General features: G+C 72.0%; 48 protein-coding genes, 3 tRNA genes and 9 pseudogenes. 20 read left to right on the top strand and 40 right to left on the bottom strand.

Annotated elements, in window-relative coordinates:
* Positions 1–82: 82 nt before the first annotated feature.
* Both CUT83_RS27405 and CUT83_RS27400 read left to right on the top strand, forming a co-directional pair.
* Positions 83–847 (top strand): transposase family protein, encoded by a 765-nt coding sequence (locus tag CUT83_RS27405; RefSeq protein ID WP_101255401.1) that lies wholly within the window; start codon positions 83–85, stop codon positions 845–847.
* Positions 848–1078: 231 nt separating this feature from the next.
* Positions 1079–1523 (top strand): annotated as a pseudogene (locus CUT83_RS27400) (hypothetical protein).
* Between the two features lie 58 nt (positions 1524–1581).
* Here the strand turns inward: CUT83_RS27400 and CUT83_RS31640 are convergent.
* Positions 1582–1731, bottom strand: a pseudogene (locus tag CUT83_RS31640) (hypothetical protein); the annotation flags it as partial.
* 29 nt (positions 1732–1760) lie between these two features.
* A pseudogene (locus CUT83_RS27395) lies at positions 1761–2246 on the bottom strand (IS5 family transposase); the annotation flags it as partial.
* Between the two features lie 148 nt (positions 2247–2394).
* Between CUT83_RS27395 and CUT83_RS27390 the strand changes: the two are divergent.
* Positions 2395–2781 (top strand): hypothetical protein, encoded by a 387-nt coding sequence (locus tag CUT83_RS27390; RefSeq protein ID WP_101258486.1) that lies wholly within the window; start codon positions 2395–2397, stop codon positions 2779–2781.
* 598 nt (positions 2782–3379) lie between these two features.
* On the opposite strand, the gene CUT83_RS27380 is transcribed toward CUT83_RS27390, so the two are convergent.
* The 6 genes from CUT83_RS27380 to CUT83_RS27360 all read right to left on the bottom strand — a co-directional run bounded on the left by CUT83_RS27380 (position 3380) and on the right by CUT83_RS27360 (position 6768).
* Positions 3380–3793: an Imm10 family immunity protein gene (locus tag CUT83_RS27380; RefSeq protein ID WP_101258484.1), complete on the bottom strand. Its 414-nt coding sequence runs from the start codon at positions 3791–3793 to the stop codon at positions 3380–3382.
* 137 nt (positions 3794–3930) lie between these two features.
* The gene (locus CUT83_RS27375; protein WP_101258483.1) at positions 3931–4593 is read right to left on the bottom strand and encodes a class I SAM-dependent methyltransferase; all 663 of its coding nucleotides are present in this window, start codon (positions 4591–4593) and stop codon (positions 3931–3933) included.
* Between the two features lie 76 nt (positions 4594–4669).
* Positions 4670–5860 carry a methyltransferase domain-containing protein gene (locus CUT83_RS27370; RefSeq protein WP_165869531.1) on the bottom strand — a complete coding sequence of 397 codons (1191 nt, stop codon included), beginning with the start codon at positions 5858–5860 and terminating at the stop codon, positions 4670–4672.
* Between the two features lies 1 nt (position 5861).
* Positions 5862–5999 carry a hypothetical protein gene (locus tag CUT83_RS30425; RefSeq protein ID WP_165869532.1) on the bottom strand — a complete coding sequence of 46 codons (138 nt, stop codon included), beginning with the start codon at positions 5997–5999 and terminating at the stop codon, positions 5862–5864.
* Between the two features lie 122 nt (positions 6000–6121).
* Positions 6122–6547, bottom strand: a complete 426-nt coding sequence (locus tag CUT83_RS27365; RefSeq protein ID WP_101258482.1) for a hypothetical protein — start codon at positions 6545–6547, stop codon at positions 6122–6124.
* On the bottom strand, positions 6544–6768 hold the full coding sequence (locus CUT83_RS27360; protein ID WP_240958062.1) for a hypothetical protein: 225 nt from the start codon (positions 6766–6768) through the stop codon (positions 6544–6546). The genes CUT83_RS27365 and CUT83_RS27360 overlap by 4 nt, the downstream gene beginning before the upstream one ends.
* A gap of 259 nt (positions 6769–7027) precedes the next feature.
* Here CUT83_RS27360 and CUT83_RS27355 point away from each other — a divergent pair, with 259 nt between their 5' ends.
* Positions 7028–8371, top strand: a complete 1344-nt coding sequence (locus tag CUT83_RS27355) for an NsdA family TPR-like regulatory protein (RefSeq protein WP_101258481.1) — start codon at positions 7028–7030, stop codon at positions 8369–8371.
* On the opposite strand, the gene CUT83_RS27350 is transcribed toward CUT83_RS27355, so the two are convergent.
* Both CUT83_RS27350 and CUT83_RS27345 read right to left on the bottom strand, forming a co-directional pair.
* A complete protein-coding gene (locus CUT83_RS27350; protein ID WP_101258504.1) occupies positions 8349–8882 on the bottom strand; it encodes an NUDIX hydrolase in 534 nt (177 codons plus the stop codon). The two genes, CUT83_RS27355 and CUT83_RS27350, sit on opposite strands and share 23 nt — an antisense overlap.
* A 156-nt stretch (positions 8883–9038) precedes the next feature.
* A complete protein-coding gene (locus CUT83_RS27345) occupies positions 9039–9794 on the bottom strand; it encodes a ferritin-like domain-containing protein (RefSeq protein WP_101258480.1) in 756 nt (251 codons plus the stop codon).
* 703 nt (positions 9795–10497) lie between these two features.
* Between CUT83_RS27345 and CUT83_RS27335 the strand changes: the two are divergent.
* Both CUT83_RS27335 and CUT83_RS27330 read left to right on the top strand, forming a co-directional pair.
* Positions 10498–11007, top strand: a pseudogene (locus CUT83_RS27335) (SigE family RNA polymerase sigma factor); the annotation flags it as partial.
* A 323-nt stretch (positions 11008–11330) separates the two neighbouring features.
* Positions 11331–12983 (top strand): long-chain fatty acid--CoA ligase, encoded by a 1653-nt coding sequence (locus tag CUT83_RS27330; protein ID WP_101258477.1) that lies wholly within the window; start codon positions 11331–11333, stop codon positions 12981–12983.
* A 94-nt stretch (positions 12984–13077) separates the two neighbouring features.
* Here the strand turns inward: CUT83_RS27330 and CUT83_RS27325 are convergent, their stop codons facing one another.
* Positions 13078–13821 carry an NAD(P)-dependent oxidoreductase gene (locus CUT83_RS27325; protein ID WP_101258476.1) on the bottom strand — a complete coding sequence of 248 codons (744 nt, stop codon included), beginning with the start codon at positions 13819–13821 and terminating at the stop codon, positions 13078–13080.
* A 111-nt stretch (positions 13822–13932) separates the two neighbouring features.
* Between CUT83_RS27325 and CUT83_RS27320 the strand changes: the two genes are divergently transcribed.
* Complete coding sequence (locus tag CUT83_RS27320) at positions 13933–14664, top strand: TetR/AcrR family transcriptional regulator (protein WP_101258475.1); 732 nt, start codon at positions 13933–13935, stop codon at positions 14662–14664.
* Here CUT83_RS27320 and CUT83_RS27315 read toward each other — a convergent pair.
* Together CUT83_RS27315 and CUT83_RS27310 are read right to left on the bottom strand one after the other, a co-directional pair.
* Positions 14661–18431: a PAS domain-containing protein gene (locus CUT83_RS27315; protein ID WP_101258474.1), complete on the bottom strand. Its 3771-nt coding sequence runs from the start codon at positions 18429–18431 to the stop codon at positions 14661–14663. The genes CUT83_RS27320 and CUT83_RS27315 overlap by 4 nt on opposite strands.
* 252 nt (positions 18432–18683) lie before the next feature.
* A complete protein-coding gene (locus CUT83_RS27310) occupies positions 18684–19292 on the bottom strand; it encodes an SSI family serine proteinase inhibitor (protein WP_101258473.1) in 609 nt (202 codons plus the stop codon).
* A gap of 247 nt (positions 19293–19539) precedes the next feature.
* Here CUT83_RS27310 and CUT83_RS27305 point away from each other — a divergent pair.
* A tRNA-Ser gene (locus tag CUT83_RS27305) sits at positions 19540–19630 on the top strand.
* 239 nt (positions 19631–19869) lie between these two features.
* Positions 19870–19942, top strand: a tRNA-Arg gene (locus CUT83_RS27300).
* 133 nt (positions 19943–20075) lie between these two features.
* On the opposite strand, the gene CUT83_RS27295 is transcribed toward CUT83_RS27300, so the two are convergent.
* From CUT83_RS27295 to CUT83_RS27285, 3 genes and pseudogenes are all read right to left on the bottom strand, one after another.
* Positions 20076–20660: a chloramphenicol phosphotransferase CPT family protein gene (locus CUT83_RS27295; protein WP_101258472.1), complete on the bottom strand. Its 585-nt coding sequence runs from the start codon at positions 20658–20660 to the stop codon at positions 20076–20078.
* 78 nt (positions 20661–20738) lie between these two features.
* Positions 20739–22307 (bottom strand): annotated as a pseudogene (locus tag CUT83_RS27290) (MDR family MFS transporter); the annotation flags it as partial.
* Between the two features lie 247 nt (positions 22308–22554).
* Complete coding sequence (locus tag CUT83_RS27285; RefSeq protein WP_101258470.1) at positions 22555–23055, bottom strand: MarR family winged helix-turn-helix transcriptional regulator; 501 nt, start codon at positions 23053–23055, stop codon at positions 22555–22557.
* A gap of 260 nt (positions 23056–23315) precedes the next feature.
* Here CUT83_RS27285 and CUT83_RS27280 point away from each other — a divergent pair, with 260 nt between their 5' ends.
* Positions 23316–23522, top strand: coding sequence for a hypothetical protein (locus tag CUT83_RS27280; protein WP_093851839.1), 207 nt, complete (start codon positions 23316–23318; stop codon positions 23520–23522).
* Between the two features lie 137 nt (positions 23523–23659).
* Here the strand turns inward: CUT83_RS27280 and CUT83_RS27275 are convergent, their stop codons facing one another.
* From CUT83_RS27275 to CUT83_RS27245, 7 genes and pseudogenes are all read right to left on the bottom strand, one after another.
* Positions 23660–24523, bottom strand: a complete 864-nt coding sequence (locus CUT83_RS27275) for an RNA polymerase sigma factor SigF (RefSeq protein ID WP_101258469.1) — start codon at positions 24521–24523, stop codon at positions 23660–23662.
* A 202-nt stretch (positions 24524–24725) separates the two neighbouring features.
* Positions 24726–25592: an RNA polymerase sigma factor SigF gene (locus tag CUT83_RS27270; protein WP_093851837.1), complete on the bottom strand. Its 867-nt coding sequence runs from the start codon at positions 25590–25592 to the stop codon at positions 24726–24728.
* A gap of 143 nt (positions 25593–25735) precedes the next feature.
* Positions 25736–25930 (bottom strand): hypothetical protein, encoded by a 195-nt coding sequence (locus tag CUT83_RS27265; RefSeq protein WP_101258468.1) that lies wholly within the window; start codon positions 25928–25930, stop codon positions 25736–25738.
* 179 nt (positions 25931–26109) lie between these two features.
* Positions 26110–26196 (bottom strand) — tRNA-Ser (locus tag CUT83_RS27260).
* 136 nt (positions 26197–26332) lie between these two features.
* Positions 26333–26875, bottom strand: a pseudogene (gene tadA, locus CUT83_RS27255) (tRNA adenosine(34) deaminase TadA); the annotation flags it as partial.
* Positions 26876–27031: 156 nt separating this feature from the next.
* A complete protein-coding gene (locus tag CUT83_RS27250) occupies positions 27032–27583 on the bottom strand; it encodes a tRNA adenosine deaminase-associated protein (RefSeq protein ID WP_101258466.1) in 552 nt (183 codons plus the stop codon).
* A gap of 129 nt (positions 27584–27712) precedes the next feature.
* Entirely contained in the window at positions 27713–28063 is a 351-nt protein-coding gene (locus CUT83_RS27245) for a hypothetical protein (RefSeq protein ID WP_101258465.1), read from the bottom strand.
* 95 nt (positions 28064–28158) lie between these two features.
* Between CUT83_RS27245 and upp the strand changes: the two genes are divergently transcribed.
* Positions 28159–28794 (top strand): uracil phosphoribosyltransferase, encoded by a 636-nt coding sequence (gene upp, locus CUT83_RS27240; protein ID WP_093851834.1) that lies wholly within the window; start codon positions 28159–28161, stop codon positions 28792–28794.
* 70 nt (positions 28795–28864) lie between these two features.
* Here the strand turns inward: upp and CUT83_RS27235 are convergent, their stop codons facing one another.
* The 4 genes from CUT83_RS27235 to CUT83_RS27220 form a co-directional block, all read right to left on the bottom strand.
* A complete protein-coding gene (locus tag CUT83_RS27235; RefSeq protein WP_101258464.1) occupies positions 28865–29632 on the bottom strand; it encodes a LytR C-terminal domain-containing protein in 768 nt (255 codons plus the stop codon).
* A 156-nt stretch (positions 29633–29788) separates the two neighbouring features.
* Positions 29789–30085 (bottom strand): type II toxin-antitoxin system VapB family antitoxin, encoded by a 297-nt coding sequence (locus CUT83_RS27230; protein ID WP_031508611.1) that lies wholly within the window; start codon positions 30083–30085, stop codon positions 29789–29791.
* A gap of 212 nt (positions 30086–30297) precedes the next feature.
* Positions 30298–31791: a M28 family metallopeptidase gene (locus CUT83_RS27225; RefSeq protein WP_173915159.1), complete on the bottom strand. Its 1494-nt coding sequence runs from the start codon at positions 31789–31791 to the stop codon at positions 30298–30300.
* A gap of 388 nt (positions 31792–32179) precedes the next feature.
* On the bottom strand, positions 32180–33439 hold the full coding sequence (locus tag CUT83_RS27220; RefSeq protein ID WP_101258463.1) for an FAD-binding protein: 1260 nt from the start codon (positions 33437–33439) through the stop codon (positions 32180–32182).
* A 117-nt stretch (positions 33440–33556) separates the two neighbouring features.
* On the opposite strand from CUT83_RS27220, the gene CUT83_RS27215 reads away from it, so the two are divergent.
* The gene (locus tag CUT83_RS27215) at positions 33557–34447 is read left to right on the top strand and encodes a patatin-like phospholipase family protein (protein WP_101258462.1); all 891 of its coding nucleotides are present in this window, start codon (positions 33557–33559) and stop codon (positions 34445–34447) included.
* Between the two features lie 51 nt (positions 34448–34498).
* Here CUT83_RS27215 and CUT83_RS27210 read toward each other — a convergent pair whose 3' ends face one another.
* Both CUT83_RS27210 and CUT83_RS27205 read right to left on the bottom strand, forming a co-directional pair.
* Positions 34499–36886 (bottom strand): rhamnogalacturonan lyase, encoded by a 2388-nt coding sequence (locus CUT83_RS27210; RefSeq protein ID WP_101258461.1) that lies wholly within the window; start codon positions 36884–36886, stop codon positions 34499–34501.
* A 285-nt stretch (positions 36887–37171) separates the two neighbouring features.
* Positions 37172–38341: a glutathione-independent formaldehyde dehydrogenase gene (locus CUT83_RS27205; RefSeq protein ID WP_101258460.1), complete on the bottom strand. Its 1170-nt coding sequence runs from the start codon at positions 38339–38341 to the stop codon at positions 37172–37174.
* 240 nt (positions 38342–38581) lie between these two features.
* Here CUT83_RS27205 and CUT83_RS27200 point away from each other — a divergent pair, with 240 nt between their 5' ends.
* Positions 38582–39481, top strand: coding sequence for a universal stress protein (locus tag CUT83_RS27200; RefSeq protein WP_101258459.1), 900 nt, complete (start codon positions 38582–38584; stop codon positions 39479–39481).
* Between the two features lie 41 nt (positions 39482–39522).
* Complete coding sequence (locus CUT83_RS27195) at positions 39523–41160, top strand: cation:proton antiporter (protein WP_101258458.1); 1638 nt, start codon at positions 39523–39525, stop codon at positions 41158–41160.
* Between the two features lie 65 nt (positions 41161–41225).
* On the opposite strand, the gene CUT83_RS27190 is transcribed toward CUT83_RS27195, so the two are convergent.
* The 5 genes from CUT83_RS27190 to CUT83_RS27170 all read right to left on the bottom strand — a co-directional run bounded on the left by CUT83_RS27190 (position 41226) and on the right by CUT83_RS27170 (position 45092).
* Entirely contained in the window at positions 41226–41639 is a 414-nt protein-coding gene (locus CUT83_RS27190; protein WP_101258457.1) for a DUF7144 family membrane protein, read from the bottom strand.
* A 334-nt stretch (positions 41640–41973) separates the two neighbouring features.
* Complete coding sequence (locus tag CUT83_RS27185) at positions 41974–42324, bottom strand: helix-turn-helix domain-containing protein (protein WP_101258456.1); 351 nt, start codon at positions 42322–42324, stop codon at positions 41974–41976.
* Between the two features lie 414 nt (positions 42325–42738).
* Positions 42739–42969, bottom strand: coding sequence for a CBS domain-containing protein (locus tag CUT83_RS27180; RefSeq protein ID WP_420882396.1), 231 nt, complete (start codon positions 42967–42969; stop codon positions 42739–42741).
* Between the two features lie 172 nt (positions 42970–43141).
* Positions 43142–44659, bottom strand: a complete 1518-nt coding sequence (locus CUT83_RS27175) for a DEAD/DEAH box helicase (RefSeq protein ID WP_101258455.1) — start codon at positions 44657–44659, stop codon at positions 43142–43144.
* Between the two features lie 229 nt (positions 44660–44888).
* A complete protein-coding gene (locus CUT83_RS27170) occupies positions 44889–45092 on the bottom strand; it encodes a cold-shock protein (RefSeq protein ID WP_101258454.1) in 204 nt (67 codons plus the stop codon).
* 531 nt (positions 45093–45623) lie between these two features.
* On the opposite strand from CUT83_RS27170, the pseudogene CUT83_RS31230 reads away from it, so the two are divergent.
* Positions 45624–45740, top strand: a pseudogene (locus tag CUT83_RS31230) (aminotransferase); the annotation flags it as partial.
* 278 nt (positions 45741–46018) lie between these two features.
* Here the strand turns inward: CUT83_RS31230 and CUT83_RS27160 are convergent.
* Positions 46019–46945: pseudogene (locus tag CUT83_RS27160) on the bottom strand (ATP-binding protein); the annotation flags it as partial.
* Positions 46946–47160: 215 nt separating this feature from the next.
* Here CUT83_RS27160 and CUT83_RS27155 point away from each other — a divergent pair.
* Complete coding sequence (locus CUT83_RS27155; protein WP_101258453.1) at positions 47161–48135, top strand: FAD-dependent oxidoreductase; 975 nt, start codon at positions 47161–47163, stop codon at positions 48133–48135.
* Between the two features lie 117 nt (positions 48136–48252).
* Here CUT83_RS27155 and CUT83_RS27150 read toward each other — a convergent pair whose 3' ends face one another.
* Complete coding sequence (locus CUT83_RS27150; RefSeq protein WP_101258452.1) at positions 48253–49725, bottom strand: AAA family ATPase; 1473 nt, start codon at positions 49723–49725, stop codon at positions 48253–48255.
* 452 nt (positions 49726–50177) lie between these two features.
* Positions 50178–51015: pseudogene (locus CUT83_RS27145) on the bottom strand (transposase family protein).
* A gap of 1063 nt (positions 51016–52078) precedes the next feature.
* On the opposite strand from CUT83_RS27145, the gene CUT83_RS27140 reads away from it, so the two are divergent.
* From CUT83_RS27140 to CUT83_RS27130, 3 genes are all read left to right on the top strand, one after another.
* Complete coding sequence (locus CUT83_RS27140) at positions 52079–52357, top strand: hypothetical protein (protein ID WP_101258451.1); 279 nt, start codon at positions 52079–52081, stop codon at positions 52355–52357.
* A 56-nt stretch (positions 52358–52413) separates the two neighbouring features.
* Complete coding sequence (locus CUT83_RS27135) at positions 52414–52593, top strand: hypothetical protein (RefSeq protein ID WP_101258450.1); 180 nt, start codon at positions 52414–52416, stop codon at positions 52591–52593.
* Positions 52594–52700: 107 nt separating this feature from the next.
* Positions 52701–53132: a hypothetical protein gene (locus tag CUT83_RS27130; RefSeq protein ID WP_143688634.1), complete on the top strand. Its 432-nt coding sequence runs from the start codon at positions 52701–52703 to the stop codon at positions 53130–53132.
* Between the two features lie 65 nt (positions 53133–53197).
* Here CUT83_RS27130 and CUT83_RS27125 read toward each other — a convergent pair whose 3' ends face one another.
* Genes CUT83_RS27125 through CUT83_RS27115 form a run of 3 tightly spaced genes read right to left on the bottom strand, consistent with a single transcriptional unit; the run spans position 53198 to position 53906 of the window.
* On the bottom strand, positions 53198–53428 hold the full coding sequence (locus CUT83_RS27125; RefSeq protein WP_101258448.1) for a DUF7848 domain-containing protein: 231 nt from the start codon (positions 53426–53428) through the stop codon (positions 53198–53200).
* On the bottom strand, positions 53428–53625 hold the full coding sequence (locus tag CUT83_RS27120; RefSeq protein WP_101258447.1) for a hypothetical protein: 198 nt from the start codon (positions 53623–53625) through the stop codon (positions 53428–53430). Before CUT83_RS27120 ends, CUT83_RS27125 begins: the two co-directional genes overlap by 1 nt.
* On the bottom strand, positions 53622–53906 hold the full coding sequence (locus CUT83_RS27115) for a hypothetical protein (RefSeq protein WP_101258446.1): 285 nt from the start codon (positions 53904–53906) through the stop codon (positions 53622–53624). Before CUT83_RS27115 ends, CUT83_RS27120 begins: the two co-directional genes overlap by 4 nt.
* Positions 53907–54069: 163 nt before the next feature.
* Here CUT83_RS27115 and CUT83_RS31225 point away from each other — a divergent pair.
* A partial coding sequence (locus CUT83_RS31225) for a GntR family transcriptional regulator (RefSeq protein ID WP_241524829.1) occupies positions 54070–54246 on the top strand: 177 nt, incomplete at its 3' end.

Genomic DNA, 54246 nt, shown 5'->3' with positions numbered 1-54246 from the left:
CAGACCCCGGCGGTAGCAACGGGTGAAGCTCCTGGTAGATGGGTTGTCGACCAAGATCAACCTGTCAGGCCAGGAGCTTCGTGTGCTTGTCTACCCATCGGCGATCGATCTGTCCAGTTCGGCCCTGCGGTTCCTCAGCCGTCACCTGGCCGAGCGGCGCAGAGCCATCGGCTGCCGGTGGCGCCGCCTGTCCAGCAACCGGCAAGCACTGCTGGTCCTGGCCCACCTGCGCTGCGGCGACACCTACAGCCGTCTCGCCGCGGCCTTCCGGATCGGGGTGGCCACCGTCCACCGCTACATCCGGGAAGCCATCGAACTCCTGGCGGCCCTCGCCCCCGACCTGGCCGACGCGGTGCGGACCGCGTCGGTGAAGGCGTATCTGATTCTGGACGGCACGCTGCTGCCGATCGACCGGATCGCCGCCGACCGGCCGTACTACTCCGGCAAGCACAAGCGGCACGGCATGAACATCCAGGTCCTCGCCGACCCGGCGGGGAAGCTGCTGTGGGCCTCCCCGGCGCTGCCCGGAGCGGTCCACGACCTCCGCGCGGCCCGCACCCACGGCGTCATCGACGCCCTGACCGAGACCGGCGCGGCCTGCTGGGCGGACAAGGCCTACCGAGGCGCCGGCCCTGCCGTCCGGGTGCCCTACTGGGGCCGCTGGGAGAAGCTCTCGGCCGGGCAGCAGGCCCACAACCGCTCCCACGCCCGCATCCGCGCCCTGGGCGAGCAGGCGGTCGCCGCCCTCAAGTCCTGGCGACTGCTGCGCAAGCTCCGCTGCTCCACCACCCGGATCACCGGCCTGGTCCAGGCCGTCCTCACCCTCCACCTCGCTACATCAGCATGAGGTTGGAAAACGCTCACTGTTGGTGGTTCCAAACAACTGGCTGGTCGGATGGGAGACCTCAGCGACCTCTCGTCTGCGGTTCGGGGCGAAGGGGCTCTGTACGTGTCTTAGAGGTCGTTCTCTTTCCGAACCTCATGTGTGATTTCTGCTGGTCTGGCATGACATGGCGGCTGGCGCGGCAGTCTGGGTCCGTTGTTGATCGAGACATCGTGGGGGTGGCTGATGCCGTCGATGCGGGCGGTGTTGGAAAGGCGGCAGAAGGCCGCGGCGGTGCGGGTGGAGGAACTCGAAGCCGAGTTGGAACGGGTGCGGGAGGCGCTGGCTGAGACGGACGCTCCTGCCGTGGTGGCCGACGGGGTGTCGCGGAGGAAGCCGGTGGGGCCGCGCCGGGCAGGGCCTCACCGGGACAACGCCCCCGGGACCGAGGTGTTGTCGGTGGACTACCAGGTGTTGATGGCCGCCGCCGTGGAGGCGGGAGCCGACGGGCTCGGTGCCCGGCGGGCAGCGGTGGTACTGGGCTGGGACAGTGCGTCCGTCTCCCGCGTCGAGGGTGCCAGGGCCCGGCTGAAGAGGCTGGTGGAACGGGGCTGGCTGGCCGAAGTCAGACCGGGCAGGTTCACGCTGCCCGGTAGCGGAACAGGGCTCTGCCGCCGGGCGGCCAGGCGGCGGCTCATGAGGGTGGTCATCGACCACAGGATGACGGCTTCGCTGGTGTCGGTGCGCCGTTCGTAGTCACGGAACAGGCACCGGCTGCGCAGGCACCAGGCGAAAGATCTCTCCACCACCCAGCGGCGGGCAGCACCTGGAAGTCCTGGGTGTCGTCGCTGCGGCGGACGATGTCGAGGACGAGTCCGAGGTGCGCGGTGTAGCCGCCGTCGGCCCATACCCGTGACAGCCGCCGGAAGCAGCCCGTCGCCGCTGGCAGCAGGGTCCGGGCGGCGTCCCGGTCGGTCGTGGACGCCGGCGTGACCCGCACGGACAGCAGCAGTCCGAGGGTGTCGGTGAGCAGGTGCCGCTTGCGCCCGTTGATCTTCTTCCCGGCGTCGAAGCCCCGCGAGATGAGGGCGACGGTGGCGTCCGCCTTCACCGACTGCGAGTCGATGACCGCCGCACTCGGCTCCTGATCACGGCCTTCAGCCCTGCGGACGGATCCCCGCAGCCGGTCATGCAACTCGGCGATCAATCCGGTGTCCCGCCAGCGGGCGAAGATGGCATACACCCGTGGCCAGGGCGGGAAGTCCGACGGCATCGCTCGCCACTTGATGCCGTTGTCGACGAGGTAACGCACTGCGTCGATCATCTGCCGGTGGCAGTAGCCCTCCGGCCGCCCGCCCCGGCCCGCCAGCCATCCAGAGACCGGCAGCAGATCCCGCACCAGAGCCCACTCGGCATCGCTCATGTCCGAGCCGTACCGGGGCCGGCGCTCCGGCCGGTCGGCACCCTGCGGACCGAACTCCTAAAGCGGGTGTCACCGAGGACCTGGCACGAGTCGTCTCCCACGGATGGCCGACCACTGGACAGCGCCGGGAGTCGGAGACGATAGACCCATGCGCTACTTCAACCAGACGGGTTGGCTTGCCATCTTCAACGGTACGGAGTCGATGATCGGGCGCACCGTGGCTGTGGAGGCATGGGACGAGGCCACCGGCACGGCCCTGGTCGTCGATCCCCAGCGCGGTGCGCTGCTCCCGGTCACGGACTACCCGGACTTCTCCCATCTGGAGCCAGCCGATCAAGTCGTAACCGCCATACCCGGTGGCGGGTGGCGCGCCTACTGGAAGGACGAGGGGCCCGACAAGACGCCGTTGACCGAGCAGGTGCTCGCGTGGCTGATCACAGCGAAGGGACGGGCCACCCCCATCACCGTCGACGCCACCGGCTACGTGGACGACGCTGAGGACGCCGACCGCCTGATTCCTCCCGGAGAAGACTGACGCAACAAGGCGGCAAGCTCCACGCTCAGCCCGGAACGCGCCCGAAAGGCAGCCTTATCGCGGTCGTGCCAGAACGGGCGAGAAGGAGTAGTCAACAGCGGTCACTTCAGGTGCCCCTTCAGAGTAGGCCGTGAGGGCATCCGGGCAGGCCAGGGGCGTGATAGGGGCATGATCAAGCGGCGATTCCCGAGCTCAGTGCTCTGGGTGGGGTGGGCGCTCGCTAGGCTGCCGTCATGAGTGACGTCGGTAGTGCAGGTCCCCTGTCGGACGATGAGTGGGATCAGCTCCGCGGACTGTTGTACCGATTCTGTGCCCATGAGCTGGATCAGTGGGCGCTTTTGCAGATGCCGACCCCGTACGGCCCTGTCTACATCTCCATAGATCGGAAACCGTTGCTGGGTACGGAGCAGTCCGCCTACCAGCAGCTGTACCGCGAGGATGAGCGCCCACCCAGCTGACATCAACACGGCTGGACGCCGACGGACGAGCAGAGACAGTGACAGCCTCAGCAGCGGGCGAGAGGGCACGTTCCGGCTGTTGGTGATGAGGCGGAGCCGAACTTGTAAGGCGGTGGCCAGCCGACTGCGGTGCTGTTCCGCTACATCGTGATCAGGCTTGGGCGGGCGTCTGGGCGCCCGTAGGCCAGGATGCGCGGCAAGACTTCGCGCATGCGCGCCACGTCCGCTGCTGGCGCACGGAGCAGGGCCTCGATGACGGGGTCGGTCAGACCGAGATCGTCCAACGACGCGGGGTCCAAGGTCACCCGCAGCACATCGCCGCTCAGTTCCACTTCGCGTACACAGCCGTAGGCGGTGCCCTGGTCGGGTGTGACGAGGCAATGTGTGTCCATGCCCAGGGATACTTCCTGTGCATCAGGCTCGTCGAAGTCGCACATGAACAGCAGGGAGAACGCGTCCTCGCCGTTCGACTCGGCCACGCCCGCCATCATGCAGTCGTCTTCGTTGGGGTCATCCAGTCCGCAGGCAACTCGCGCTGTGAATCTGTACGTCATGCGCGTGTTCTAGCACCAGGGACCGACAGTCGGGACAGCGGCCAGAGAGGGATCGGCCCGTGCGGTGGTCGCCGGATCGGGTTGGCTTCTGGTGGCCTCCGTCGTAGAGCGCTCCTTCGCTGGCGGGGAGCGGGCGGTCAGGGTTTGACGGCGGTGGCGGGGAGGGTGCCGATGTGGCCCGGGGTGGGAGCGTCGAGAATGCGGACCTCGGGGTCGCGGAAGCCGGCGCGGGTCAGGAGGCGCGCCCACACCTGCGGCTTGTAGCTGTAGCGGTAGGTGAACATGGCCGGGCCGGCGAAGCCGCCCTTGTACATGCCCTGCGGGCCGTAGGCGCCGGGGATGGCGGGCGGGTGGGAGAAGGCGAAGACGCCGCCCGGGTTCAGCCGGGCGGCGACCAGCGGGAAGAGGCGGGAGGGGTCGGTGAACCAGGCGGCGCCGAAGACCGAGTACACCGCGTCGTAGGTCGCCCGGTCGTCGGCCAGGAACTCCAGCACCTCCGCGCACACGAACTCCACCCCCAGCGGCCCCCACCGCTTCGTGGTGTTCGCGACCATGACGGGTGAGAGGTCCACGCCCTTCGCCTTGACGCCGCGCTGAGCGAGGTGGGCGAGTGCCCGGCCGGTGCCGCAGCCGATCTCCAGCACACTGGCCGGGTTCCCGAGGATTTCGGTCCCCGGCCCGTGCCCCTGGTACTGCGTCCAGTTGAAGACGGGCTCGGCGTCCGTCACGTCGTTGCGGGTGCTGCTGGCGTAGGCGTCCCAGAGGTCGCGTTCGGCCGCGATGTCGTGCTGTACGGGCAACTCGGTTCCTTGGCGGTGTGGTTGGGGAGGCCCGTCCCCGCCCGGGTGGGCGGGGACGGGCGAGGGGCGGCGGGGCTCAGGGGGTTGTCGCGCCGGTGAAGTCCGGGACGGGGTGGTCCGGGGAGTCGAGCCAGACCGTGTGGCGGTGGCCGTCCACCGAGAGGCCGAAGCGGGCGAAGTCCGGCTGCCCCTGCCGGTACCACCAGCGCCAGGCGGACTCCAGCTCGTGCCAGAGCCGGCGGGGACCGGCCTGGACGGTCCGGAACTCGGTCCGGCCCCTCTCGTAGTCGGCGGTGGCCCAGCTCGTCAGGCCGGTGTCGTGCAGCCACAGCCGGTAGGAGCCGTCCGGTCCGCCGGCGACCCGGCAGAAGAGGTCGGGTACCTGGACGCCGATGGCGAACATGTGGATCCAGTCGCCCACGTCATCCGGGGAGAGCGTCGTCGTGGACTCCGCGCCCCCGGCCGGCCACTCACGCCCCCCGAGGTACTCGCTCGTCGGCGGCAGCCTCCTGCGCTGCTCGCGCAGCCGCATGAACGCGGAGGAGCCGGTGAACGGCCCGGAGGCCGACCCGTCGTCCCGGACCGTGAGCCGGACGATCCCCTCGCCGCCGTACACCGGCCCCCACGGCGCGACGACCACCGCACCGGGCCGGGCCTGCCCGAGCCACTGCGCCGGGACGTGCCCCACCGAGCAGGTGGCGATGATCCGCTCGTAGGGCGCCCCCTCGCCGTACCCCTCGGCGCCGTCGCCCACGACGACGCGGGGCGAGAAGCCCGCCGCGGACAGCCGGGCGCGGGCCTGACCGGCGACGCCCTCGTCCACCTCGACCGTGACGACGCGGCCGTCCCCAAGCCGGTGGCACAGCAGCGCCGCGTTCCACCCGGTCCCCGTGCCGATCTCCAGCACCCGGTCGCCGGGCCGTACGTCCAGGTCCGCGAGCATGGAGAACACCATCGTCGGCATCGAGCTGGAGGAGGTCGGGGTACGGCCCCGCCCCGGTCCGGTGTACGCACCGTCGTCCCACTGGGTGGTGATCGGCGCGTCCGAGTAGACGGCCTCCCACCACAGCTGCGGGGACTGCGAGCGGACGACCCGGTCGTCCTGCCGGTTCATACCGGCCCGACCCGGCCAGATCATCTCGGGTACGAACAGGTGGCGCGGCACGGCGTGGAACGCCGGAAGCCAGTCGGCGGTCAGCGTGCCCTTCTCCAGGAGGGTGGAGGCCAGCCGTTCGGGACCGGCCTCCACCGTCGTGTCCTCGGCCACCTCAGCGACCGTCCGCCGGGCCCTGGCCGTCGTTGGTGTTGCCGCCCTCGTCCGAGCCGCCTCCGCCGTGCTTGTTGCCGGAGTCGCTGTCGTCCTGCGGGTTGCCCGCGTCGGCCCGGGGCGTCTGCACGGTGTTCATGGGTTCTCCTTCGTCGGGGTCGTTTCTGCGTGTACGAGCGCCCGTCCTGTGGGAACGGGAGCCTGCCGTCCCGGTCACGGCCGTCCTGCGGGACGTGGCCGGGGCGGAGGTCTCGGGGCGGCCTACGCGGTCGCGCGGGTGCGCCGGTACACCCGCAGTCCTCCGGCGGGCGACAGCACCAGCGGCCAGGCCGTCAGGCGGTATTGGGCCGTCTCGTCGTGGGCCGCGACGGTGTAGGACCAGCCCTCCCGCAGCACCTCCAGGGCGTTCTCCCGCTCCGCCTCGGCGCACGCCCACTCCCGTATGACCGAGCCGGGGTCGGGGACGTCCTCCGCCCGGACGGGACGCAGGCAGGCCGGGGGCAGCCACGGGGTGTCGGGGCCGGGGTCGAGCGCCCTGGCGAGGCGTTCCGCCTGCCCGCGCATCCACCGCACCGCGAGGCGCGGGGTGGGGGCCAGGTGCAGGCCCAGCACGATCCGGGAGGGCCGGCCGGGGGCGCTCGCCGACAGCTCGCACCAGAAGCGCATCCAGGCGGCGGCCCGCGTCACGGCATCCGGCCGGCGCGGTTGGCGGCCTTCACCCGGGCGCTCAGCAACTCGGCCTGCGTGGCCGGACGCAGCACCTCGGGCAGGGCCGCCCACTCGCGGCCTCCGCCGACGGGGCGCAGGAGGTAGTACGCGGCGTCCCTGTCCTGGAACTCGCCCACGGTTTTCCGGATCTCGTCGTAGAGCGCGTCGCCCTTGGCGGGCTCGTCGTTGGCCATGGTCATCGGAATTCGTCGCTCCCCGGGGCGTGCAACTTGACTGAACTGACGAGCCGACAGAACCCCACGGACAGATGAGCCGTGTTGCTGGCGCGATCTGCACCGCTCCGCAGTGGTGAATGTTGCCGGTCTGCTCGCCATGCCCAGCAGCATCGCGATGCGGGCAGACCGCCTGAAAGGTCCGGCTGATTACCCAACTTGGGTAATCTCACGGGAGGTGTATATGTAGCGACGTTGTGTAGCCCTCGTCAGTGGGAGCTTGCCGATGCCCGAGCCGGCCCGTTCGCAGGAGCTACCTCCACGGCTGCTCGCCGACCCCGAGATGATCGATGCCTGCCGGGATCGTGACTTCACTAGGGTGTTCAGGCTGGTGAAGACACGTGCGGGCGTCTATCCGTCCATGATCGCCCGGCGGTGCGATCTGACCCCCAGCCGTGTCGGAGAGGTCATCGCAGGTCGGCGCCGGCTCCTGCACATGGACGTCGTCGAGCGCATCGCGGACGGCCTGCGCATCCCGGGGCACATGCTCGGACTCGCCCGACGCTCATGGGAGACGCCCGCCGCCCTCACCACCGTCGAACGGGAGCCGCCTGTGGCTCCGGTGCGGGAGCAGAAGACGTCCACCGCGCTGCCGGGCGCCGATGTGGACGACATCCTTGCCCTCGCCTCGCGGACGGATCTGAGCCCTTCCACCCTCCAAGCTCTCCGGGCATCGATCGAGGACTACTGGAGACGGGACGACCAACACGGAGGCGAGGCCCTGAGGCCGGCCGTGGTCGGCCAGCTCCGTTATGTCACCGGCTTCCTGAAGGAGAACCGGTCCGCGGTCATCCAGCAGGAGCTGTACGGGGTCGCGGCCGAACTCGCACGGCTCACCGGCTGGACGTACTTCGACGCTCGTCAGTACAGCCAGGCCCGCACGTACTTCGCGGAGGCACTGCGACTGGCCAAGGCGATCGATGACCGGCAGTTCATGGCCAACGTCCTGGCGTGCATGAGCCTCCAGGCCACCTACCAGGACAAGCCGGGAGACGCCCTGGCGCTCGTAAGAGCCGCCCAGGACCAGGCGCGTACCGCCGACGACACGACACCGCGCGTCCTGTCGATGCTCTCCATGAGGGAAGCCTTCGCCCACGCCACACTGGGCAGCCGGGCCGCCACGCACACGGCGATCCACGAGGCACATCGGCAGTTCGAGCAGATCCGGTCGGCCGATCCGGACCCCGCATGGGTCACCTACTTCGACGAACCCAAGCTGATCGTGGACACCGGCATCGCCCACGGCCGGATCGGGGAGGCGGCCATCGCCGAGCCGCTGATCGCGGACGCGCTGAGCAGGGAGGACAGCTCCAACCGGCGGGGCCGCGCCTTCCACGCGTTCTGGCTCGCCCGTACACGCCTCCACCTGGGCAGGGTCGATGAGGCGTGCCACACGGCCACCGAAGCGCTGGAGCGCGCGTCAGCGGTCTCCTCCGAGCGGGTGGCAGGCCACCTGAGGGAGTTCTACGGGCAGTTGTCCCCCTACCGGCGGGAACCTGCGGTCATGGCTTTCGAGGCCCGCCTGCGGGAGACCCTGCCGACGCAGGTCAGCGGATCGTCTCGTCCATGAGCAGGTAGAGAAGGCCGACGAGGGAACCGCTGCTGATGATCTCCCGACGGTCGATCATCCCCTTCACGTCGGCGAGCGGGATCCACTCGATGCGGTCGGACTCGTTCTTCTCGGTCGGAGGCCCGACATAGGCCGCGCCATCGGCGCGGAAGACGTGATGCTGTGAGTCGGTGATCCCGTTGGCGGGCTCCGCGTAGATGAGCGGCTTCATCGGACCGGGCCGCCAGCCGGTCTCCTCCAGCACTTCGCGGGACGCCGTCTGGTCCGGGGTCTCCCCCTCCTCGACAAGACCCATGGGCAGTTCCCAGGCCCAGGCGTCGGTGATGAAGCGGTGCCGCCACATCATGAGGACTTCGCGGTGATCGTTGACCACTGCGGCCACGGCCAAGTGGCGGAGACGGACGACGTGGTACTCCCATCTGCGCCCGTCGGGCTGCTGAACGTCGACCAGGCACAGGTTCACCCACGGATTGGTGTAGATCTGCCGTTCGCCATGGGCCTTCCACTGCATGAACGCCACCCCTCTCGCCCGGTACACCCGGCGTCACTCAGCATCCCAGAGATACGGCAACGGAGGGCCGAGGTCCCGGGCCGAGGCACCGCCGAGAAGTCGCTGAACTGACGGTCGCCGGGCCGGTACTGCGGTTGCCGCGGCCACGGCCCGGCGTCAGGCCGTGCCCGATCGGGTGCCGGGCCGTGTGGTCGGCCGGGCGGCCGGGCGCGGGGTCAGGATGGCGGAGACCGCCGCGCGGGAGGAGGCCATGACGTCGGCGGTGAAGCGGCGGCGTCCGAGGCCGAGGCGGCGCAGGGCCGGGCCGTGGTCGGCGGCGACGACGAGGGACGCGGCCAGGAGCATCAGCCGCCACAGGGCCATCACCGGGCGGCGCAGCGGGCGGGGCAGCTGGGCGAGGGAGGCGTGCAGGCGCTCGCAGTGGAACGGTATGTGGCGTTCCTCGTCGGCCAGGATGCGGCCCGCGACGTCCGAGGTGAGCGGGTCGCCGGAGCCGTCGCGCAGGGCGCGGTAGTAGCGCAGCGCCACCACCTCCGCGACCATCAGCACCAGTAGTTCCATGCGCAGCCCCATCAGGCGCCGCAGCCGTACGAAGGCCCTGTCGCTCCAGTGCCCGGTCAGGGTCGGTGCGCCGCCCGCCGCCAGCAGGTGGGCGAGGAGGCGGGCGTGGTTGCGTTCCTCGGCGACGAACAGTCGGACCGCCCGCGCGTAGTCGGGGTCCCCGGCCCGGTCGGCCTTGGTGATCAGGTTGGCGCCGTCGCCGTCCTCGCCCACCTGGAAGCGCTGGACGCTGCTCCATACGGCCGGGTGGAGGGTGGCGCCCCGCTCCCAGCAGGGGTCGCCCTGGGCGTGCCTGCGCTCGCGTTCTTCCTCGAAGTGCCCTGCCCACTCGGCGAATCCGCTTGTGTCCATGTGTGGTCTCCCCCTCCGGGGCGCGTTCGTCGTGCGCCCTCGGAGGGACGACGCGCCCCGAAGGCCGTGCCGTTCCACTGCCGGCCGGTGGGGGCGCCTGGCTCCGGACGCGGGGCGCGCGGGGAGGGCGCGGGCGCTGTGCGGAAGGGGCGCGTACGGGCGTGCGAGGGGCGTGCCGGTGGCGCCCGCCCTGCTGCGGACGGGTGGGAAGGGGGTATGCGGTTGCACGGGGGGTTTATCGACACGTCGTCATTCTTGCGAGTGGATGAGGCGTTGTGGGTGGTTCGCCGGGTTTCCGTCGGGCAGTCTGAGTTCGCGACGTCGCTGCGACAACCCCAGGCACACGCTCCGGAAGGACAGAACATGGCACGTACCCGCATCACCCGGTTCGGGGCCGTGGTGGTGCACGCGCTTCACGGGCTCGGATGAGCCGACGGGCGCCGGCCGGGCGGGGAACCGGCCGGTGTCCCGGGAGAAGGAAGGGATGGGCAGAGCGGCCGCACCGAGTGCGGCCGCTCTGCTGTTGTGCGCTGCCGGTGCGGGTCGGTGCGCGCGGGCGGTCACCGGGACGACCCCGAGGCGGTACGGGGGTCCGTCCCCCTCCCGGGGGTGGAGGCGGAGATCCGCCTCCACCCTGAGAGGGACGCGGCATCGGGACCTGGGGCCGATCCGGGACAGGGGCACCGGCTCCTAGCGTTGGGCCATGACCACGCATGGGACGGCCGCGACCGTGGCGCCGCTGACCTTCACCTCGTACGTACGGGCCCGCGGGCCCGTGCTGCTGCGCACGGCGCGCTCGCTCACCTCCAACCCCAGCGACGCCGAGGACCTGCTCCAGACCGCGCTGACCAAGACCTACATGGCCTGGGAGCGGATCGAGGACCAGCGCGCGCTCGACGGCTATGTGCGCCGCGCGCTGGTGAACACGCGCACCTCGCAGTGGCGCAAGCGCCGGGTGGACGAGTACTCCTGCGAGGAGCTGCCGGAGCCCGAGCCGGTGCCCGGCCCCGACCCCGCCGAGCGGCAGGCCGTGCGCGACGCGGTGTGGCGGGCGGTGCTGGCGCTCCCGGAGCGGCAGCGGGCCATGGTGACCCTGCGCTACTACGAGGACCTGAGCGAGGCGCAGACCGCCGCGGTGCTCGGGGTCTCGGTCGGCACGGTCAAGAGCGCGGTGTCGCGGGCGCTGGCCAAGCTCCGTGAGGACCCGCGGCTCCTGGCGGACGTGCTGGGCGGCGGTGGTGCGGAGAGGGGAACGCGGGGTGTGGGAGAGACGCACGGGGCCCGGGGGACGCAGGGGTTGCGAGAGGTGCGGGTGAGCGCCGGAGGAGACGGCGGTGACCTGAGAGGACTCAGAGGCGCGGGGGACTTCGAGGGGGAGGCGGCGGTCGCCGCGTAGCGGCGGGCCCGGGTGGAAAGACGGCGACATATCGGGGTCCGACCTAGTGACATACCGACCGGTCGGTGGCAGGCTTCCCGCAACGACCGCGCCGCCCGCTCGCGGCGGCGCACGTAATATCTCGTTCACGGGAGGCCCCGGTGCTGAGCACGATGCAAGACGTACCGCTGACCGTCTCGCGCATTCTGCGACACGGAACCACGGTGCACGGAAAATCGCGGATCACGACCTGGACCGGGGAAGGCGAACCGCACCGCAGGACGTTCGCCGAGGTCGGCGCCCGCTCCGCCCAGCTCGCCCACGCCCTGCGCGACGAGCTCGGCGTGGCCCCGGGCGACCGCGTGGCGACCCTGATGTGGAACAACGCCGAGCACGTCGAGGCGTACTTCGCCATCCCGTCCATGGGCTCGGTGCTGCACACCCTCAACCTCCGGCTGCCCGCCGAGCAGCTCGTGTGGGTCGTGGGCCACGCGGCCGACAGGGTCGTGCTGGTCAACGGCTCGCTGCTGCCGCTGATCGCGCCGCTGCTGCCCAAGCTGGAGCCGGTCGAGCACATCGTGGTCGTCGGCCCCGGCGACACCTCCCTGCTGGAGGGCTGCCGCCCGGCCGTCCACGAGTACGAGGCGCTGATCGAGGGCCGGCCGACCTCGTACGACTGGCCCGAGCTGGACGAGCGCGAGGCCGCGGCCATGTGCTACACCTCCGGCACCACCGGCGACCCCAAGGGCGTCGTCTACTCCCACCGCTCCATCTACCTGCACTCCATGCAGGTCAACATGGGCGAGTCGATGGGCCTGACGGACGCCGACACCACCCTGCCCGTGGTGCCGATGTTCCACGTCAACGCCTGGGGCCTGCCGCACGCCGTCTTCATGACCGGCGTCAACCTGCTGATGCCCGACCGCTTCCTCCAGCCGGCCCCGCTCGCCGCGATGATCGAGGCCGAGAAGCCCAGCCACTCGGCGGCCGTGCCCACCATCTGGCAGGGGCTGCTGGCGGAGCTGGCCGCCAACCCGCGCGACATCTCCGCCCTGAAGAACGTCACCATCGGCGGCTCGGCCTGCCCGCCCTCCCTGATGCGGGAGTTCGGCGAGAAGTACGGGGTCACCGTCACCCACGCCTGGGGCATGACCGAGACCTCCCCGCTGGGCACCGTCGCCCACCCGCCGGCCGGGCTGAGCGAGGAGGAGGCGTGGCCGTACCGCGTCAGCCAGGGCCGCTTCCCGGCCTCCGTCGAGGCGCGGCTGATCGGCCCGGACGGCAGCGAGGCGCCGTGGGACGGCGAGTCCGCCGGTGAGCTGGAGGTGCGCGGCCCCTGGATCGCCGGGGCGTACTACGGGGGCGCGGACGCCGAGCCCCTGCGCCCCGAGGACAAGTTCAGCCCCGACGGCTGGCTGCGCACCGGCGACGTCGGCGTGATCACCCCCGACGGCTATCTGACGCTGACCGACCGCGCCAAGGACGTCATCAAGTCCGGCGGCGAGTGGATCTCCTCGGTGGAGCTGGAGAACCACCTGATGGGCCACCCGGCCGTCGCCGAGGCCGCCGTCGTGGCCGTGCCCGACGAGAAGTGGGGCGAGCGCCCGCTGGCCACGGTCGTCCTCAAGGAGGGCGCCGGTGACGTCTCGTACGAGGACCTGCGCGAGTTCCTCTCCGACAAGGTGGCCCGCTGGCAGCTCCCCGAGCGGTGGGCGGTGATCCCGGCGGTGCCGAAGACGAGCGTCGGCAAGTTCGACAAGAAGGTGATCCGGGCGCAGTACGCGCAGGGGGAGCTGGACGTCACCCAGCTCTGACGGCGCACCGCGCACGACGCACAGGGGTTGCCGCGGCGGCCCGGAAGGGAGTCCCGTCCGGGCCGCCGCCGCTCGCGTTCCGGACGGGTCCGGTTCAGCCGGGCGTGTTCGCACGGCCCCCGGCGGGGTCTCCGGCACGGCCCCCGGCGTGGGCCAGGGCGCTGGGGGTGAGGCGGCCGACGATCGCCGGGGCCTCCCGCACGAGCGTGTCGTCGGTGAGCGCCTCCACCATGAACAGCGCGAAGTCCACCCGGCGTGTCAGGTCGCTGGCCAGCACCGGGTCGCCCACGTGCCGGCTCCACACGGGCAGGCCCTGGCTCTCGCCCTCCTCCAGGCTGCTGCCGCGCACCACGGTCCACCGGGTGTCGCTTGCGAAGATCCGGCGGCACGCCTCCACCTGGTCGTCGATCTCGACGTAGCGCACGAGCTTGCCCACCCGGGCGGCGACCTTGACGCCCAGCCGGAACATGGGTGAGTACCGGTCCCTGCCGTCGCGCGTGATGTGCCAGCCGCAGGAGAAGACCAGGCGGGCGCCCGGCCGCGCGTGGTCGAGCACCGCCTGCGCCGTGCCCGACGAGTACTGCCGCACCCCCCAGGGCACCAGCACCGTCAGCACCCCGTCGCACCCGGCGACCGCGCGCCGGATCACCTCGCGGTCGTTCGTGTCCCCGGGGACGACGGTCATCCGGCCCTCGAACTCGGCCAGTTTCGGCACGCTGCGCTCCCGGCACACGCCGACGACCTCGTAGCCGCGCTCCAGCGCGTGCCGCACCATGTACTGCCCGAGCTTCCCCGAAGCTCCGACGATGCAGACCTTCTTCATCCGATCCGTGTCCATGGCTCAGCCCTTTCGCCGGAGTCCCCGGAGTTCCCGGAGTGTCAGCCTTACGTTGTAAGTTACGCTAGCCTTACGCCGTAAGGCGGTCAAGCGGAGTGAGAGGAGAGACGGATGCCCGAGGCGGGAAAGGTCCGGCGCGGGGCGCCGGCGCGCACCCCGCTCAGCCGGGAGCGCGTGATCCGCGCCGCGGTGGCGGTGGCGGACGAGAAGGGATCGGCCGCGCTCACCATGCGGGCCATCGCCGAGCCGCTGGGCGTCGAGGCGATGTCGATCTACCACCATGTGTCGGGCAAGGAGGACATCCTCGACGGCATGGTGGACGCGGTGTTCGGCGAGATCGAACTGCCGCCGCGCGACACGGACTGGAAGAGCTCCATGCGACGGCGCGCGGTCTCCGCCCGCGCCGTCCTCCTGCGCCACCCCTGGGCCGTCGGCCTGATGGACTCCCGCTCCCGGCCCGGCCCGGCCACCCTGCGCCACCACGACGCCGTCATCGGAGCCCTGCGCGCCGGAGGCTTCTCCGTCCGGATGGCCGCGCACGCCGTCTCACTGATCGACAGCTACCTGTACGGCTTCGTGCTCCAGGAACTGAGCCTGCCGTTCACCGGCGCGGCCGAGCAGGACGAGGTCGCGGGCGCCATCCTGCGCGAGATGCCCGCCGACGCCTACCCCCACCTCGCCGAACTGGCCGCCGAGCACGTCCTGAGGCCCGGCTACGACTACGCCGGGGAGTTCGACTTCGGCCTCGCCCTCATCCTCGACGGCCTCCACCCGGACGAGGCCGCGAGCACCCGACCGGGCGCCAACGCCGGGTCGGGCGCCAACGCCGGGTCGGTCGGCTAGTTGGCGCCGATCTTCGCCAGCAGGTCCACGATGCGCGCCTGCACCTCCGGGCTCGTGGACCTCTCCGCGAGGAAGAGGACCGTCTCGCCGGACGCCAGACCGGGCAGCTCCGCCTCGTCGATGGAGGCGGAGGTGTAGACGACGAACGGCGTGCGGTTGAGCATGCCGTTCACCCGCAGCCAGTCGATGATCCCGGCACGGCGGCGGCGTACCTGCATCAGGTCCATCACCACCAGGTTCGGCCGGATCTGCGCCGCGAGCTGCACCGCCTCCGCGTCCGAGGGGGCGTGCGCGGTCTGCATGCCGCGCCGCCCCAGCGTGGCGGCCATGGCGTCCGCGATGGCGGCGTGCTCCTCCACCAGCAGCACCCGCGGCGGGTGCTGCTCGCTGTCGCGCGGTGCGAGGGCTTTGAGCAGTACGGCCGGGTCCGCGCCGTACGCCGCCTCGCGCGAGGCCACCCCCAGGCCGGCCGTCACCAGCACCGGCACCTCGGCGGCGACGGCCGCCTGGCGCAGCGACTGCAGGGCGGTACGGGTGATGGGGCCGGTCAGCGGATCCACGAAGAGGGCCGCCGGGTACGCCGCGATCTGGGCGTCCACCTCCTCGCGGGAGTGGACGATGACGGGGCGGTAGCCGCGGTCGGTCAGGGCCTGCTGGGTGGAGACGTCCGGCTCCGGCCACACCAGCAACCGCCGGGGGTTGTCCAGGGGCTCGGGCGGCAGTTCGTCGTCGGCCGGCAGCGGCACCTGGCCGCTGCCGCCGGTGACCTCCACGGCGCCGCCCGGACCGTCCAGATGCTCCGGCCCCTCGGCCCCGGCCTCGGGCGCGCCGATGGCGAACTCCCGCCCGCTGTGGGTGTGCTGGGCCGGCGGGTACTGGGGCTGTGCCTGCGGCGGCGTGGCGGTGACGGCCGCGGCGGCCGCCTCGGCGGCACGCTCCTTCTCCGCCGGCGGAGCCGCGAGCTTGCGGCGGCGTCCCGGCCCGGCGCTGGTCTGCGCGGGCGTGGACGTGGGAGCGGGTGCGGGGCCGGGCGCGGGCGCCTGGGCCGGAGGCCGCGGCGCGGGGCGCTCGGCAGGTGCGGTGGGCGCGGGGGGTGTGGCGGGCGGCGCGGGCTGCTGGACCGAGTGCCGGCCGGTGTGCTGCTCATCCGCCTGCCGGGCGAAGGGCACGCCCTGGCCGAGGGTGCGCACGCTGACGCCGGAGGTCTGCTCCGACGGCGCCGCCTCGCTGCCCGGCATCGGCAGCGCACGCTGCCGGGACGCTCCCTCGGGCGGCACCGCGCCGCCCAGGATGGGGCTGCCCGCGACCACGGTGAGATCGGCCTGGGCGGGCTGCTCGGCACCGCTCGTGTCGCCCGCGCCGCTCGTGTCGTCGTGTTCGGGCCGCCGGGCGTGCTCGGGGTGCTGGGAGTGCTCGGTGTACTCGGGGTGATGGGCGGGGGTGTGCTGTTCGGACCCGGACCCGGACCCGGGGGTCTGCGGCTCGGCGGCGGCGGGAGCCGGCCGCGGCGTCTCCTCGGGCGGCGGCACGCGGCGGCGCCGGCCGGTCGGCCGGTCCTCCTGGACGGCCGGGGCCTCGGGCCGCCGAACCGGCTGGTGCTGCGCGGGCTGTGGCTGTACGGGCTGCAACTGCGGCTGCGCGGGCGGCTGCACGGGCTGCGGAGCCGCCGCCGGGTCCGGAGCCGGGTTCGGAGCCGGGGTCGGGCCGGGCGGCAGCGCGAACGCCGCCCGCCCCGGAGCCTGTGCGGGAGCGGCCGGAGCCGGCGCCTCCGGCCCGGGGGCGGCCCGGCGGGCACGCCGGCCCGTGCCCGTGCTCTGCTGGGGGAACCGGGACGGCGCGGGCGGCAGCGCGTGCTCACCGCTGCCGTCCCCGGTGTCTTCGGTCTCCTCCGTGCGCTCGCCGCCCTGGGCCAGCGCACGCCGCGCCCGACGGCGTCCGCCACCGGACGGGACCGCCCCGGCGCCGCTGCCGTCGTCCGGCGCGGCGGTCTCCGCCGGGTCCCGCGAGCCGGGCGGCAGGGCGATCGCCCCGCCGCCGCCGGCGGCGGCCTCCGCCGCGCCCGCCGCGCCCGCCGCGTGCGCGGCGGGCGTGCCGCGCACCGGCTGCGACGGCACGGGCATCACCGTGGTCTCGCCTCCGCCCCGGGAGGCCTGCGCCTCCTGAGCGGCCCGGGTGTCCAGGGAGCCCTGCGTGCCCCCCGTCTCCGGGCCCCGCTCTCCCCGTGCCCCCTGTTCCTGGGCCCCCTGTTCCCGGGCGTCCCGCTTCCGCCGGGCCGCCGCCTTCGCCGGGTCGGGGGAGCCGACCGGCACCTCCAGCACATAGGCGCTGCCGCCCCCGGCGCCGGGCACCTGGTGGGTCTGGAGCACACCGCCGTGCCGCCGTACGATCCCGCGCACCAGCGGCTCGTGCACCGGGCTGCCGCCGCCGTACGGGCCGCGCACCTCGATGCGCACCACGTCCCCGCGCTGCGCGGCCGCGACCACGATCGTCGAGTCGCCGGAGGCGGGGCCCTGCGCGTTGCCGGTCGCGTCCACGCCGGCCACGTCCGCGACCAGATGGGCCAGCGCCTGCGCCAGCCGTACCGGGTCCACCTCCACCTCGACCGGCGGGGCGTGCACCGCGAACTGCGCGCGCCCGGGCCCGATCAGCTCGATCGCGCCCTCGACGCCGGCCGACACCACCTCGTCCAGCGACACCGTCTCGCGCGCGAGACGGGCGGCGCCCGCGTCCAGCCGCTGGTAGCCCAGCACGTTGTCCACGAGCGTGGTCATACGCGCGTAGCCGGCGGCCAGGTAGTGCAGCGTCTGGTTCGCCTCCGGCCACAGCTGCCCGGCCGGATCGGCCGCCAGCCCGCCCAGTTCGCCGCGGAGCTGCTCCAGCGGCCCGCGCAGCCCGCTCTCCAGCACGGCCAGGAGCTGTTCGTGGCGTGCGGCGAGGGCGTCGTAGGCGGTGCGGTCGGTGAAGGCGAGCACCGCGCCGACGAGCTGGTCGCCGTCGCGCACCGGCGCGGTCGTCATGTCGACCGGCACCGCGCGCCCGCTCTTGGTCCACAGCACCTGCCCGCGCACCCGGTGCTTGCGCCCGGAGCGCAGGCTGTCGGCGAGCGGCGTCTCCTCCCACGGGAGCTGGCTGCCGTCGGGGCGCGAGTGGTGGACGAGCGGGTGGAGCTTCTGCCCGCCCAGCTCGCCCGCCCGGTAGCCGAGGATCTGCGCGGCGGCCGGGTTGACCAGGACGACCCGGCCCTCGGTGTCCACACCCACCACGCCCTCGGCGGCGGCACGCAGGATCATCTCGGTCTGGCGCTGCTGCCGGGCCAGCTCGGCCTCGGTGTCGACGGTGCCGGTCAGGTCGCGGACGACGAGCATCAGCAGCTCGTCGCCGGTGTAGCTGTTGCCGTGGTCGGCGAAGGCGGCCTCGAAGGACGACTCGTAGGGGGTGCGCCCGTCCTCCAGGTTGGCGCTGGTCACCTCGACCATGAACTGCGTTCCGTCGGTGCGCCGCGCCACCATCCGCGTCGGCTTGGTGCGGGGCTGGGGGGCGTCGTCGGGGCGGCGCATCGAGCCGGGGATGAGCTTGGAGTCGAAGTCCGGGAGCAGGTCGAGCAGTCCGCGCCCGACCAGGGCCGTGCCCGGCGACTCGAAGACCTCCAGGGCGATGCTGTTGGCGTTGACGACCGTGCCGTTGCAGTTCACGAGAAGCAACGCGTCCGGCAGTGCGTCGAGTATGGCTGCGAGGCGAGCAGCGCCTCGGGATGGCCTGCTGCTCACGACGACGCATCCTCCCTGCTGACCAGCTGGTGCACCGTGGCAGCGCCGGAACCGGGCCGGGGCCCGGCGCCGGGGGGGCCGGAGCGGGGCTGAACCGAAACCGGAACCGGGCCGGAACCGGATCGGTGCGCCGCTCTCCCGCGCGTGCCACTTGGGGGGAAGTCTACGGGCAGCGATGGCGGAAGCGACGGCGGATGCGTGGGGAGGGTGGGGAGAACGCGGGCCCGGGGCCGGGCCCGCGTATGAGGTCCGTCACTTCACCGGTTCCTCCGGGAGTGTCTCCGGGGAGTCCGCCGGGAGCTCATCCGCGAGTTCCTCCGGGCCGGGCAGGGCGGGTACGAGGGCGTCCCAGCGGGCGATCTCGCAGCCGTCCGTGCGCCGGAACGAGGCGTCCACCCGCTGTCCGTGCCACATCCCGGTGATACGGGCGGTGGCCGGACCGCCGTGGATCTGGGCGCACATCGCGTCCGCGGGGACGGGGCGCCAGGGGTCGTGCGGTCCCTGGGAGGCCCGGTCGACGGCGTCGCAGGCGGCGAGGGCTTCGGGGTGGCTGCCGCCGGCGGGGTGGCAGTCGAGGGTGTGCGTCCGGCTGGTCGGCGCCCCGCCCCCGCGCACCCCGCGCGGCGCCGTGTGTGGTGCCGCGACGCCGTCCGGGGAGGCGGAGACGGTGATGGTGAGCTGGTCCTGCCGGGCGGCCGGCATGACGGGCTCGGGCATGGGCATGGGCGCGGGCCAGGGGCGTACGGAGGCGGAGGCCGGCACGGAGGCGGGTGCGGCGACGGGGGCGGCGGAGGCGGGGGTGAGCACGGTGGCGAGTACGGCGGCCCCGGCGAGGGCTGCGGCGGTACGGCGGCGCGGCATGGCGGCTCCTGCGAAGGTGTGGTGCGGGCGGACCCGCGCGACTGCGGGTTCTTCCCTCCCCCTTCCAACGCGCCACCGCGCACGCCGTTGCGCACCTCCACCCGCCCGCCGCACCACCTGTGCCGCCACCAGGGGCAAAGCCCTTTGCCGGAGGGCCCGCCAGCCGGGTAACGTAGGCTGCGATTGGAGACAGCCTCCGGGCTGTGCCATCATCAGCACACACACGCTGCGGTGACGCGGCGCGTGGGGAGGCTTCGCCTAGTCTGGTCTATGGCGCCGCACTGCTAATGCGGTTTGGGTTTTAAAGCCCATCGAGGGTTCAAATCCCTCAGCCTCCGCTTCGATCATCAAGATCACCGAAGCCCCGGCCCGTGAGGCCGGGGCTTCCTCCGTTCCAGCTCCGTTCCAGCTCGGTTCCAGGGGTCGCCGGTAGGTCCGCGACAGGGGCCGCGAGCGCCCTCTGCCGGGCATCTTCGCAGGTCAGGCCGTGTTGACCGAATGGATTTCACCTCTGGGCGGAGGTCATGTAATGTTGTTCCCGCAACGCCGACCGGCGAGAGAACAGCCGGGAAGCCAAGCGCTCGTAGCTTAACGGATAGAGCATCTGACTACGGATCAGAAGGTTGCAGGTTCGAATCCTGCCGAGCGCGCAGCAGGTGAGAGGCCCCGCCGGGTACGGCGGGGCCTCTCACGTATGTGCCGGGATCGCGGCGGCTCGGGTCTGCGTAGCCCACCGGGAGGCAGTCGTTCGCCCGGAACGGGGATTTGTCGTACCGCGATGTTTCACGGGAAACATTCGCTCCTGTCCAACGGGTCGGGTCGGACGTGGGTACGCCGTAGGCGCTCGAAGGCCGTGGGACTCGTGTGGTGCGTGAGAGCATCGCGAATCCGCAGAGCGCACTCCGCCGGGCTCGCGGTCGTGGTGTCGCACTCGACGTCGTAGACGCCGTGGGCGTGCACGAGACCCAGTTGATGTTCCGCCAGGCCGGGCGGACGGTCGCCGCGGGCTCTCTCGCGCCGCCGCAACTCTTCCGGGGAGCAGTGCACGCCGACGAGCAGGACGTTCCGCGGCTCGAACAGGGTGAGGCAGTCCAGTAGCCGCCACCGCTCGCTCAGGACATGGTCGACGACGATGTCGTTTCCGGCCGAGGCCATACCGGCGACGGCCCGGTGGAACCCCTCCCAGGTGCGTCTGAGGACGGCCGGCAGTTCGGCCGGGTCGACCTCCTTCTTCGTCCGCATCGCGTGGAAGGCGTCCACGGGCATGTGGAACCAGGAGCCGTCGAGGACCTGGAGGAGTTCGGTGGCGATGCTCGACTTCCCGGAACTGGAAGTGCCGTTCAGGAAGACGATTCTTCCGCTGTCCATGGGGTGATCATGCCCCACAGGGCCGGAATCGACATGCGGTTCCGGCCCTGTGGGGGTGTTGGGCGGCGGGGGTCAGGCGGAGGGGCCGGGGCCGGCGGCGGTGGCCGCGGCCGGCTGCCGCCCCTTCTTCTCGTCGTCGGTCTGCTCGTCGAGCCGGGTGCGCAGCGGAACCTCCTTGACGAGCAGCACCAGCAGCAGCGCGATCACCGCCATCGGTGCGGCGTAGAGGTAGATGTCGGCCACGCCGTGGCCGTACGCGCTCTCGACGACCGTGCGGACCGGGCCCGGGAGGGCGTTCAGGTCCGGGATGGCGCTGCCACTGCCGCCGGTCGCGCCCTCGGGCCGGATGCCCAGCTTCGTCATGCCGTCGGTGACGTAGTCGGTGATGCGGTGGGCGAGCACCGCGCCCAGCACCGAGACGCCGGCCGCGCCGCCGAGGGAGCGGAAGAAGGCGAGTACGGAACTGGCCGCGCCCAGCTCGGAGAGGGCGACCTGGTTCTGGGTGGCCAGGACGAGGTTCTGCATCATCATGCCGACGCCGGTGCCCAGCAGCGCCATGAAGACCGCGATCCGCCAGTACGGGGTGTCGTACCGCATCGTGCCCAGCAGGCCGAGCCCGGCCGTCAGCAGGACGGCGCCGGCCACCAGCCACACCTTCCAGCGGCCGGTGCGGGTGATGACCAGACCGGAGACGGTGGAGGAGACGAACAGCCCGCCGATCATCGGGATGGTCAGCACGCCGGACATCGTGGGCGACTCGCCGCGGGCGAGCTGGAAGTACTGGCTGAGGAAGACGGTCGCGCCGAACATCGCGATGCCGACGAAGAGCGAGGCCAGCGCGGTGAGCGTGATCGTGCGGTTGCGGAACAGCCTCAGCGGGATGATCGGCTCGGCGGCGCGCGACTCGGTGACGACGAAGGCCGGGACCAGCAGGAGCGCGGCACCGACCATCGTGTACGTCTGCCAGGACAGCCAGTCGTAGCTGTTCCCGGCCAGTGTCACCCATATCAGCAGCAGGGAGACGGCGGCGGTGACGAGGGAGGCGCCCAGCCAGTCCACCCTCACGTTCTCCCGCTTCACCACGGGCAGGTGCAGCGTCTTGCGGAGCACGATCAGGGCGAGGAAGGCGAAGGGCACGCCGACGTAGAAGCACCAGCGCCAGCCGAGCCAGGAGGTGTCGGTGATCACGCCGCCGAGCAGCGGTCCGCCGACGGTGGCGACGGCGAAGGTCGCGCCCAGGTAGCCGCTGTAGCGGCCGCGCTCACGCGGGGGGATCATCGCGGCGATGATGATCTGGGACAGCGCGGCCAGACCGCCCGCGCCCAGGCCCTGCACCGCCCGGAAGGCGATCAGGGTGCCGGTGTCCTGGGCCAGACCGGCTCCGGCGGAGGCCAGGACGAAGAGCACCAGCGCCGACTGCACCAGCAGCTTCTTGCTGTAGAGGTCGGCGAGCTTGCCCCACAGCGGGGTGGAGGCGGTCATGGTCAGCAGCGCCGCCGTGACCACCCAGGTGTACGCGCTCTGGCCGCCGCCCAGGTCCGAGATGATCCGGGGAAGGGCGTTGGAGACGACCGTCGAGGACAGGACGGAGACGAACATGCCGAGCAGCAGCCCGGACAGCGCCTCCATGATCTGGCGGTGCGTCATGGGCACCTGTTCGGCGCCTGGGGAGGTGCGGGCGTTCTCGCCCTTCAGCGCCTCCGCGGGTGTGGACGTTGCCATGCGCTCCTTGCTTTCCGTGTCTCTTCCGGCGGTGGGCGGCGTGTCACGGCACGCCGTGGGTCTGCGGTCCGGGGTCCGGCGGCTGTGTGCCCGGGCACGGCGGTACGGGCTCGGCGGTACGTGGGTGCTCAGGGGCGTGCGGTTGTAACGGGTGTACGGGGTGTGCGGACGATCAGCCGTGCGCGGCGGCCGTGGGGTGCGGTGGGAGGGCGCGGGCGCCGCGGGGGGCGGCACGGCAGCCGCAGTCGCAGTCTCCGAAGCTCGCACGCAGCCTCGTCAGCAGCTCGGTGAGGCGGGCCACGTCCTCCTCCGGCCAGTCGCCGAGGAGGTGCGCGAGGGTCTCGCTGGTGCGGCGGTGCATCTCGGTCAGCATCCCCTCGCCGTCACCGGTCAGCCGCAGCAGCCGGACGCGGCCGTCGAGGGGGTCGGGCCGGCGGTCGACCCAGCCGCGCTCGACGGCGTGGGCGACATGGCGGCTGGTGACGGACATGTCGATGCCCATCAGATCGGCGAGCCGTGTCATCCGCATCTCACCGTGCCGTCCCAGCAGGGCCAGCACGGCCGCCGACCCGGGCGGGCAGTCGTGCGGCAGATTGCGGGCCAGTTCGCGCCGGACGGTGCCGACGGAGCCGAGTTCCCGGGCCAGGTCCTCGTAGGGGGTGTGTGCTGTCACCCGGGTCCTCCTCACGGCCGCGGAGATCGTTGCTTGGTGCAAGCATAAGTTCGTTGGTTGCCTCAAGCAAATGAATTCGGGCGTGAGGGGGCAAACAGTTCCCCAAGAACAGGTGTGCTCCGCGCCAAGCCCCGCCCCGAGCCCCGCGCCGAGCCCCGCGCCGAGCCTCACGCCGAGCCCCGCGGCGGCCACCGCACGGGCGGACCGGGGGTGTGACCGGGGGTGACCGGTGAGGGGCCCGTTCGCTAGGGTCCGGAGGCATGGCTCACAACCCTCATGCACCCCAGGGTCCGGCAGGCGGCCAGGACCCGGCCGGCAGCACCCAGATGTTCCGCGCCTTCGTCGACGAGGAGGGGCCGCGTCCGCCCGCCGCGACGCAGTCCTCCGGCCCCAGGGTCGGTCTGATCGTGGGGATCGTCGCGGCCGTCGCGGTCATCGCGGCGGTCGTCTGGTTCGCCCTCTCCTGAGCGGTTCCGGGCGGGGACGGCCCCGCCCGCACCCGTGCCGCTCCGTGAACGCGGACAGCCGCCGCGACGGTGTGACACCGTCGCGGCGGCTGTCCGCGTTCACACGCCGTTCCTCGCGCTGTTCGCCGCGCGGTCCGTCAATCCTCCGAGATCAGGCCCTCTCTGAGCTGGGCGAGCGTACGGGTCAGCAGCCGGGAGACGTGCATCTGGGAGATGCCGACCCGCTCGCCGATCTGCGACTGCGTCATGTTCGCGAAGAAGCGCAGCATGATGATCTGCCGCTCGCGCGGCGGGAGTTTGGCGAGCAGCGGCTTGAGCGACTCGCGGTACTCCACGCCCTCCAGCGCGCTGTCCTCGTACCCCAGCCGGTCCGCGAGGGAGCCCTCGCCGCCCTCCTCCTCCGGGGCGGGGGAGTCCAGGGAACTGGCCGTGTAGGCGTTGCCCACGGCCAGCCCGTCCACCACGTCCTCCTCGGACACCCCGAGGGCGGTGGCCAGTTCGGCCACCGTCGGGGAGCGGTCGAGCTTCTGCGACAGCTCGTCGCCGGCCTTGGTGAGCGCCAGACGCAGCTCCTGCAGACGCCGGGGGACGCGCACCGACCAGGAGGTGTCCCGGAAGAAGCGCTTGATCTCGCCGACGACCGTCGGCATCGCGAACGTGGGGAACTCCACGCCCCGTTCGCAGTCGAAGCGGTCGATGGCCTTGATCAGGCCGATGGTGCCGACCTGGACGATGTCCTCCATCGGCTCGTTGCGGCTGCGGAAGCGGGCCGCCGCGTACCGCACGAGCGGGAGGTTCAGCTCGATGAGGGTGTCTCGGACGTAGACGCGTTCAGGGCTGTCGGCGTCGAGCGCGGCGAGCCGCTGGAACAGGGAGCGGGAGAGGGTCCGGGTGTCGATGGCGTCGCAGTCTGAGGGAACGTACGGCGCTTCGTCGGCCTTGGTGTCGGGCTCGGTGTCGGGCTCGGCGAGCACCTTCGAGCTGCCCAGTTCTACGGACATGCCACCCCCTTGAGGTCGCGGACGGATCGCGGCGGCACCCTCGGGCGTGAGGGAGGCACCTCCCGGTCAATACCGGCGGTGCCGTCGCGGCAAACGCACTTCTCGCAGAATGTCACAAGTCAGCAACACGACGTAGCCCCTTGTCGATAAAACCGCACAGCTCGGGATGGGGATACGTCCGTACGAGTGTCCCCCGCAAGGGTTACGCGTCGATGGAGTTTGCGGCACGGAGCCGGGCGAAGCTCCGCGACAGCAGCCGGGAGACGTGCATCTGCGACACCCCCAGCTCCGCGCTGATCTGCGACTGCGTCAGGTTCCGGTAGTACCGCAGCAGCAGGATCCGCTGCTCCCGCTCGGGGAGCTGGACGAGTAGGTGCCGCACCAGATCGCGGTGCTCCACGCCGTCCAGGGCCGGGTCCTCGTAGCCGAGCCGGTCGATCAGCCCGGGCATGCCGTCCTCGCGCTCCTGGGCGGCCTCCAGGGACGTGGCGCGGTAGGCGCGCCCGGCCTCCAGGCAGGCCAGGACGTCCTCCTCGGCGATCCGCAGCCGCTCGGCGATCTCGGCGGTGGTGGGGGAGCGGCCGTGCAGCACGGTCAGGTCCTCCGTCGCGCCGCTGACCTGCACCCACATCTCGTGCAGCCGGCGCGGCACGTGCACGGTGCGGACGTTGTCGCGGAAGTAGCGCCGGATCTCGCCGATGATCGTCGGCATCGCGAAGGTGGGGAACTGCACCCCCCGGCCGGGGTCGAAGCGGTCGATCGCGTTGATCAGGCCGATGGTGCCGACCTGGACGACGTCCTCCATCGGCTCGTTGCGGCTGCGGAAGCGGGCGGCGACGTAGCGGACGAGGGGAAGGTTGGCCTCGATGAGGGCCCCGCGCACCCGTTCGTGCTCGGAGGAGCCCGCCTCCAGGCCGGAGAGCCGCTCGAAGAGCACCTGGGTCAGGGCGCGGGTCTCCGCGCTCCGACGGCTGGGGGCTGCCCCCGTGGGGGTCCGGGGAAGGGTCTGCGTGGCCGCCACCGTTCGTCCAACCCCTTCGCGGTTGTTGCATCCGGCAAAAGCGGTCATAGCATCACAAGGTATATGCACCATGGGCAAGCACCGCATAACTTCGTGTTGTTGCGGTGCGCGCACGGCGGACGGCCGTCCGGGGGGCGGCCGCGGGACGGCGGGGCGGTGCTCGTGCGGACGGGCTCGTACGGGCGACCCGTTCAGTTCACCAGTTCGGACATGAAGGCCCCGACGCTCTTCGCGGCGCTGGATATGGCCTCGAAGCCGATGCCGACGAGTTCGGTGGAGCGGTCGGGGGAGGCGATGATCGAGTACAGGATGAAGACGAGGAGTACGTAGAGCACGACCTTCTTCACGTTCACGGCGCTTGCCTCTCCCCGAACATCCCCGGACATCCCCGAACACCCCCGAACATCCCGGGTGTCCCCGAACACAGGACCGCCCGGGCGGTTGCGAGAGTCTAACCGGCGGCGACCGGCGCTCCCAGGGTTCGCGCGGCCCGGCGCCGGGCCGGAGCCGAGGGCGGCGGAGCACGGCGAAGGGCCCCCTCGGAGAGGAGGCCCTTCGACTGCCGCGGTAGCGGTGGGATTTGAACCCACGGTGGAGTTGCCCCCACACTCGCTTTCGAGGCGAGCTCCTTCGGCCGCTCGGACACGCTACCGGGAGAGAGCCTAGCCCATGGTCGGGCGTGTGCCGAAATCGGTTCCGGGGGAAGTTCCCCTCCGGTCCTCCCCGGCCTCCCGCGGCGGGCCGGGAGCCGTCCGGGAAGGGGCGCGGGAGGGCGTACGGGAGGGCGCGCGGAAGAAGTCGGTGAGCAGGGCCCCGCACTCCCGCGCCAACACCCCGGAGACCACCTCGGGCCGGTGGTTGAGCCGGCGGTCGCGTACGACGTCCCACAGGGAACCCGCCGCGCCCGCCTTCTCGTCCACCGCTCCGTAGACGACCCTCTCCAGCCGGGACAGCACGATCGCACCCGCGCACATCGTGCACGGCTCCAGCGTCACCACCAGGGTGCAGCCCGACAGCCGCCACTCGCCGACCGCCCGGGCGGCCTCGCGGATCGCCACGACCTCCGCGTGCGCCGTGGGGTCGCCGGTCGCCTCGCGCTCGTTGCGGCCGAGCCCCAGGGCCGTGCCGTCCGGGCCCAGGACGACCGCGCCGACGGGCACGTCGCCGGTCCCGGGAGCCCGTACGGCCTCGGCCAGGGCACGGCGCATCGCCGCCCGCCACGGGTCCCGCAGCGGGTCGGCGGTCTCGTCCGGGGAGGGCCCGGGGCCCGGGGAGCCCGGGGGCTCCGGGGAATCCGGGCGAGGGGCCTGCGGGTCCGGCGGAACGCTCATGCGCCCAGTGTCCCCGCCCGCCCCGGCCCCGCGTACGGCGGGCGGGCACGGCGGCGGGACCGGAGCGGGACACATGGGGCGCACGAGGTGCACGGGCCACGCGGGGCCGACAGGAGGTGTGGGCCGTACGAGGGTGGAGGGAGGTGCGGTCGCCGGCTACCTGACGGCCTCCAGCATGTCCGTGCAGCCGAGCGCGTCGGCGATCTCGGTCAGCGCGTCCTCGGAGGTCAGCGAGAGCAGCGCCGTGCCGTCCATGCCGAAGTCGGCCAGCAGCCCGACGTCGCCGACCGGCCCCGCCGGAGCGGCGCCGGCGGCCTGTGCGGACGCGCCCCCCTCGTCCTCCTCGTCCTCCGTGTCGCTCGGCGGCTCGCCGTCCTCCGTGCCGTCGAGGTCCACGAGGAGGTCGAGGTCCTCCTCGCGGCCCGGTTCGCGGCCGAGGAGTTCGTCGGTGAGCAGGATCTCCCCGTAGGAGCTGCGCGCGGCCGCGGCCGCGTCCGAGACGAAGATGCGGGGATCCTCCTCGCCCTCCACCCGGACGACGCCGAACCAGACGCCCTCCTGTTCGATGCAGACCAGGACCGGCTCATCGTCCTCGGCGGCCTCCCGGGCCAGGTCGGCGAGATCGGCCAGGGTCTCGACCTCGTCGAGTTCCGTGTCGCTCGCTTCCCAGCCGTCTTCGGTGCGCGCGAGCAGTGCGGCGAAGTACACCGTGACTCTCCCACTGGTATCAGGTGCCCGAGTGCTGACGGGACCGCGCCCCGCCCAATCGGAATCGTGGCAGAAACCGGCGCCGAGCGAGAGGTCTTCGACCGTGCGTCGCGTGGGTGTTGCGCCGGATTACCAGCGAAATGTCCTCATTCGCATCGCCTGGCGCATGCGCGCGGCGCGGGCGCGGCGCGGCTGCACCCGTTCGCGCAGGGCCTTGGCCTCGTTCAGCTCGCGCAGGAAGACCGCCCGGCGGCGGCGGCGCTCCGCGTCGCTGTCCGGGGCCGCCTGGGCCGCCTGGGCCGCGGAGCCACCGGCGGCCCGGGTGCCCGTACGGCGCTCCCCGGGCCCCCGGCGGTCCCGCCCGCCCTGGCCCCGCTGGTCCTGGCCCCGCTGGTCCTGGCCCTGGCCTCGCTGGTCCTCGCGTATGAGCCCCCGACGGTCGTCGGGGGTGTCGTCGTGCTGCTGCCTCGGTCCGGTCATACGGCCCACCTCCGGTCGTACCTGTTCACTGTCCCCCGAAAAGGCGCCTGTACGCCAGTGCGAGCCGGGAAAGCGGCTCGGCTACTGTCGATGGCATGCGGATTCACGTCGTCGACCACCCGCTGGTGGCGCACAAACTCACCACGCTGCGCGACGAGCGCACCGACTCCCCGACCTTCCGGCGCCTCGCCGACGAGCTGGTGACCCTGCTCGCCTACGAGGCCACCCGGGACGTGCGCACCGAGACGGTCGACATCAGGACCCCGGTGACGGCCACCACGGGCGTGCGGCTGTCCCACCCGCGCCCCCTGGTGGTGCCGATCCTGCGGGCCGGCCTGGGGATGCTCGACGGGATGGTGCGGCTGCTGCCGACCGCCGAGGTGGGCTTCCTGGGCATGATCCGCGACGAGCGCACCCTCCAGGCGTCCACGTACGCCACCCGGATGCCCGACGACCTCTCCGGTCGCCAGGTGTACGTCCTGGACCCGATGCTGGCGACCGGCGGCACGCTGGTCGCGGCGATCCGGGAGCTGATCCGGCGCGGCGCCGACGACGTCACGGCGCTCTGCCTGCTGGCGGCGCCCGAGGGTGTGGAGCTGATGGAGCGCGAGCTGGCGGGCACGCCGGTGACGGTGGTGACCGCCTCGGTCGACGAGCGGCTCAACGAGGACGGCTACATCGTCCCGGGCCTGGGCGACGCGGGCGACCGCATGTACGGGACGGCCGGCTGACCCCGGCCGCCGGGACGGCCGCCGTACCCGCGACTTCCGGGACGGCAGCGGTACCCGCCCGCCGGAGGGCCTACCGGCAGGCGGAGGGAGAGGGCGAGGGTGAGGGGGAGGCGAGGGCCGCCATGGCCTTGCGCACGTCCTTCTCCCCGGCCAGGGCCTTGAACGCCTTGCCGATCACCAGGTCGATCTCCCTCTCCGCGGCGTTCTTTCCGGAGGCCTTCTTCCCGTCCCCGCTCCCGGCCTTCCCGGCGTCCCCGGAGGTCTTGCGCTCGACCGCCCTGACCTCCGCCCCGGGAAGCTGGGTGAGCAGGACGTCGAACGCGCCGTTCCGGTAGGCGGCGGGCGGGCCCATCAGCAACCCGGCCTTCTTCACCTTCTTGTCGAGGGAGGCCGGGGCGTTGGCCACCTCGCCGATGGTGAAGCCGCGCTTCTCCAGCGCGTCCGCCGTCTTCCTGGCCAGGCCGCTGCGGGTGGTGGCGTTGTAGACGTTGACGGTGATGGCGGACGGCTTCGGCAGGGCGCCGGGCGAGGCGCCGGAGTTCTCGGCGGAGCGCGCCGCGGCGGCGCTCGCGCCGCCCTTCGCGCCGTCCCGGTCGTTCCCGCCGTCGCCGGCCGGCTCGCATTCGCCGCCGTCGCCGGCCGCCCGCACCATGGTGTCGCCGCCGGTGAAGGCGTCGAGGAGCTGCACCGTCCCCCAGGAGAGCACACCGAGGGCGGCGGTCGCCGCGACCGAGGCGGCGACGATCCTGCGGCGCCTGCGCGGGCGCCGCATCCGCGGGTAGCTGTCACCCGTGATGCGGTACTTGCCGCCCATGCCGGGGGGAGTGAGCATGCTCATGGGCGCAGCGTAGTGCGGAGACGGCGTAATGCCTACTAAACGATCAATGCGCGCACCGTGGTCGGCCCCGAAAGGGCCAACGCGTCCCGCACGGCGGGCCCGGGACGTCAGCGGGCGCAGCGGGTGGCAGTGGGCGTCAGCGGGTGCGGGCGGGCGTCAGTCGAGTTCGAGCACCCGGGCGTGCAGCACCTGCCGCTGCTGGAGGGCGGCGCGCACGGCGCGGTGGAGGCCGTCCTCCAGATAGAGGTCCCCGTTCCACTTCACGACGTGCGCGAACAGATCGCCGTAGAAGGTGGAGTCCTCGGCGAGCAGGGTCTCCAGGTCGAGCTGTCCCTTGGTGGTGACGAGCTGGTCAAGACGTACCGGGCGTGGGGCTACATCCGCCCACTGGCGGGTGCTCTCCCGGCCGTGGTCGGGGTAAGGACGCCCGTTTCCGATTCGCTTGAAGATCACACGGAAAGCCTACCGGCCCGGCGGCGGGGGACACAGCCTTCCGGCGGAGGGTCGGGGCGTGTCCCGGCCTCGGGGGGCGAGTGGTCACGGGCCGGCGCGCCGCCGCGCCCGCGGCGCGCGAAGCGCCGCGGGCGCCGGGGCGTGTGCCCCGGCGCCCGCGGTGGGGTGCCGTCACGGCCGGTACGTCCGTGGGACGTCGGGCCGTCAGTGCCTCAGGAGGTCAGGCCGTGGTCGTGGTCGTGCAGACCGCCACCGCTGCCCGCGGTGCCCTTGGTGGGCTCGAAGGGCACGTCCTCGGTCAGCGAGGAGGTGTCCCAGGCGTAGGTGCCGACGGCGTTGGCGATCACGTCGACGTTGACGCCGAGCGCCTTCTTGCTGACGTTGCCCATGTCGTCGCACGCCTGGTGGTAGCACTTGTCGTACGCGATACCGGCCTCGCCGCCCCACAGGGCGGCCTCCTCCTCGCTCTTGATGCCCTCGGCGCCGGTGAAGGTGCCGCCGGAGGGGATGCCGGCCTCGATGAACGGACCGTAGTCGGAGCGGCCGGTGAAGTCGGTGCCGCGCGGCTCCTGGCCCTGCGAGCGCATGAAGGTGTTGATCGCGTGCTCGAGCTGCGCCGAGCCCTCGGGGCCCGGGCCGGCGCCGACGCCGTCGGAGTCGTCGCCGTCGTAGACGAACAGGCCGTAGTTCGGCGAGGCGATCATGTCGAAGTTGAGGTAGAGGGCGATCTTCTCGCGCTCGGCCTCGGGCAGGCTGGTCACGTAGTGCTCGGAGCCCTGCAGACCCACCTCCTCGGCGGACCACAGAGCGAAGCGCACCTTGTTGGCGTGCTTGCCCTTGCGGTTGGTCTTGGCGAACTCGAGGGCGGTCTCCAGGATGCCGGCGGAGCCGGAGGCGTTGTCGTTGATGCCCGGGCCGTCGGCGACGGAGTCCAGGTGGGCGCCGAACATCACCACGTTGTCCTCGTCGCCGCCGCGGGTCTCGGCGATGACGTTGGGCGTGGAGCGGGTCTCGTGGAACTCGCGGATCTCCATGTTGACGGTGACGGTGCCCCGGGCGACGTCGGCCGCCAGTGCCTCGCCGGCCTCCTGGGTGATGCCGCCGGTGGGGATGCGGCCGGCGGAGGCCTCGCCGAGGGTGCCGTTGAGGTCCCCGTCGGTGTTGTTGTAGATGATCGCGCCGACCGCGCCGGCGTCGGCGGCGTTCGCCTGCTTGGCGGCGAAGGTGCAGCCGCCGCGCTGGATCAGGGCGATCTTGCCGGTGAAGTCGCCGGCGGCGAAGTCGTCGGCCTCGCAGCCGGTGGTGCCGTCGGCGTCCACGGGCACGGCCGCGAGAGCTGCCTCGACGCCGCCCTCGGGGGTGCTCGCGGTGTACGTCATCAGCTTGATGGGGACATCGCGCTGAGTGGGGCTCAGGACGGACAGCTTCTCCGCGAGCGTCTCGCGGTAGACGAAGTCGAAGTTCTGGTAGGTGACCTCGTACCCGGCGAGCTTGAGCAGGGTGCCGGCGTACTTCGCGGACCAGTCGTAGCCGGCGGAGCCGGCGGCGCGGTTGTCGTCCTTGGCGTCGGCGATCGCCTGGAACGCCCGCAGGTGCCTCATGGCGCCGTCCGCGTCGGCCTTCTTGACCAGCTGCCTCGCCAGCCGCTCGCCCTGCTTGCCGGGGTCGGGCTTGGCCACGGCGGAGGTGGCGGTCGCGGCGAGCATCAGGGGGGTGGCGAGGGACGCGGCGGCGGTGGCCGCGATGATTCTGCGCTTCCTGCCTCTGGAGAGAGGTGCGTGCACGGGAGGATCCTTCCGGTGCGGACAGCTGGGACGGGCTGTTCGACGTGGGGGATTGCCTGTCCGGGTTACGGACGTGGTGGAAGGGAAGGTAGCGACTGGAGGGCGCTGAGGGAATGATCCCGGCACAACTGGCCCGTTTTGGGGGAAGTGATCCGCCCGCACGCCGGGGCCAAACCCGTCCGATCCCGGGAACGGGGAACACCTGCCTTCCGGCCGCCGCCTTTCCCGGGCGCCTTTCCCCGCCGTCCGCCCGTCCGCCCGTCCGCCGTCCGCCCGTCCGCTGACCGGCCGTCCGCTGACCGGCCGTCGGCTACCGGCCGCGGGGGAACCAGCGGTCGATCAGCTCGTTGCGGAACACGCCCGCCGGGTCGAAGCGGTCCAGCAGTGCCCGGAAGTCCTCCCAGCGCGGGTACGAGGCGCTCGGCGCATCCACCCCCGTGGACGACAGCTTCCCCCAGTGGGGGCGCGCGTCGAAGGGCGCGAGCGCCTCCTCGACGCGGAGCAGCACGGGGGCGACGGCGGCCGCGTCGGACGTCCAGGTGAAGTGGAGGGCGACGCTGTCGCGGCCGTGGGCGGGGCTGAGCCACTGCGGATCGGCGGCCACGGTGCGTATCTCGGAGACCTGCAGCACGGGGGCGAGCAGCGGCCCGAGCTCCCGCAGCGCGGCGAAGGCCTCGCCCGCGCGGCCGGCCGGCACGAAGTACTCCGACTGGAGCTCGTCCCCGGCGCTGGGCATGAACCCGGAGCGGAAGTGCGGCAGCCGCTCGTCCCACGGCCCGGGCACCCCCTGCTGCTCGGTGGCGTTCTCCGTCGGCATTCCCTCGATCGGGTGGCGGGGGCCGTCGGCGGGGCGGGCGCCGGTCCAGGCGAGGCCGGGCAGCGGATCACCGGCGCGGCGCTTGGCCCACACCCGCGCCGGGCCGGTCCAGTCGGTGAAGACGCTGACGCTGTACGCGGCGCCGAACACCTCCTCCGGGCGCTGTGTCAGCACCTCCCAGGGCAGCCCCTCGTGGACGTACTGCTCCACCTCGAAGGCCGGGCACGCCTCCACGGTCAGGGCGGTGACCGCGCCCAGGGCGCCGAGCGAGACCACGGCCCCCTCGAAGCCGGCCTCGCCGCGCGAGACGGTGACCTGCGAGCCGTCCGCCGTGACCAGCTCCACCGACCGTACGGCGGCGGCCAGTGTGCCGCCGGTGTGCCCCGAGCCGTGGGTGCCGGTGGCGTACGCCCCGGCGAGGGTGAAGTGCGGGGTGGACGGGAGGTTCGGCAGGGCGAGCCCGTGCCGCCGCAGCACCGGGCACAGCTCGCCGAACCGGACCGCGCCGGTGACGCGGACGGTGCCGGAGGCCGGGTCCGCCTCGACGGCGCGGGGCAGGTCGTCGAGGGTGATCAGATCGCCGTCCGTGTCGGCGATCCGGTTGAAGGAGTGGCCCGAGCCCAGCACCCGTACGCGGTCGGACGCCGCGACGATCTCGCGCAGCCGGTCCGTCGTCGCCGGGCGGTGCAGGGCCCGGGCGGCGAACTCGACGTTCCCGGCCCAGTTGGTGAGCTTGGTCGGCGTCGCGGCCATGGTGTCTCCAGCCTCGTGGGATCGATCGACCGTGCGAGCGTATGCCACCTGTGCGGTTGCTTCCGGCAGGCGGCGGCGGGTAGGCGGACACGGCCGACGAGGGAGGAGGCCGGCGCCGTGGCGGACAGAGCGCTCGTACTGGGCAGCGGAGGGCACGCGGGCGGAGCGTGGCAGGTGGGGGTGCTGGCCGGGCTGGCCGCCGCCGGCGTGGACCTCGCCGGAGCCGACACGGTGATCGGCACCTCGGCGGGAGCGGTGGTCGGCGCCCGGCTGGCGGCCGGGGAGCATCCGGAGGAGCTCCACCGGCGGCAGTCGGAGGCGGCCGGACCGGAGGCGGCCGGACCGGAGGCGGCCGGACCGGAGGCGGCCGCTCCGGCGGCGGCCGGTCCCGAGGCGCGGATCACTCCCGGCGCGGCGCTGGGCTTCCTGCGCGCGCAACTGGGCCGGCGCACCCCCGAGGCGGTGGCGCGGCGGCTGGGGCGGATGGCGCTGGGGGCGCGCACCTCCTCCGGGGAGGAGGTGCTGGAGGCCATGGCCGCCCTGCTGCCGGTACGGGAGTGGCCGAACGCGCTGCGCGTGACCGCCGTGGACGCGCACACCGGTGAGCTGGGCACCTTCCACTCCGGCAGCGGCGCCGAGCTGCTCCGGGCGGTCGCCGCGAGCTGCGCGATGCCGGGCCTGTGGCCGCCGGTGGCCCTGTGCGGGCGGTGGTGGATCGACGGCGGCGTGCGGTCGACGACCAACGCCGATCTGGCGCGCGGCCACCGGCGGGTGGTGGTGCTCGCCCCGCTGCCCAGGGCGTTCGGGCCGGGCCCCCGGGCCGAGCGGCTCGCCGCCCGGCTGCGGGCGGAGGGGGCGGAGGTCGCGCTGATCGTCCCGGACGCAGCCGCCCGCCGGGAGCTCGGCCGCAACCCCCTGGACGTCTCCCGCCGGGCGGCCTGCGCACGTGCGGGACGTGCGCAGGCCGCCGCCCACGCGCGGGCCGTGGGCGGCGTCTGGCACGGCTGAGCGGCGGGCCCCGGCGCCGACGAGCGGCCGGGGCCCGCCGGTGGCAGGGTCCTACCGGCGGCCGGGCACGCGCGCGCCGGGCACGGGAACCCGCGACCAGTCGGTGCCCGAGCCCAGGTGGAAGGACGGGTACGCGGGCTGGTTGTACGTCGTCTGCTGCCGCGCCACCTCGACCCGGTACTGCGGGTCGTGCATCAGCGTGTACAGCTTGCGGTCGGTCACCTCGGTGCTGGTGTAGATCCGTATCGCCGAGCTGTCGGCGGTGCGCACCAGCAGTTCCTCGCGCCAGTCGCCGAGGACGTCGGCCACCAGCGAGGGGTTGCCCTTGGTGCCGTTGTTGGTGCGGGCGCCCTCGGCGGTCAGCAGTGTGCCGCGCCGCCAGTCCCTGATCACCGGGGTGTTCTCGCCCGAGCCGTCCACGATCTGCGTGGTCATGTCGGCGGCCCAGCGGATGCTCATGTTGGTGCCCGGGGTGGAGTCCGCGATCCGCTCGCCGTCCGCGCTCCACAGTCCGACGCCGTGCGAGCCCCAGGTCTCCAGGCCCGGCCGGTCCGGGTCGATGTCGCCCACCATGCCGCGACCGGTGTCCACGCCGGTGTAGGTGCCGTACAGCACCTCGCCGGTGGCGGCGTCGCGCAGCGCGTGCCCGTAGGGGGCCCGGCGCCCGCCCTCGTGGACGGTGTGGATCTCCAGGCCGGGCCGGTCCGGGTCGATGTCGGCGACGTGCATGGCGTCGCCGTGGCCGAGCCGCACGCTCCGCCCGGGCACGGCGCTCCCGGGCGGTCCCTCGGCGAAGGAGCTGTGGAGGAGGGAGCCGTCGTCGTCGAGGGTGGCCGCCCCGTAGACGATCTCCTGGCGGCCGTCGCCGTCCACGTCCGCCGCGCTCAGGGAGTGGAAGCCCTGGGTGGTGAGGGCGCCGTACTCGGGGTCGGTGCCGTCCACGCCGTGCGGGGAGTCGTCGAAGGGGTTGGACATGGGCGTCCAGCCGCTGTCGGCAAGCCACTGGCGCTTCAGCCGCTTGCCGTCCCAGCGGTAGGCGGCCACGGTGGCGCGCGTGTAGTAGCCGCGGGCGAAGACGGCCGAGGGGCGCCTGCCGTCGAGGTAGGCCACGCCCGCCAGGAAGCGGTCGACGCGGTTGCCCGGCTCGATGCGGCTCATGGCGTAGTCGCCCCACATCAGGCCGTCGTCGTGCCGTCCGGGCTCGTAGCGGACGGTCTGGAGCTCGCGTCCGGTGGCGCCGTCGAACACCGTCAGGTACTCGGGGCCGGTGAGGACGAAGCCCTCGAAGGCGCGCAGGTCGTTGCGGGAGCTGCGGGAGGGGGCGTAGACGTCGGTGAAGTGGTCGGCCAGGTCCTCGGCGGCGGCGCGGGAGAGCGGGTAGTCGTGGCGCGGCTCGATGCCGAAGGCCGCCTCCAGGGTGGCGGGCCACCGTCCGGCGGTCACCTCGGGGTGCTCGTGCCAGCCCAGGAACGTCTCCACGAGGTGCTCGCGGTAGTCCGCGGCGCTCATCCGGTGGTCGTCGCGGTGGGAGTGGCCGGCGCGGACGTCCTCGCGAGGCATGGTGACGTACCGCTCGGAGACGACGCGGCCGTGCCGGTCGTAGCGGATGCTCTTCGTACCGGGCGCGGTCTTGACCATCATCTCCGCGCGCCCGTCGCCGTCGAAGTCGTAGACGGGGAACTGGGTGTAGTGGGCGCCCGCGCGGATGTTGACACCCAGGTCGAGGCGGTGCAGGAGGGTGCCGTCGAAGCGGTAGGTGTCGATCAGGACGTTGCCGGTGTAGCCCTTCTGGGAGACGTCCTTGGAGTTGGACGGATCCCACTTGACGACGTACTCGTAGCTCCCGTCGCCGTCCACGTCGCCGACGCTCATGTCGTTGGCGGAGTAGGTGTAGCTCTCCCCGGCGGGGGTGACGCCGCCGGCGGGCCTGCGCAGCGGCAGTTCGGTGTAGGACCGCGACCACGGCGTGACCGCCTGGCCGCGGCCCCTGTCGCGGACCTCGCGGCCGTCGACGACGGGGACGACGCGGTACCCGGAGCCGGGCGGGGCGCCGCGGTCGAGGTGGTTGGTGCTGTCGGTGACGGTCGCCACGGGCTCGCCGTCCCGGTAGACGCGGAAGTCCGGGCCGGCCATGCCGGTGGCGGTGGAGCCGGTGGTCTCGGTGCCGAGCAGCCGCCAGCTCAGGAAGACGCCCTCGCCGGTGGCGACGGCGACGAGGCCGCGGTCGAGCTTCTCGAGCTGGACCGCCCGTCCCTTGCCATGGCCGTCGTGGCCGCCGCCGTGGCCGCTGCCGGGTGCCTCGCCGGAGGGGGCGCCGGCCTGGGCGGCCGGGGCGCCGGTGGCGAGCAGTACGGCGGCCAGCAGGACGGACGTACGCCGCCCCGCCCCGGCCGCCGGGTGCCGCCATGGGGGCCGGGTTCGTCCAGGGGGTCGTCTCATCGCGCGGTCCTTCCCGCCCTCGGCCGGACCCGTGTGGATCGGGAGGGCCGTGTCGATATGTTGCCGACGCTCTCTTGATACGTTTCAATTGATTCGTTTCAAGGAGCGGGCGAGACGGTATGGGCAGGGGGAGGGGCCGTCAAGACCCCGCGTCAGGACTCGTCGCCGGCCTGCGGTTTCCCGGCAGGCGGCAGACGGTACGGAGGCAGACGGTACGGAGGCGCGGCGGTGGGGCGGCCCGCACCCGGACCGCCTCACCGCACGCGCGCCGCGCCGTCCTGCGCGCTACGCCGACACCTTCTGCTTCTTGTGCCCGTTGCCCATCTCGGGCTTGAGGAGCACCTTCGTCCAGCCCTCGTCGCGCTTGTCGAAGTGCTGGTAGGCCTCCGGCGCCTCCTCCAGCGGGACCCGGTGGGAGACCACGAAGCTGGGGGTGGCGCGGCCGGCGATGATCATGTCGCGCAGCTGGCGGTTGTACGACTTGACGTTCGCCTGGCCGGTCCCCATCCGCAGCCCCTTCTCGAAGAACTTGCCGATCCGGAAGAGCAGTTCGCCCTTCTTGGCGCTCTCGCTGGGCCCGCCGGGGTCGGCCGGCACGTAGAGCCCGACCACTCCGAGCATCCCGGTGGGGCGCACCGCCTCGACCAGGGTGTTGAGCACTATCGCCGGCTGCTCCTCGCCCTCGGCGACCGTGGCCTGGTAGCCGACGGCGTCGATGCCCTTGTCGGTGCCCTCCCCGTTGGTCTGCTCCTTGATCTGCTCGGCGGCGTCGCCCTTGCTGTAGTCGATCGGGATCGCGCCGATCCGGCCCGCGAGGCGGAGCCGGTCCGGCTGCTTGTCGACGACGAAGACGCGGGAGGCGCCGCGCAGCACCGCGGAGTAGGCCGCCATCAGGCCGACCGGTCCGGCGCCGAACACGCACACCGTCTCCCCGGGGGAGACCTGTGCCAGCTCGGTGGCGTGGTAGCCGGTGGGGAAGATGTCGGCGAGCAGGGCGAAGTCGTCCTCGTGCTCGGTGCCCTTGGGCAGTTGCAGGCAGTTGAAGTCCGCGAACGGCACCCGCAGGTACTGCGCCTGCCCGCCCGTGTAGGGGCCCATCGACACGTAGCCGTAGGCGCCGCCCGCGAAGCCCGGGTTGACGGTCAGGCAGAAGCCCGTCCGCCCCGCCAGGCAGTTCTTGCAGAAGCCGCATGCCACGTTGAACGGCATGACGACCCGGTCGCCCTTCTTCACCGAGGCGACGCCGGAGCCGGCCTCCTCCACGACCCCCATGTTCTCGTGGCCGAACACGATGCCCGGCTCCGCGCCGGTGCGGCCCTCGTACATGTGCAGGTCGGAGCCGCAGATGGCGGATGTGGTGACCTTGACGACCACGTCCGTGGGGTCCTGGATCCGGGGGTCGGCGACCTCCTCGACGTCGACGTTGAACGGTTCCTTGTAGACGACGGCTTTCATCGCTGCCTCCTTACGGCGCGGCGTGGCGCGGCGCGCACGGCCGGCGGGAGCGCCGTGACGGCGCGCGTCACATGCGGTTGATCCCGCCCATACTTCGCATTCCGTTCGGTTCGACCGGGCGGGTGTCCGTGGGGGAGGACGGTGAAACCTGCCGGAGCGCACGCCGGGCGGGAGGGTGCGCCGGGGTGCTCCGAGGGTGCGTTCGAGAGGCATCGTGGCGACAAAAGAGACTAATCTGGCATGGGAGTCGGTCGACCGGGGGTGGTGATACCCGTGTACTCAGTGCCGCCCCGGTGCGTGCTGGCGGTCACCGACCTCTCCGAACCGGCCGGCGAAGCCGTCGGCCGCGCGGCCCGGCTCGCCGCGCGGTACGGCGCGCGGCTGCTGGTGCTGTACGTCGCACCGCCGCACGTGGCCCCGGAACTGGTGGAGTTCGCCCGGCTGCGGCTCCGCTCCCACCTGCGCCGGCATGCCCGCGAGGTCCCGGCGGCCCGGGGGACGGTGCGCACCGGCAGGGTCGCCGCCGTCGTACCGGACGAGGCGGGCGGAGAGGGCGCCGATCTGCTGGTGCTGGGGGCCCGCGGCCGGCACCGGCCCGGCGGCACCGGGCTGGGCGGCGTCGCCGGGAGCCTGGTGCGCACCGGCGAGGTGCCGGCGCTGGTCGTCAGACGGCCGCCCGGCGGCGCGTACCGGAAGGTCCTGCTCGCCGTCGACGAGTCCACCGCCTCCCTGGCCGCGGCCCGTACCGGGACGGGGCTGACCCCCGGGGCGGAGCGCCTGCTGGTCCACTGCGTCACCGTCCCCGGCGAGCACCTGCTGCGCATGCGGGGCGTGCCGGAGGGGGAGCTGGAGCGGTTGCGGCGCACCCGCACCGAGCAGGCCCGCCCGGCCGCCGAACGGATCGCGGCGGACCTGGCGCCGCGCCCGGCGCGCGTCCTGGTCGCTCCGGGGCGCCCGCAGGACGCCGTACCCCGCCTCGCCGGAAGCGAGGGGGCCGATCTGGCCGTGGTCGGGACGGGCACGCGCTCGGCGGTCGGCTACGCCGTCCTCGGCAGCGTCGCCCAGCACGTGGTGTCCGAGGCGCCGTGCGACGTGCTGGTCGTCCCGGGACCGGGACCAGGGCCGGGACCGGGGCGATGACCGCATCCCCGCAGCGAACGAACCAGTGATCGGACCGGGCCATGGATCCGTACGACTTCCCCCTCGTCGCCGCGGTCCTCGCGATCTCCGCCGCCGTGGGCCTGCTGGCGACACTGCTGAAGCAGCCGCTGATCGTCGCCTTCATCGGCGTCGGCATCCTGGTCGGCCCCGCCGGAACCGGCTGGGTGGAGGCCGAGGGCACCGTCGAGCTGCTGGCCCGGCTGGGCATCGCGGTGCTGCTGTTCCTGGTGGGGCTCCGGCTCGACCTGCACCTGGTCCGCACCACCGGGCCCATCGCGCTGGCCACCGGGCTCGGCCAGGTCCTGTTCACCTCGGTGATCGGCTTCCTGATCGCGCTCGCGCTGGGCATGGACGCGGTGACGGCGCTCTACGTCGCGGTCGCGCTCACCTTCTCGTCCACGATCATCATCGTGAAGCTGCTGTCCGACAAGCGCGAGCTGGAGCAGCTCCACGGCCGCATCGCGGTGGGGTTCCTGATCGTGCAGGACATCGTCGTGGTGCTGGTCATGATCGCGCTGACCGCGTTCGGGCAGCGGACCGGCGGCAGCGGGGGCGGCATGGCCGCGGAGATCGCCCTGGTCTTCGCCAAGGGCCTGGGTCTGCTGGCCGGCGTCGCCGCGCTGACCCGCTACGTCCTGCCCGGCCTGCTGCACCGGGTCGCCCGCTCCCAGGAGCTGCTGCTGCTCTTCGGGGTGGCCTACGCGGTGTCGGTGGCCGCGCTGAGCGAGTGGCTCGGCTTCAGTTCCGAGGTCGGGGCGTTCCTGGCCGGGGTCTCCCTGGCGGGCACCCCCTACCGGGACGCCATGGGGGCCCGGCTGGTCAGCCTGCGCGACTTCCTGCTGCTCTTCTTCTTCCTGGAGCTGGGCGCGCGGCTGGAGTTCACGGACGCGGGCACGCAGATCGCCGAGGCGCTGGTGTTCTCGGTCTTCGTGCTCGTCGGCAACCCGCTGATCGTCGTCGTGATCATGGCCGCCATGCGCTACCCGGTCCGGGTGGGGTTCCTGGCGGGGCTGACGGTCGCCCAGATCTCGGAGTTCTCCCTCATCCTCGCCGCCCTCGGCTACAGCCTCGGACACATCACCGGCGCCACCGTCAGCCTGATCACCGTCGTCGGCCTGGTCACCATCGGCGCCTCCACCTACCTGATCCTCTACTCCCACCAGATCTACGGGCGCCTGGAGCGGTGGCTGGGCAGGTTCGAGCGGACCGGGGCCCGCCACGCCGACCTCGCCGACGCCCACCACGACGCCGACGTCGTCCTCTACGGTCTCGGCCGCTTCGGCGGCCTGCTGGCGGACCGGCTCAGCCGGGCCGGGCACCGGGTCCTGGCGGTGGACTACGACCCGCACCGGGTGGCGCGCAACGACCGGGCGGGAGTGACCGCCGTCTTCGGCAGCGCCGAGGACGTCCACTTCCTGGAGTCCCTGCCGCTGGCCCGGGCCCGCTGCGTGGTGTCCGCCATCCCGGTGGCGGACACCAACCGGGCACTGCTGCACGGGCTGCGCCACCACGGGTACCGGGGCGTCACGGCCGTCACCGCCCACAACCGGCGCGACGCCGAGCACCTGCGCGCCGAGGGGGTCGATCTGGTCATCGAGCCGTTCGCCGCCGCGGCCTCCGACGCGGCGGCGGCCCTGGACGGGCTGCTGCGCGACTGACACGGGACGCGGGGACTCCCCTGGAGCTCACGGGCCCTGCCGGACCCGTGCCGCCGACCCGCCCGTCACACAGGACCGCGCCGGTACACCGACAGCGCCCAGATCACCAGGGCGCACAGGGCGATCAGCACGATCGACCAGATCGGGTAGTACGGCAGCGACAGGAAGTTCGCCACCAGCAGGACCGCGGCCATCACCACTCCCGCGACCCGCGCCCACAGCGCGCCCCGGAACAGCCCGAGGGCCACCGCGATACTCACGGCCCCCAGGATCAGGTGGGCCCAGCCCCAGCCGGTGGTGTCCCACTGGAAGGTGTAGTCGGGGGTGGTGAGGAAGACGTCGTCCTCGGCGATGCCCATGATGCCGCGCAGCAGGTCCAGCACGCCGGAGACGACCAGCATCACGGCGGCGAACACCACCAGTCCGCCGGCCAGGTCCTGGGTGTCGTCCGAGTACTGCCGCCGATCCGTCTGTGCCATCGGAAAGTCACCTCGTCTCGCGGACGGAACCCCGGGCGCCGGCGTCCCGTCCGCACCCGGCGGTGGAGGGACGGGAGGGCGGCCGAGCGCCTGCCCCGCACACCGCTCCGCACGCGCTCACCAGCGCGTTCACCGTCCTCGCTCCCAGTATCGTCCGGTGGGGGGAAGGCGCAAACGGACGCCTCGCGCGCGCCCCTCGTACCCGGTCCCCGTGCCGCCCCCGTCTGCGCCGTGCCGCCGTCCTCGCCCGGCTGCTCGCCTACGACACGACGGCCGGCCGAGCGCGAACCGGCGAAACTGCCCTGGGCCGACGCCGCCCGCGCCCACCACGCGGTCAGTCCGAACCGGGACCGGGACCTTCGGGCGCGTCGTTCGCGGCGCGGCGGTACTCGGCGTTGATGCGCTGGGCCTCCTCGAGCTGGTCCTCGAGGATGACGATGCGGCAGGCGGCCTCGATCGGGGTCCCCCGGTCGACGAGTTCGCGGGCGCGGGCGGCGATCCGCAGCTGGTAGCGGGAGTACCGGCGGTGTCCGCCCTCCGAGCGCAGCGGAGTGATCAGCCGGGCCTCACCGATGGCCCGGAGGAAGCCGGGGGTGGTGCCGAGCATCTCGGCGGCCCGGCCCATGGTGTACGCGGGGTAGTCGTCGTCGTCCAGACGGTCGCTGAGCGGAGTATCTGCTGCCATGTCACCTCGTTGTGCAACGCGTCGAGAGGCCCTGGCACCGTACGGCACCAGGGCCCCGAAGGAAATTCAACACCATCCGCCGCCTCCCGTGCCGTGTCGGCCCTCCGCCCCCGCCGCCCGGCTCGACGAGAGGAGGAACGCGGGGACCGCGGCCGTGTGACCGGGGGCCACGCCTGATTCCGGGGTTCCGCGGTCTCGTCCGCCGCGGGCGGTGACACAGCGGTGAGGGCTCTGCCGACGCGCTTCGGCAGAGCCCTCACCGGGTCCTTGGCGGCGGTTTCCCGCCCGCGCATCACACCCCTGGGGAGAGGGCGCCTTCGAACAGCGCCGACGCGGTCCGGAGCGGAGCGGGGACATCCGCCCGTGCGGTCCCGGCCCGAACGGGGGCCGGGTGACGGCACGGCGCACGGTGTCTCACAGAGCGCGGGAGGACGCGCCGACCGGGCGAGGCGGACCGGCGGGCGGGGCGGACGGTCCGGCGAGGACGTCCCGCAGGCGGATCCGGTCCGTGTAGGCGGGGCTGTCGCGGAGAACGGTGAGCCGGGCCAGGGTGATCAGACCCGTGCTCTGGTCGTCCCCGTCGCAGAGGACGAGATGATCGACGCGGGCGCCGGCCATGAGGGACAGAGCCACCTCGATCGTCATGTCGTCACGGACCCAGGGCCCGGACGTGCTCCTGCCGGAGGCCACGGCCCCGGCGGCCCCGGGGGCCTCGGGGGCCTCGGGGGAGGGAACGGTCGCGTGGTGTTGCGTCTGAACCGGTGTCAAAGGTGTCTCCTGCCGGAAAGGGGTGGGCCTGCGGTCGGCGGGCCCGTGATCACAGCGGACTCGTGGTCGCAGCGGCTCCGGACAGCCGGGTCGGGGCCGGCCGCCGCTGCGCCCCGCGGTGGGCCGTCTCGCCGACGGGCCTGCCCTGCCCCGGGCGGCCCCGCCGGCCCCGGCGGCCACGGGAGGAGGACGCGCCGCGGGAACGCTCCGCTTCCGGCGCGGTGACGACGACCGGGACACCGGAAGGGGCCTGGGCGCCCGTGATGCGGCTCAGTTCCGCCTCGCCCGAGCGCACCCGGGTGATCCGGGGGGTGATGCCCGCCGAAGCCATCAGCCGGCTCATACCGTGACGCTGCTCGGGGGTCACCAGGGTGACGACGCTGCCGGACTCGCCGGCCCGCGCGGTACGGCCGCCGCGGTGCAGGTAGTCCTTGTGGTCGGCGGGCGGGTCCACGTTGACGACCAGATCGAGGTTGTCGACGTGGATGCCGCGGGCGGCGACGTTGGTCGCCACCAGGACCGCCACATGCCCGCTCCTGAACTGGGCCAGGGTCCGCGTGCGCTGTGGCTGGGACTTGCCGCCGTGCAGGGCCGCGGCACGGACACCGCTGCTCAGCAGGTGTCTGGTCAGCCGGTCCACCGCGTGCTTGGTGTCGAGGAACATGATCACCCGCCCGTCCCGCGCGGCGATCTCGGTGGTCGTTTGGTGCTTGTCCGCACCGTGCACATGGAGTACGTGGTGCTCCATGGTGGTGACGGCACCCGCCGACGGGTCGACGGAGTGGACCACCGGGTCCGTCAGATAGCGGCGGACCAGCAGGTCGACGTTGCGGTCGAGGGTGGCGGAGAACAGCATCCGCTGCCCGCCGGGACGCACCTGGTCGAGCAGGGCGGTGACCTGGGGCATGAAGCCCATGTCGGTCATCTGGTCGGCCTCGTCGAGGACCGTGGTCTCGACACCGTCCAGCCGGCACTCGCCCCGGTCGATGAGGTCCTTGAGCCGCCCGGGGGTGGCGACGACCACCTCGGCGCCGTTCCTGAGCGCGGCGGCCTGGCGGCCGATGGACATCCCGCCGACGACGGTGGCCAGCCGCAGGCTCACGGAGCGGGCGTACGGGGCGAGCGCGTCGGTGACCTGCTGGGCGAGCTCGCGGGTGGGGACCAGGACGAGGGCGAGCGGCTGCCGGGGCTCGGTGCGCCGCCCCGCCGTGCGGGCCAGCACGGCGAGGCCGAAGGCGAGGGTCTTGCCCGAGCCGGTGCGGCCACGGCCGAGCACGTCACGGCCGGCCAGGGAGTTCGGCAGGGTGGCCGCCTGGATCGGGAACGGCACGGTCACGCCTTCGCGGCCGAGCGTGGCCAGCAGCCGCGCGGGCATGGCGAGATCGGCGAACGCCCCGACGGCGGGCAGCGCGGGCGTGACCGTCCTCGGCGGGGCGAACTCGCCCTGCACGGCCCGTCCGGCCTGCCGGTTCCCGTAGCCCCCGGAACGGCGCGGGCCACCGGAGCGGCTGCCGCCGGAGCCTCCCCCGAAGCGGTCGTAGGTGCGGGATGTGCGGGCACTCTTCACGGGGAACCTTCCTTGGTGCGGCGCGTGGCAAGGAATTCCCGCAGCAGATGAGTGGCGCAGAGAATCTCGAGACGAGCCGAATACGATGTGGGCCGGTACGGGCCGGCGGGGGAAAGCGTCACCGGCCGGTGGGCGGTGGAGCCTTTCCCGTCGCATGCCCCGAAACGCGGCGAGCCGGGGCCCGCACCCTCAGGTGCGGGCCCCGGCTGCGAAGTGCGCGTCGCCGGTGTCAGGCGGAAACGATGTTCTCGGCCGTCGGGCCCTTCTGGCCCTGCGCGATGTCGAACGACACCTTCTGGCCTTCCAGCAGCTCGCGGAAGCCCTGGGCGGAGATGTTCGAGTAGTGGGCGAAGACGTCGGCGCCGCCGCCGTCCTGCTCGATGAAGCCGAAGCCCTTTTCCGAGTTGAACCACTTCACGGTGCCAGTAGCCATTTCATTTCTCCTTCGGAGGCGGTTTCGGGGATTCACCCTGTGTGAATCCCGTGTCGCCGTGATGATTACCTCGTCGGAAATGAACCTTCTGGCAACCACACCTGCAACTGAGATCGACAGTAGCACGGTGCGATCGGCCCTGCACGGTCGATGATTTCCCTCCGGTCCGCGGCCGGGGAATACTCGCCGCGCGCCGCGTCTATTTCTCATGTCGCGGGCACAGATATTGCTGTTCGCGGACACGGTCTTTCTTCCGCGCGCTTCCACCCGCACCTCTGTGACCTCCGCCGGAGGCAGACGCGCCGCTGCCGCCGCCGGCGGCGGACGGCACAGCGCCGAACGCGCCGGGACTCCACTGCCGCGACGAAGGTCACATCCCCGCGGGGAGAGCGAGGAGCGCGAGGAGCGCGTGGAGTGCGTGGAGCGCGAGAAGCCTGTGCCGGGGCCGGGAAGCCCGTCCCCGGTCAGCAGGATGTCCGTCCCGTCCCGCCTGTGCTCGCCGGCTGCGGGCGCCAGGCTGCGGGTGCCAGGCTGGGGGGCACGGTGGAACTCAACGGCGAGCCGGTCGGCCCTGACGCCCTTCAGGCCCTGGCGCTGACCAACTACGGCCACTTCACGTCGATGCGCATCTCTTCGCACCGACTGCGACCAGAGCTGCGGCCACGCGACGACGAAGGCCCCGGCCGCTGGGCGGTCGGGACCTTCGCTTCGGCTGGTCGGCCGTGGCGGAGGATACGAGATTCGAACTCGTGAGGGGTTGTCCCCAACACGCTTTCCAACTGTTCGCCCCGGGGCCCGGCGGGAGCCGTACCCGTCCTGAGCTGCGGCGGAGCGTTCGGGGCGGTCCCGTCCGGACGGAGCCGGACGGGGGTGAACGCAACCAGGACTGCAACCACAGGAGTGTCGGCCCCTTCCTACGCCCTGCGTCAGGCGCTGAGCAGATCCTCAGGGCCGTACGCCGTCCGGAGCCCGGAACAGGTGGTCCCGTTGCGTGAGACCGCGACGAGCGGTACCGGCTCGTCGGTGATCGCGGTCCGGTGCTTTTGCAGCGCCGCCAGGTCGTGGTTGTCGAACGCGGAGTTCTCCAGCCACTTGACCGAACCGAGGAAGAGCAACTCCTCGGCCACCGGGTGCCGGTCGGCGCCGACCAAGTCGATTTCGACGTCGTTGCTGCGGGTCCAGTACCCGCCGATCGCCGGGGCGGCGGGCAGGAGCCCCTCCGGCAGGAGACGGGCGAGGGATTCCCGTACGAGGGGCTCGATCGCACGCCCCCGCCAGCTCGTCCACTGCTCCTTGATCCGGCTCAGCGTGAGATCCCCCCGCATCCGCTCGACTTCCGCCATGTGGGGATCCAGGAACGTGAGCCAGAACCGGAGGTAAGGATCGGCCACGCGGTAGCGGCGTTCCTTCGACGGTCTCAGCGAGACGGGCAGCTCGGCTACCACCACCCGTTTCTCGGTCAGGACGTCAGTGGCTCGGGTGAGGGTGGTGTGGGCGATGCCACCCGCGGCGCGTGCGATGTTGGTGAAGGTTCGCTCGCCGGTTCCGATGGCCCGCAGGACTTCTCTGCTCATCGCCCGCGGTGGAAACTCCGCGGCAAGTGACCGCTCGGCGGAGACCAGCAGCGCCGAGATCGGGTTGTCCAGCGAGTCGCGGAGGAACCCCCAGACATCGGCCCCGGGCCGCCACTCCGCGCAGATCAGCGGAAGACCGCCGGTGATGAGGGCGGCGTCGAATGCGGCAGCCGGCTCAAGACCGAGCATCTCGCCGATGTCGGCCGGGTTCAGCGGCCCCACGACCATTTCCCGGCCCCGCTGGTGAAAGGGCCGGTCGTAGCTGTTCAGCGCCTCCATCGGCGGCCGGTTCGGGCGGGTCGGGCGACATCGCCGAGGTAGCCGGTGGGGATCTCGTCGGAATCGACCAGAGCGGCGATCGGGGCGCGGAGCGCATGCGGTAGAAGGCTGTCCGAGAGGACCTTCTCCAGCGGCACCCACTCCCAGACCGGTCTGAACGGTGTCGGCCTCCTGGCCGCCGAGGCGGTGGGGGGCGCCGGTGCTGGAATAGCCCCATGGCCGACACACCGTCTCCGCCCCCGTCTCCGCCCCCGTCTCCGTGCCCGTCCCGTGCCGGTTCGCCCGACGCCCGTGACACGGACCTGATCATCGTCGGCGGCGGCCCGGCCGGCTGCGCCGCCGCCCGTATGGCCGCCGGTGTCGGCATGCGCTCGGTGCTGGTCGAGCCGGACCGGCTGTGCCGCAACCTTTACCGGATCCCGGCCCTGAACAATGTCCTGGGCGGCCACACCGGCGGCTCCGGGCTGGCCGAGGCCATCACCGCGGAGCTGGAGGACACGGAGCTGTGCCGCCTGGAACTGGGCCGGTACGTCACCGAGCTGCGCGCCGACGAGGACCGCGTGACCGCCACGCTCGACACCGGCGCCCGCCTGACCGCCCCGTACGCGGTCGTCGCCACCGGCACCGGTCCCCTCCAGCCCCGCGACGCCGCCTGGATCACCGCTCCCGGCGGCCTGACCCTGCCCCCGCTGTGGCAGGCCGGGGAGGCCGACGCCGAGGGCCGTACCCTCCTCGTCCTGGGCGGGGACCGCACGATCGGCACCTTCCTGCGCGCCCACCCGGCCACCGGCACGCGCCTGCTGGTGGCGTACCCGGCGGCCGACGACTACAAGGTCGAGGAGGTCCGCGGGGACCCCCGGGTCACGCTCCTGCCCGTCGGGCACCTGACGCTGGGCCCCGGAGAGGGCGCCGCGGTGTCGGCGGAGGCGGTGGGACGGGGTGGTGAGCGGCGGGCGGTCGCGGCGGACGCCGCCTATCTCAGCATCGGCAACGCGCCGGCCGCCCCGCCCGGCGATCTGGTCCGCGGTACGGACGGGTACTGCCCGCCCGCCGGCCAGCATCCCCGCGTCCTCGTGGCCGGTGATCTGCGCTCCGCCCGCTTCCAGCGGATCATGACCGCCCTGGGCTCCGGCGGCGAGGCCGCACTGCAGGCCTACTACGCGACCAGGGAACCGCTCAACGAGGGCTGAGCCACACCGCCACGAAGCGATCACGGCGAGGACGGTGACGCCCGGGGAGGGCAGGAACAGCGCTTACCGTCGCGTCCCTGCCGGAAACGGGAGCGGGAACGGGGGCGTGGGCGCGTGTCAGCCCCGGCAGTAGAGGGTCGCCAGGTCGATCAGCCGGATGTCCGGGTCGGCCGCGGCCGCGTCCCGCGCCTTGTCGTTGAATCCGGCCCCGCTGAAGCACATGAGCTGTGTGCTGGTGGTGTCGTATCGGCCTGCCTGAGCGATGAGGTCGCGGATGTGCCGGAGACGTTCGATGTGGGCAGCTCCCATGGTGTCGTTCCACTTGGCCTCTCCGATGGCCAGGAGTGGGGGCTTGGCGCCATCCGCGATTCCGATGACCGCCACGTCGACCTCGTTGCCGGTACGGGCCCTGGGGTCGTGGACGACACCGTGTCCGACGCGGGCGGGCAGGCCGCCCAAGAGTTCGGGGTCGGCGTGATGGAGGGCCCAGTCGCGGCAGACCTGTTCGAAGTGGGGCCCGAGGACGTTGCTGACGAAGCGGCGGCGGCTGGCCTGCCAGACCCGTGCCGCGCTGCCGGGGCGTTCGAGCTGGTCCCAGACCGGTCGCATGATCGCGTGGTAGAAGCCGATCAGGGGTTCGGCGATCCGGTAGGTGGGCCGGTTGTCGCGGAAGGCGTCCGCGTCCCGGTGCAGCAGACCCGCGTCTTCGAGGACGTTGATGGGGTGGGCGATGTCGGTGGCCTTGCGTTCCAGATAGCCGGCCATGCCCCCGCGTGTGGCGTTGCCGTCGGCGACGGCGGCCAGGACGGACAGGTACAGGGCGGTGTCGCGAAGGTCGGGTTCTTCGGCCAATAGGTAGCGGGCCTCGCGGAAGAGGGGAGTTTCGGGGTTGAGGACGGTGCGGACGACCCAGTCGTCGAAGTCGTCCGGAGCCTTTGGCGTGTCGCCGCGTGCGAATTCGCGCCGATAGGCCGGGGTGCCGCCCACGATCGCGTTCACCTTCATGGCCAAGTGGGGATCGGCGATGTCCCAGAACTCGGCGGCGAGGCGGTGGTCGAGGGGGCGGACGACCAGTTCCAGCCCCGCCCGTCCGCGCAGTGGGGCGTTACCCGAGAGCAGCCTGCCCATGAAGGACAGCGCCGATCCGCACAGCAGCAGCCGGGTACGGGAGCCGGTGCGCTGGTCACGCAGCGGCCGCAGCGCCTCCTGGATGATGGAGGGCAGCTCGGGGTTGGCCTTGGCGAGGTACGGAAACTCGTCGATCACCACGGGGACGGGCCGCTCGGCGCCGAGCGCGAGCAGTGCGTCGACGGCCTCCGCCCAGTCGGCGAAGTGGAACGGGCTGGCAGGACGGACGTGGGCGGTCAGCGACGCGCTGATCCGCCGTAGCGACTCGGCATCGGCGGCCTCGGTCGCACCGAAGTAGAACCCTCCGGCGGCCCGGCAGGCGGCATCCAGCAGGAACGTCTTGCCCTGGCGGCGGCGCCCGGAGACCACGCCCAGGGTCGCGCCGGGCTGCGGGTCGGTGATGAACCGGCTCAGCGCCGACCACTCGTAGTCCCGGTCGAACATCTCGGCAGGCTTGTCCACGAGCTGCTCCAGGGAGATAGAAGTACGCTTCCATAAAACATACTCCTACCTCCTGGCACACCTCGTGATGTGCGCCCGTCGGCCTCGGTGCTTGCCGCTTCCCGGGGAAGTCATGGCGCATGGGAAAGAAATGTCGCAAATGTCGCAAATAGATGAGACCGAAACTGAGGCCGGGAATCGACGAAGGTCCCGGCCGCTGGGCGGTCGGGACCTTCGTTTCGGCTGGTCGGCCGTGGCGGAGGATACGAGATTCGAACTCGTGAGGAGCTGCCCCCAACACGCTTTCCAATCAGGTCACCCAACGACCACGTTCACACTGCGACTACGACCAGTCTGACCAGCGCATATGTCCTGGGTCAACAGAGACCAGGCACAACGCTGGCACACGAAGCGTCTCGCGTAGGAGCCAGACCTACATGGTCTGAGGAGCACATGGCATCACTGAACCTCTTTCATCCTGTGTAGTCGCAGGTCAGCAGGACGTGTACGGCTTGGACGGTGCGGCCGATGCGCCGAGTTGAGCAGCGGGCTCTGCGCAGTGCTCGCCAGGACTTCAGCCGGGCGAAGGCGCGCTCGCCCGGTGCCCGCAGCCGGGCCTGGTCTCGGTTGTACTGCTGGTAGTGCTCGGGCAGGTCGCGGTGGCCGTAGTACGGGGTGCGGACGGTGGCGCCGGCGCCCTGGTAGGCGCGGTCGGCCAGCACGAGAATCTGCCGGGTCAGACAGGCTTGGACGATGCCGTGGGCGCGGGCCGCGGTCAGGTCGTGGGTGCGTCCCGGGGTCGCGCGCGAGAACCCTTCCCCAAGCTCTGCGAGCAGGGGATACCCCATGCGGGGTGCCGTCCGGGCGGGCGATGACCTGCACGTTCATGCCGTGTCGGCGGTGTTTCATCGAGTAGTACGGCTCGTCCGCCGCGATGCGGTCGATCGGGATCAGCGTGCCATCCACGATGACGAAGTCGCCCTCGCCCAGGCCGACGAGGGCCTCGTGCAGGCCGGGCGCCCACGAGGCGAGAACGTCCAAAACCTCGTCGACATAGCGCCAGGCAGTCGCCTCTGAGACGCCGAAACCGGCGCCGAGCTGGGCGAACGTCTCGTTCTTGCGGAGATGGGCCAGGGCGAGCAAGGCCTGCTTGAAGCAGCCCAGCTTCCGCCACGGCGAGTTCAGTTCACGCCTTCGGGCGTAGACGAGCCAGGAGACATGCTCGACCAACTCGTGAGGAACGTCGGGCATGGCAGGATACGGAACCAACAGGGTCCCTCCGGTCGCCGGTGTGCTGAGTGGAATCACCACGCCAACGACGAGGGGCCCTGCCCCGTCACCGCCCTCGCTGACCAGCTCGTTTCACCCTTGCAGTACAGGATGAAAGAGGTTCACTGCCTGACGTTCCACACCCACCAGAGAGCCCCGACACTCACCCGAGTGATCGGGGCTTTCGCATGGCTGACCAGCCGAGACGTGCTCGCCGGCGCTCTGTGATCGGAGTCTCTGAGAGCGCGTCAGGAGAGATCGGTCTCTCACCTGAGTGTCTGACACTCGCTCTGCCGGGAGCCCGAGAGACGCGCTCAGCTCCGTTTGGAGCTATGCACGCGCGTGACGCTCGCTTGCACTCGCGAGACGAGACGCACAAGAGCCCCGAGACACAGGGGAGTTGAGCGAGTCCCGCGCCCCGTCCGACCATTAGTTCTAAACCTGCAGGTCAGCACCCCTGTATTGACACAATCAAAAAATCAGACCACCATGAGCCTCGGCTGCTTGCTTCTGGGGCGAGCACACCCCGCGAAAGGGAAAGATGTGCCGAAGGGCCACAAGTGTCCGATCTGTGACAGGAACACGCTTCAGCCGTACACCACCAACCAGTTGAAGTGCTCACAGTGCCAAACGGTCGTGAAGAAGGACCAACTCCGCTGAGCTGCAAGGATCTGCTCCGCGACCGTAGCCAACCCAGCAGAGAAGCCCGGCACTCGTCAGAGTGACCGGGCTCTCTCGTGGTCTCGAAGGGACTCACTTCTGTGTACCTTCACGCGCTCGCCGGCACGCGCTGACCAGCCAGGATGTCTCTCGGTGATCGGAAGTCTCTGTGCGTCGTTCTGAGCGCCCAGCAGCGCGCGAGCGAACAGAGAGGACGCACTCGCACTCTCACCGCCCGAGAGACGTCAAAGAATCGCGTTTGGGAGCAAGAGAGCGCGTGACGCTCGCTTGCACTCGCGAGACGTGAACTCATAAGCCGTGCATAACAGTTCGCCATGGAGTCGGATAACGAGTCTCCATGGAATCCAGGCGTGACCCTTCGGTTCGTCTCCCGTGCATTCCTAGGTTCGCCATGTCAGTTCAACTGAGCGAAAGCGAGAGCGACATGGGAAAGCACACCCGACGATTCCGCTACGGCCAGCGCGGCGGTAAGACCTATGTGTCGTGCACCGCGTGCGGGGTGAATCTCGTACCCGCCCTGACCTCGTTCGAGGAAGACCCGATCTGCCGCGACTGCACCCCGCCGATCTCCCAGCGGGCACACTTCGCCTGGCTCGTCGCGGGACTGATCACCGTGGAAGCCGTCGTGCTGGGCGCAGCGCTCGGCTGGGCCGGGATCCCCAGCGTCTACAGGGCGGTGTGGGACGTGATCACCCCGTGGTGACCCAACACACCAACCCGTAAGCTCAACCCGCCAAGCAGAGAGGGGTAACCATGCGAGTGATCAAGGTCGTTACCGTCGTCCAGGAGTTCAACGCGCCCGATGGGTTCGACTCGTGGCCTGCTGACAGCCAGGCGAACTACCTGGCCGACCTCGAAGGCAAGAAGGGTTACAAGGAGCTCTCCAGCACCGAGAGCCTGTCGTACCCCGATCTGACACAGAACGTCGCCAGCGCGTGACCTGAGCGCCGACAGAAGAGAGCCCCGCCGCGATAGAGGTTAGCTACCGCGCCGGGGCTCTCGTATGGGCAGTTTATGTCGGCGCCGCACCAGTACTGTCTCGGGCCATGACGGGCAGGAACAGCAGAGAGATCATGATGTGGCGGCCACCGGCCGGTTGGGACGAACTGAGCGCCGCCAGTCGCGCGGCCTACCTTGGGCAGCGCGGCATGCAGATTCCGCTGCGACCGGCCGACTGGGACAGCATGGAACACGAGCAGCGCATGGCCTACCTCAACTGGACCCAGCGGATCTTGCACGACACTCCCGAGGCGCGGGCCGCAAAGTGGCAGGAGTACGGGAAGGAGCTGCGGGCTTGGAGGGTACTGATGGGCTGGTGGTGTCTCTGCCTTCTTGTTGGGTTGGCGCTGGTGTGGGGTGCCGGTCCACTCGGGGAAGGTCTGTGGTTGCGCGTTCTCATAACCGTGTTCGTCCTCGGGGGGTACGCCATGGCGATCTTTGTGCCGATGCTGATCGCACGCCCCGTCCCGCCAGCGTGACATGCGAGAGCCCCCAGCTACAGTAAATGGCCGGGGGCTCTCGCGTGGAGGGTGGCGGCTGGGCTCTACTCCTCTCGGGTCACTCGTGCGTGGTCGGTGAAGACGCGGCGGAACAGCTCGTGCCCCGTCCGGCCCGTGTGTCGTAGCGCCCAGTCCTGAGCGGCGTCCTGCTCACCCTGCGGGCCGCTGTTTTCGCCGCAGTCGTGGGCGACACAGAACACCTCGTACGTCACGCCGCCCTCGGGCACGTGGCGGATCGTGTGTGCAACGAAGCGGTAGACGGCTCGGGCGCTCATCAGTGCCCCTCCGGGTGACGGCGGAGGAAGACGTTGCAGTCGGTCACGGTGGTGTAGTCGCCGCTGGCTCGTGCCCAGTCTCGAACCTTCGCCAGCTCGGTGCACCCGGCGCAGCCTTCAACGGGTGCGGGCTCCTGGTAGTCACTGCTGTCCGGCAGCACCACCGGAGCACTCGGGTACCGCTTCGGCTCGGTCATGCCGCCGCCTCCTGGTGGTAGATGCCGTGGGTTCGCTCCCAGGCGATGAGGTACGGGCGGATGAGCGGCACGTCCTCGCCCCGCAGGTACTCAGGCGGCTTGGGAAGTCCCACACCAGCCCGCGTGATGATCAGCCGCTGTGTCGGCTCGTCTGCCGTGTCAGCGGTACGCACATTGTGCGCACCCTCGGCGGGGGTGTGCTGTGTCGGCACAGTCTGTGCCCGGCGCTTGCCCTGGGCGGGCATGAGCCACGAGAGGATGAGGGCCAGTAGAGTTCGCACGTCTGCACTCCTTGTCAGTGCGGGCCATGCCCCGGGGCCGCTTGCATCGGTCGCCGGGGTCTTCTGTTGTGTCCTGCGTCACTGAGCTTACGCGCTATCGCGAAACCGCACTACCGCACTAGCGCGATAGCTGGATTCCGCGTAACCGCGCAGGCTTGAGGTTATGGACCTTGATCGCTCCGTTCCCGTCTGGCCCCAGGTAGCGGCCGAACTCAGGAAGAGGCTGGACGCTGGGCGCTACCCGGTGGATGAGCGATTCCCCGGCACCGTGGACATTGCCGCCGAGTTCGACGTGAGCCAGTCCACGGCACAGAAGGCCGTGGCTGCCTTGAGGGCAGAG

The sequence above is a fragment of the Streptomyces barkulensis genome (assembly GCF_002843305.1).
Lineage (GTDB): Bacteria > Actinomycetota > Actinomycetes > Streptomycetales > Streptomycetaceae > Streptomyces > Streptomyces barkulensis.
Note: the sequence above shows the minus strand (reverse complement) of the source record. Positions and strands in the feature narration are given on the sequence as shown.

What these genes read in the sequence shown, in the direction of transcription:
- CUT83_RS27320 (WP_101258475.1), top strand. Translation starts at nt 13,933, where the DNA reads ATGCCCGAGGCGGGAAAGGTCCGGCGCGGGGCGCCGGCGCGCACCCCG.
- CUT83_RS27185 (WP_101258456.1), bottom strand. Translation starts at nt 42,324, where the DNA reads ATGGCAGCAGATACTCCGCTCAGCGACCGTCTGGACGACGACGACTAC.
- CUT83_RS27210 (WP_101258461.1), bottom strand. Translation starts at nt 36,886, where the DNA reads ATGAGACGACCCCCTGGACGAACCCGGCCCCCATGGCGGCACCCGGCG.
- CUT83_RS27380 (WP_101258484.1), bottom strand. Translation starts at nt 3,793, where the DNA reads ATGACGTACAGATTCACAGCGCGAGTTGCCTGCGGACTGGATGACCCC.
- CUT83_RS27325 (WP_101258476.1), bottom strand. Translation starts at nt 13,821, where the DNA reads ATGGACACGGATCGGATGAAGAAGGTCTGCATCGTCGGAGCTTCGGGG.
- CUT83_RS27220 (WP_101258463.1), bottom strand. Translation starts at nt 33,439, where the DNA reads ATGGCCGCGACGCCGACCAAGCTCACCAACTGGGCCGGGAACGTCGAG.
- CUT83_RS27245 (WP_101258465.1), bottom strand. Translation starts at nt 28,063, where the DNA reads ATGACCGGACCGAGGCAGCAGCACGACGACACCCCCGACGACCGTCGG.
- CUT83_RS27280 (WP_093851839.1), top strand. Translation starts at nt 23,316, where the DNA reads ATGGCTCACAACCCTCATGCACCCCAGGGTCCGGCAGGCGGCCAGGAC.
- CUT83_RS27295 (WP_101258472.1), bottom strand. Translation starts at nt 20,660, where the DNA reads ATGGACAGCGGAAGAATCGTCTTCCTGAACGGCACTTCCAGTTCCGGG.
- CUT83_RS27200 (WP_101258459.1), top strand. Translation starts at nt 38,582, where the DNA reads ATGGGAGTCGGTCGACCGGGGGTGGTGATACCCGTGTACTCAGTGCCG.
- CUT83_RS27225 (WP_173915159.1), bottom strand. Translation starts at nt 31,791, where the DNA reads ATGCTCGCCGCGACCGCCACCTCCGCCGTGGCCAAGCCCGACCCCGGC.
- CUT83_RS27180 (WP_420882396.1), bottom strand. Translation starts at nt 42,969, where the DNA reads ATGACGATCGAGGTGGCTCTGTCCCTCATGGCCGGCGCCCGCGTCGAT.
- CUT83_RS27270 (WP_093851837.1), bottom strand. Translation starts at nt 25,592, where the DNA reads ATGACCGCTTTTGCCGGATGCAACAACCGCGAAGGGGTTGGACGAACG.
- CUT83_RS27345 (WP_101258480.1), bottom strand. Translation starts at nt 9,794, where the DNA reads ATGGACACAAGCGGATTCGCCGAGTGGGCAGGGCACTTCGAGGAAGAA.
- CUT83_RS27275 (WP_101258469.1), bottom strand. Translation starts at nt 24,523, where the DNA reads ATGTCCGTAGAACTGGGCAGCTCGAAGGTGCTCGCCGAGCCCGACACC.
- CUT83_RS27350 (WP_101258504.1), bottom strand. Translation starts at nt 8,882, where the DNA reads ATGCAGTGGAAGGCCCATGGCGAACGGCAGATCTACACCAATCCGTGG.
- CUT83_RS27390 (WP_101258486.1), top strand. Translation starts at nt 2,395, where the DNA reads ATGCGCTACTTCAACCAGACGGGTTGGCTTGCCATCTTCAACGGTACG.
- CUT83_RS27125 (WP_101258448.1), bottom strand. Translation starts at nt 53,428, where the DNA reads ATGAGCGCCCGAGCCGTCTACCGCTTCGTTGCACACACGATCCGCCAC.
- CUT83_RS27355 (WP_101258481.1), top strand. Translation starts at nt 7,028, where the DNA reads ATGCCCGAGCCGGCCCGTTCGCAGGAGCTACCTCCACGGCTGCTCGCC.
- upp (WP_093851834.1), top strand. Translation starts at nt 28,159, where the DNA reads ATGCGGATTCACGTCGTCGACCACCCGCTGGTGGCGCACAAACTCACC.
- CUT83_RS27155 (WP_101258453.1), top strand. Translation starts at nt 47,161, where the DNA reads ATGGCCGACACACCGTCTCCGCCCCCGTCTCCGCCCCCGTCTCCGTGC.
- CUT83_RS30425 (WP_165869532.1), bottom strand. Translation starts at nt 5,999, where the DNA reads ATGAACACCGTGCAGACGCCCCGGGCCGACGCGGGCAACCCGCAGGAC.
- CUT83_RS27265 (WP_101258468.1), bottom strand. Translation starts at nt 25,930, where the DNA reads ATGTCCGGGGATGTTCGGGGAGAGGCAAGCGCCGTGAACGTGAAGAAG.
- CUT83_RS27130 (WP_143688634.1), top strand. Translation starts at nt 52,701, where the DNA reads ATGACGGGCAGGAACAGCAGAGAGATCATGATGTGGCGGCCACCGGCC.
- CUT83_RS27205 (WP_101258460.1), bottom strand. Translation starts at nt 38,341, where the DNA reads ATGAAAGCCGTCGTCTACAAGGAACCGTTCAACGTCGACGTCGAGGAG.
- CUT83_RS27120 (WP_101258447.1), bottom strand. Translation starts at nt 53,625, where the DNA reads ATGACCGAGCCGAAGCGGTACCCGAGTGCTCCGGTGGTGCTGCCGGAC.
- CUT83_RS27235 (WP_101258464.1), bottom strand. Translation starts at nt 29,632, where the DNA reads ATGAGCATGCTCACTCCCCCCGGCATGGGCGGCAAGTACCGCATCACG.
- CUT83_RS27195 (WP_101258458.1), top strand. Translation starts at nt 39,523, where the DNA reads ATGGATCCGTACGACTTCCCCCTCGTCGCCGCGGTCCTCGCGATCTCC.
- CUT83_RS27310 (WP_101258473.1), bottom strand. Translation starts at nt 19,292, where the DNA reads ATGCCGCGCCGCCGTACCGCCGCAGCCCTCGCCGGGGCCGCCGTACTC.
- CUT83_RS27360 (WP_240958062.1), bottom strand. Translation starts at nt 6,768, where the DNA reads ATGACCATGGCCAACGACGAGCCCGCCAAGGGCGACGCGCTCTACGAC.
- CUT83_RS27170 (WP_101258454.1), bottom strand. Translation starts at nt 45,092, where the DNA reads ATGGCTACTGGCACCGTGAAGTGGTTCAACTCGGAAAAGGGCTTCGGC.
- CUT83_RS27140 (WP_101258451.1), top strand. Translation starts at nt 52,079, where the DNA reads ATGGGAAAGCACACCCGACGATTCCGCTACGGCCAGCGCGGCGGTAAG.
- CUT83_RS27190 (WP_101258457.1), bottom strand. Translation starts at nt 41,639, where the DNA reads ATGGCACAGACGGATCGGCGGCAGTACTCGGACGACACCCAGGACCTG.